General features: G+C 47.4%; 47 protein-coding genes, 3 tRNA genes and 2 rRNA genes (1 of these 52 only partly in view). 27 read left to right on the forward strand and 25 right to left on the reverse strand.

Annotation, left to right across the window (positions count from 1 at the left end):
* The first annotated feature begins 325 nt into the window (after window positions 1-325).
* Both DXZ20_RS17520 and DXZ20_RS17525 read left to right on the forward strand, forming a co-directional pair.
* Window positions 326-1,117 carry a calcium-binding protein gene (locus DXZ20_RS17520; protein ID WP_163659139.1) on the forward strand — a complete coding sequence of 264 codons (792 nt, stop codon included), beginning with the start codon at window positions 326-328 and terminating at the stop codon, window positions 1,115-1,117.
* A gap of 486 nt (window positions 1,118-1,603) precedes the next feature.
* Window positions 1,604-2,149: a hypothetical protein gene (locus tag DXZ20_RS17525; protein WP_163699550.1), complete on the forward strand. Its 546-nt coding sequence runs from the start codon at window positions 1,604-1,606 to the stop codon at window positions 2,147-2,149.
* A 203-nt stretch (window positions 2,150-2,352) separates the two neighbouring features.
* On the opposite strand, the gene ftsH2 is transcribed toward DXZ20_RS17525, so the two are convergent.
* Window positions 2,353-4,245: an ATP-dependent zinc metalloprotease FtsH2 gene (gene ftsH2, locus DXZ20_RS17530; protein ID WP_163699552.1), complete on the reverse strand. Its 1,893-nt coding sequence runs from the start codon at window positions 4,243-4,245 to the stop codon at window positions 2,353-2,355.
* 248 nt (window positions 4,246-4,493) lie between these two features.
* Window positions 4,494-5,945, reverse strand: a complete 1,452-nt coding sequence (gene gltX, locus DXZ20_RS17535; RefSeq protein WP_163699553.1) for a glutamate--tRNA ligase — start codon at window positions 5,943-5,945, stop codon at window positions 4,494-4,496.
* 45 nt (window positions 5,946-5,990) lie between these two features.
* On the opposite strand from gltX, the gene DXZ20_RS17540 reads away from it, so the two are divergent.
* On the forward strand, window positions 5,991-6,227 hold the full coding sequence (locus tag DXZ20_RS17540; RefSeq protein ID WP_163703523.1) for a DUF1614 domain-containing protein: 237 nt from the start codon (window positions 5,991-5,993) through the stop codon (window positions 6,225-6,227).
* Between the two features lie 116 nt (window positions 6,228-6,343).
* Entirely contained in the window at window positions 6,344-6,775 is a 432-nt protein-coding gene (locus DXZ20_RS17545; RefSeq protein WP_163659134.1) for a DUF6918 family protein, read from the forward strand.
* Window positions 6,776-6,866: 91 nt separating this feature from the next.
* On the opposite strand, the gene DXZ20_RS17550 is transcribed toward DXZ20_RS17545, so the two are convergent.
* Both DXZ20_RS17550 and DXZ20_RS17555 read right to left on the reverse strand, forming a co-directional pair.
* A complete protein-coding gene (locus DXZ20_RS17550; RefSeq protein WP_163699555.1) occupies window positions 6,867-8,894 on the reverse strand; it encodes an FAD-dependent oxidoreductase in 2,028 nt (675 codons plus the stop codon).
* 111 nt (window positions 8,895-9,005) lie between these two features.
* The gene (locus tag DXZ20_RS17555; RefSeq protein ID WP_163659132.1) at window positions 9,006-9,392 is read right to left on the reverse strand and encodes a RidA family protein; all 387 of its coding nucleotides are present in this window, start codon (window positions 9,390-9,392) and stop codon (window positions 9,006-9,008) included.
* A gap of 359 nt (window positions 9,393-9,751) precedes the next feature.
* On the opposite strand from DXZ20_RS17555, the gene DXZ20_RS17560 reads away from it, so the two are divergent.
* From DXZ20_RS17560 to DXZ20_RS17580, 5 genes are all read left to right on the forward strand, one after another.
* Entirely contained in the window at window positions 9,752-10,675 is a 924-nt protein-coding gene (locus DXZ20_RS17560) for a DUF2207 domain-containing protein (RefSeq protein WP_163699557.1), read from the forward strand.
* Between the two features lie 135 nt (window positions 10,676-10,810).
* Entirely contained in the window at window positions 10,811-11,233 is a 423-nt protein-coding gene (locus DXZ20_RS17565) for a hypothetical protein (RefSeq protein WP_163699559.1), read from the forward strand.
* Window positions 11,199-11,765 carry a hypothetical protein gene (locus DXZ20_RS17570; RefSeq protein WP_163699561.1) on the forward strand — a complete coding sequence of 189 codons (567 nt, stop codon included), beginning with the start codon at window positions 11,199-11,201 and terminating at the stop codon, window positions 11,763-11,765. The genes DXZ20_RS17565 and DXZ20_RS17570 overlap by 35 nt, the downstream gene beginning before the upstream one ends.
* 59 nt (window positions 11,766-11,824) lie before the next feature.
* Window positions 11,825-13,204 (forward strand): hypothetical protein, encoded by a 1,380-nt coding sequence (locus DXZ20_RS17575; RefSeq protein ID WP_163699562.1) that lies wholly within the window; start codon window positions 11,825-11,827, stop codon window positions 13,202-13,204.
* A gap of 97 nt (window positions 13,205-13,301) precedes the next feature.
* Entirely contained in the window at window positions 13,302-13,727 is a 426-nt protein-coding gene (locus tag DXZ20_RS17580) for a Fur family transcriptional regulator (protein WP_163659127.1), read from the forward strand.
* Window positions 13,728-14,229: 502 nt separating this feature from the next.
* On the opposite strand, the gene dnaN is transcribed toward DXZ20_RS17580, so the two are convergent.
* On the reverse strand, window positions 14,230-15,357 hold the full coding sequence (gene dnaN, locus DXZ20_RS17585) for a DNA polymerase III subunit beta (protein ID WP_163659126.1): 1,128 nt from the start codon (window positions 15,355-15,357) through the stop codon (window positions 14,230-14,232).
* A 153-nt stretch (window positions 15,358-15,510) separates the two neighbouring features.
* On the opposite strand from dnaN, the gene DXZ20_RS17590 reads away from it, so the two are divergent.
* Complete coding sequence (locus DXZ20_RS17590) at window positions 15,511-15,729, forward strand: hypothetical protein (RefSeq protein ID WP_163659125.1); 219 nt, start codon at window positions 15,511-15,513, stop codon at window positions 15,727-15,729.
* A gap of 241 nt (window positions 15,730-15,970) precedes the next feature.
* Here DXZ20_RS17590 and dnaA read toward each other — a convergent pair whose 3' ends face one another.
* On the reverse strand, window positions 15,971-17,332 hold the full coding sequence (gene dnaA, locus DXZ20_RS17595) for a chromosomal replication initiator protein DnaA (RefSeq protein ID WP_163659124.1): 1,362 nt from the start codon (window positions 17,330-17,332) through the stop codon (window positions 15,971-15,973).
* A 778-nt stretch (window positions 17,333-18,110) separates the two neighbouring features.
* Between dnaA and DXZ20_RS17600 the strand changes: the two genes are divergently transcribed.
* On the forward strand, window positions 18,111-19,295 hold the full coding sequence (locus DXZ20_RS17600) for an HhoA/HhoB/HtrA family serine endopeptidase (RefSeq protein WP_163699564.1): 1,185 nt from the start codon (window positions 18,111-18,113) through the stop codon (window positions 19,293-19,295).
* On the forward strand, window positions 19,296-19,823 hold the full coding sequence (gene def, locus DXZ20_RS17605; protein WP_163699566.1) for a peptide deformylase: 528 nt from the start codon (window positions 19,296-19,298) through the stop codon (window positions 19,821-19,823). It begins immediately after the preceding gene.
* Here def and DXZ20_RS17610 read toward each other — a convergent pair.
* Window positions 19,810-21,513 carry a DEAD/DEAH box helicase gene (locus DXZ20_RS17610; RefSeq protein WP_250565803.1) on the reverse strand — a complete coding sequence of 568 codons (1,704 nt, stop codon included), beginning with the start codon at window positions 21,511-21,513 and terminating at the stop codon, window positions 19,810-19,812. The genes def and DXZ20_RS17610 overlap by 14 nt on opposite strands.
* Window positions 21,514-22,092: 579 nt before the next feature.
* Here DXZ20_RS17610 and DXZ20_RS17615 point away from each other — a divergent pair.
* Window positions 22,093-22,530, forward strand: a complete 438-nt coding sequence (locus tag DXZ20_RS17615) for an ABA4-like family protein (RefSeq protein WP_163659121.1) — start codon at window positions 22,093-22,095, stop codon at window positions 22,528-22,530.
* Here the strand turns inward: DXZ20_RS17615 and DXZ20_RS17620 are convergent.
* The gene (locus tag DXZ20_RS17620; protein ID WP_163699570.1) at window positions 22,527-22,991 is read right to left on the reverse strand and encodes a GNAT family N-acetyltransferase; all 465 of its coding nucleotides are present in this window, start codon (window positions 22,989-22,991) and stop codon (window positions 22,527-22,529) included. The two genes, DXZ20_RS17615 and DXZ20_RS17620, sit on opposite strands and share 4 nt — an antisense overlap.
* A 46-nt stretch (window positions 22,992-23,037) precedes the next feature.
* Window positions 23,038-23,628, reverse strand: a complete 591-nt coding sequence (locus DXZ20_RS17625; RefSeq protein WP_163699572.1) for a DUF6940 family protein — start codon at window positions 23,626-23,628, stop codon at window positions 23,038-23,040.
* A gap of 254 nt (window positions 23,629-23,882) precedes the next feature.
* Between DXZ20_RS17625 and DXZ20_RS17630 the strand changes: the two genes are divergently transcribed.
* Window positions 23,883-24,083: a hypothetical protein gene (locus DXZ20_RS17630; RefSeq protein WP_163659118.1), complete on the forward strand. Its 201-nt coding sequence runs from the start codon at window positions 23,883-23,885 to the stop codon at window positions 24,081-24,083.
* Between the two features lie 92 nt (window positions 24,084-24,175).
* Here the strand turns inward: DXZ20_RS17630 and mutS are convergent, their stop codons facing one another.
* Window positions 24,176-26,875 carry a DNA mismatch repair protein MutS gene (gene mutS / locus DXZ20_RS17635; RefSeq protein WP_163699574.1) on the reverse strand — a complete coding sequence of 900 codons (2,700 nt, stop codon included), beginning with the start codon at window positions 26,873-26,875 and terminating at the stop codon, window positions 24,176-24,178.
* Between the two features lie 129 nt (window positions 26,876-27,004).
* On the opposite strand from mutS, the gene DXZ20_RS17640 reads away from it, so the two are divergent.
* The 3 genes from DXZ20_RS17640 to DXZ20_RS17650 all read left to right on the forward strand — a co-directional run bounded on the left by DXZ20_RS17640 (window position 27,005) and on the right by DXZ20_RS17650 (window position 30,795).
* The gene (locus DXZ20_RS17640) at window positions 27,005-27,550 is read left to right on the forward strand and encodes an EF-hand domain-containing protein (protein ID WP_163659116.1); all 546 of its coding nucleotides are present in this window, start codon (window positions 27,005-27,007) and stop codon (window positions 27,548-27,550) included.
* 88 nt (window positions 27,551-27,638) lie between these two features.
* Window positions 27,639-28,511 (forward strand): RMD1 family protein, encoded by an 873-nt coding sequence (locus DXZ20_RS17645; RefSeq protein ID WP_006517038.1) that lies wholly within the window; start codon window positions 27,639-27,641, stop codon window positions 28,509-28,511.
* 295 nt (window positions 28,512-28,806) lie between these two features.
* Window positions 28,807-30,795 (forward strand): alpha/beta hydrolase, encoded by a 1,989-nt coding sequence (locus tag DXZ20_RS17650; RefSeq protein ID WP_163699576.1) that lies wholly within the window; start codon window positions 28,807-28,809, stop codon window positions 30,793-30,795.
* A gap of 247 nt (window positions 30,796-31,042) precedes the next feature.
* Here the strand turns inward: DXZ20_RS17650 and DXZ20_RS17655 are convergent, their stop codons facing one another.
* Window positions 31,043-31,597, reverse strand: coding sequence for an FKBP-type peptidyl-prolyl cis-trans isomerase (locus DXZ20_RS17655; protein WP_006517033.1), 555 nt, complete (start codon window positions 31,595-31,597; stop codon window positions 31,043-31,045).
* A gap of 140 nt (window positions 31,598-31,737) precedes the next feature.
* Complete coding sequence (locus DXZ20_RS17660; protein WP_163659113.1) at window positions 31,738-32,061, reverse strand: phasin family protein; 324 nt, start codon at window positions 32,059-32,061, stop codon at window positions 31,738-31,740.
* Window positions 32,062-32,229: 168 nt separating this feature from the next.
* On the opposite strand from DXZ20_RS17660, the gene DXZ20_RS17665 reads away from it, so the two are divergent.
* Window positions 32,230-32,640 carry a TIGR03792 family protein gene (locus DXZ20_RS17665; protein ID WP_348917857.1) on the forward strand — a complete coding sequence of 137 codons (411 nt, stop codon included), beginning with the start codon at window positions 32,230-32,232 and terminating at the stop codon, window positions 32,638-32,640.
* Window positions 32,641-32,656: 16 nt separating this feature from the next.
* Complete coding sequence (locus tag DXZ20_RS17670; RefSeq protein WP_163659112.1) at window positions 32,657-32,995, forward strand: zinc ribbon domain-containing protein; 339 nt, start codon at window positions 32,657-32,659, stop codon at window positions 32,993-32,995.
* Between the two features lie 52 nt (window positions 32,996-33,047).
* Here the strand turns inward: DXZ20_RS17670 and DXZ20_RS17675 are convergent.
* The 4 genes from DXZ20_RS17675 to DXZ20_RS17690 form a co-directional block, all read right to left on the reverse strand.
* Window positions 33,048-33,121: transfer RNA gene (locus DXZ20_RS17675), tRNA-Asp, on the reverse strand.
* Window positions 33,122-33,262: 141 nt separating this feature from the next.
* The gene (locus DXZ20_RS17680; protein WP_163699578.1) at window positions 33,263-34,837 is read right to left on the reverse strand and encodes a TM0106 family RecB-like putative nuclease; all 1,575 of its coding nucleotides are present in this window, start codon (window positions 34,835-34,837) and stop codon (window positions 33,263-33,265) included.
* A gap of 353 nt (window positions 34,838-35,190) precedes the next feature.
* Window positions 35,191-36,324 carry a geranylgeranyl reductase family protein gene (locus DXZ20_RS17685; RefSeq protein ID WP_163699580.1) on the reverse strand — a complete coding sequence of 378 codons (1,134 nt, stop codon included), beginning with the start codon at window positions 36,322-36,324 and terminating at the stop codon, window positions 35,191-35,193.
* Window positions 36,325-36,395: 71 nt separating this feature from the next.
* Window positions 36,396-37,571: a TetR/AcrR family transcriptional regulator gene (locus DXZ20_RS17690; RefSeq protein WP_163699582.1), complete on the reverse strand. Its 1,176-nt coding sequence runs from the start codon at window positions 37,569-37,571 to the stop codon at window positions 36,396-36,398.
* Window positions 37,572-37,719: 148 nt separating this feature from the next.
* Between DXZ20_RS17690 and DXZ20_RS17695 the strand changes: the two genes are divergently transcribed.
* Complete coding sequence (locus DXZ20_RS17695; protein ID WP_163699583.1) at window positions 37,720-38,577, forward strand: acyl-CoA desaturase; 858 nt, start codon at window positions 37,720-37,722, stop codon at window positions 38,575-38,577.
* Between the two features lie 252 nt (window positions 38,578-38,829).
* Window positions 38,830-40,122: a RuBisCO small subunit-like domain-containing protein gene (locus tag DXZ20_RS17700; RefSeq protein WP_163659107.1), complete on the forward strand. Its 1,293-nt coding sequence runs from the start codon at window positions 38,830-38,832 to the stop codon at window positions 40,120-40,122.
* A gap of 317 nt (window positions 40,123-40,439) precedes the next feature.
* Here the strand turns inward: DXZ20_RS17700 and DXZ20_RS17705 are convergent, their stop codons facing one another.
* The 3 genes from DXZ20_RS17705 to DXZ20_RS17715 form a co-directional block, all read right to left on the reverse strand.
* Window positions 40,440-40,742, reverse strand: a complete 303-nt coding sequence (locus DXZ20_RS17705) for a hypothetical protein (protein ID WP_006517023.1) — start codon at window positions 40,740-40,742, stop codon at window positions 40,440-40,442.
* Window positions 40,743-40,920: 178 nt separating this feature from the next.
* A complete protein-coding gene (gene xth, locus DXZ20_RS17710) occupies window positions 40,921-41,709 on the reverse strand; it encodes an exodeoxyribonuclease III (protein WP_163659106.1) in 789 nt (262 codons plus the stop codon).
* Window positions 41,684-42,739 carry a cation diffusion facilitator family transporter gene (locus DXZ20_RS17715; RefSeq protein WP_163659105.1) on the reverse strand — a complete coding sequence of 352 codons (1,056 nt, stop codon included), beginning with the start codon at window positions 42,737-42,739 and terminating at the stop codon, window positions 41,684-41,686. The genes xth and DXZ20_RS17715 overlap by 26 nt, the downstream gene beginning before the upstream one ends.
* A gap of 155 nt (window positions 42,740-42,894) precedes the next feature.
* On the opposite strand from DXZ20_RS17715, the gene DXZ20_RS17720 reads away from it, so the two are divergent.
* A complete protein-coding gene (locus DXZ20_RS17720; protein WP_163699584.1) occupies window positions 42,895-43,167 on the forward strand; it encodes a Precorrin-3B methylase in 273 nt (90 codons plus the stop codon).
* Between the two features lies 1 nt (window position 43,168).
* On the opposite strand, the gene DXZ20_RS38520 is transcribed toward DXZ20_RS17720, so the two are convergent.
* From DXZ20_RS38520 to DXZ20_RS17735, 3 genes are all read right to left on the reverse strand, one after another.
* The gene (locus DXZ20_RS38520; RefSeq protein ID WP_163699585.1) at window positions 43,169-43,849 is read right to left on the reverse strand and encodes an ABC transporter permease subunit; all 681 of its coding nucleotides are present in this window, start codon (window positions 43,847-43,849) and stop codon (window positions 43,169-43,171) included.
* A 123-nt stretch (window positions 43,850-43,972) separates the two neighbouring features.
* Window positions 43,973-44,794, reverse strand: coding sequence for a transporter substrate-binding domain-containing protein (locus tag DXZ20_RS38525; protein WP_163699586.1), 822 nt, complete (start codon window positions 44,792-44,794; stop codon window positions 43,973-43,975).
* 140 nt (window positions 44,795-44,934) lie between these two features.
* A complete protein-coding gene (locus DXZ20_RS17735) occupies window positions 44,935-45,303 on the reverse strand; it encodes a TfoX/Sxy family protein (protein ID WP_163659103.1) in 369 nt (122 codons plus the stop codon).
* A gap of 168 nt (window positions 45,304-45,471) precedes the next feature.
* Here DXZ20_RS17735 and DXZ20_RS17740 point away from each other — a divergent pair, with 168 nt between their 5' ends.
* Complete coding sequence (locus DXZ20_RS17740) at window positions 45,472-46,227, forward strand: amino acid ABC transporter ATP-binding protein (RefSeq protein WP_348917855.1); 756 nt, start codon at window positions 45,472-45,474, stop codon at window positions 46,225-46,227.
* A gap of 22 nt (window positions 46,228-46,249) precedes the next feature.
* Here DXZ20_RS17740 and DXZ20_RS17745 read toward each other — a convergent pair whose 3' ends face one another.
* The 3 genes from DXZ20_RS17745 to nadC all read right to left on the reverse strand — a co-directional run bounded on the left by DXZ20_RS17745 (window position 46,250) and on the right by nadC (window position 49,232).
* On the reverse strand, window positions 46,250-47,719 hold the full coding sequence (locus tag DXZ20_RS17745) for a glycosyl hydrolase family 57 (protein ID WP_163699587.1): 1,470 nt from the start codon (window positions 47,717-47,719) through the stop codon (window positions 46,250-46,252).
* 127 nt (window positions 47,720-47,846) lie between these two features.
* On the reverse strand, window positions 47,847-48,227 hold the full coding sequence (locus DXZ20_RS17750; RefSeq protein WP_348917854.1) for a hypothetical protein: 381 nt from the start codon (window positions 48,225-48,227) through the stop codon (window positions 47,847-47,849).
* Between the two features lie 129 nt (window positions 48,228-48,356).
* Entirely contained in the window at window positions 48,357-49,232 is an 876-nt protein-coding gene (gene nadC / locus DXZ20_RS17755; protein ID WP_348917853.1) for a carboxylating nicotinate-nucleotide diphosphorylase, read from the reverse strand.
* Window positions 49,233-49,778: 546 nt separating this feature from the next.
* Here nadC and DXZ20_RS17760 point away from each other — a divergent pair.
* The 4 genes from DXZ20_RS17760 to DXZ20_RS17775 form a co-directional block, all read left to right on the forward strand.
* Window positions 49,779-51,267, forward strand: a 16S ribosomal RNA gene (locus tag DXZ20_RS17760).
* A gap of 115 nt (window positions 51,268-51,382) precedes the next feature.
* A tRNA-Ile gene (locus DXZ20_RS17765) sits at window positions 51,383-51,456 on the forward strand.
* Window positions 51,457-51,461: 5 nt separating this feature from the next.
* Window positions 51,462-51,537: transfer RNA gene (locus DXZ20_RS17770), tRNA-Ala, on the forward strand.
* 173 nt (window positions 51,538-51,710) lie between these two features.
* Window positions 51,711-52,500 (forward strand): 23S ribosomal RNA (locus DXZ20_RS17775); it runs 2,027 nt beyond the window's last position.
* The 16S and 23S rRNA genes sit together here with 2 tRNA genes alongside, the layout of an rRNA operon.

Raw genomic sequence — 52,500 nt, forward strand, 5'->3', positions numbered from 1 at the left:
CACCACATATTATCTTCGTAAGTTTAAAAGACCGCCATCATCATTTTAGGCTAACTCAAGCTTGTAACTAGGGTGACCTATCCTCCTTACCCTGCAAGAATTACAGAAAGAGCATTGTGACAATTGTTTAACCCCTAGAGAACAACTCATAAAAACCTCTAAAACCTTTAAGTATTAGTGAAATGTATGGATTGCCATCTCCTTAACGTTAGAAATCAATCAAGATAATTATCATCGGGGACAAAATTTAGTAACAACAGTAGAGACAAATCTGTTGACTGCTGATCGCATTCACTGTCCATCAAACCGTAATATTTAGAATCTCATGAGCAGCGCTTTTGTTGAATTGGGTAACTTGTTTGAACTTAATGAGTTTTTTGAATTTGATGAATTTGAATTGATTATAGGAACACCAGCCAGTGAACAGCTCAATGGTACTGAAAATAACGAAGTGATTATCGGCCTTCGTGGCGCTGATACAATTAACAGCAACGGTGGTTTTGACCTACTGTTTGGCAATCGCGGCAACGACACCATTGCAGGTGGATCTGAAAGCAATTTTATCTTTGGCGGTCCTGGTAGAGACACTATTTATGCCAACGGTGGTTGGAATATCCTCATCGGTGGTCCTGGTGCTGATCGCATACATGGCAGTAACCAATCAGACTTCATCCTGGGTGGCAGCGGTAGAGATATCATTTATGCCAACGGCGGTGGAGACTTTATCGCGGCTGGTCGTGGTGCTGACAAAATTTACGGCAGCAATCAAGCTGACATCATCCTGGGTGGCAGCGGCAAAGATACGATTTACGCCAACGGTGGTGACGATCTGATTGACGGTGGTGATGGTATTGATACAATCTGGCTCAGTGGTGACGAGACTGTTGTTCTCGATGCAAACAATAGTAAGTACGACATCATCAAGAACTTTCAACTAGGTCGGACTACTTTTGTTGTTAATGACCTTGAGAACTTAAACGTTCAAGGGAGCAGTGACGGCGCTAAAATCTATCAAGGCAATAACCTACTAGCGACCGTTAGCTGGCAATCTGCCAGTGTCTTTGAAAACAACATTAACGACATCTTTGTTACTGAAATCGACGAAGTGGTTGTGTAACACAGGCATTTGGGAAGTTGCAAACAAATAAATAAAGGCTCCAGTATTGCGTTAGTGAGGTTTTGGATGCTGACATCTGATACTTTACCTAGCCAGGATCTCCTGGCTTAAGTTGACACTTCTCATACTACAAATTAGTGCTAATCATCGTCATCGAGAATCATCTTCTTGGAAGAGTCTGATTCTCGATGATAATTTCTCTTGGAATGTTGTCAAACCATATGCGCTGACAGGAGATCTCTTAATGATAAGCATAGGCTTTATACACACATGGCTCAGCGCTCCTCAACATTGCAGCATCCATCACACCTGGATTGGGATTGCTACTTAAGGCTATAAATTCCTGACTGGTGTATGTATTTCGGATTGTACCAATTATACACTGACCAAGTTCCTCAAACTTCTGATCTGAGAATATGCCCAACTGGGTGATGCGAGCTGTTATTTCAAAAGCCATGCTAGAGGTGTCTTCTCAAGAAAGCGCGAATGATGTCTTTAAAGAAAATAGATGGCAAGCAACTCTTTAAGCTTGGATTACTAGGCCTAGGGGTAGGCATATGTAATATTGTCGCGGTGATGCCTGCTTTAGCATCTCCTGCACCTATATTTGAGCCGGTTCTTGATGAACTTACCACTTCAAACTTTGCTGTACGCCTTCCCACGTCTGTACCCACCGACGTGGAACTACATCCCTTTACTCGAAACAAACATCCTGGGTTCCATATCCTCACTGTTGGTACCTCACCTGAATGTTCAGGTGAGCGTTGTCTGGCCTTTAACATTGTGACCATCCCAGAGCCCAACACCTGGCCAACTCCAGAGGAAAATCGTTTAACGCCTCTGACACCCATTGTCTTAGGCAACGGTATTCAAGGCTATACCGCTGAGGCCATGGGCTTTGCATCTGTGGAATGGATGCAGGATGGCACGCTCTATATATTGAACTACAGTACAGATATACTGTCGTTTGAGGATGCGATCGCAATGGCCACGTCTATGGCAACTGAACCACCGGTCTCAGGAGCACAATAACCAACACTTGAGTAATACCAACTTCGAGTTCATTAAACCTGAACCAAGTTCTTCCAGAACCAAACCGCTTTTCTGTTCTAGGCCAATGGACAATCCATAAAAACAGAAATGGTGAGGTCGTTAAACGACCTCACCACTCACAGATTTATGTAACGAGAGCCTCTATGGCCAGTTCTTACAATGAATTGGCCAGCAGTAGCTTATTACAAAACAGGTACAAACTGCTCTTTCTCAGGGACTGTAGTATACTCAGCCACAATCTGACGGAACTCATCTCCGTCAAGAGTCTCTTTCTCAATGAGCATATCGACCACGCGGTCCACAGCTGCACGATTATCTTGAACCATGCGCTTAGCATCGTCGTAGCACTGCTCAACAATGGTGCGAACTTGTTCATCGATGCGCTGAGAGACGGTTTCAGAATATTCAGAACGATTACCCCAGCTGCCGCCAAGGAAAACCTCACCCTGAGGATTCTCTAGAGCCAACGCCCCCAACTCAGCAGACATACCAAAGCGGGTAACCATTTGACGGGCCATGGACGTCACCTGTTGCAAGTCGTTCCCCGCTCCCGTGGTAACCTCAGCCTCACCAAAGATGATGTCCTCAGCGGCACGCCCCCCTAGGGCACCGGTAATCCGAGCCAAAAGCTGGGCACGGGAAATCAACATCTGGTCTTCGCTGGGGGTAAACCAAGTTAAACCTTGAGCCTGGCCCCGGGGAATCAAAGTCACCTTCTGCACAGGATCATGGGCCTTAACCAGGGTACCAATCAGTGCGTGGCCAACTTCGTGGTATGCAATCAAACGCTTGCTCTTACCGTCGACTAAAGGTGTGCCTTCCATACCGGCGATGACGCGATCAACGGCATCATCAATTTCCAGCATCGTAATGGCTTCTTTACGACGACGAGCAGTCAGAATAGCCGCCTCGTTCAGCAAGTTGGCTAAGTCAGCACCTGTGAAACCAGGTGTGCGACGTGCGATCGCATCCAAGGAAATCTCATCCGCCAGCTTCTTATTGCGGGCATGGACTTCCAGAACCGCAATACGCCCCTTAACATCAGGTGGATCAACCGATACCTGACGGTCAAAGCGACCGGGACGTAACAGCGCCGAGTCAAGTACATCAACACGGTTAGTCGCTGCAATCACGATAATGCCGCTGTTGCCCTCAAAACCGTCCATCTCGGTCAGCATTTGGTTGAGGGTTTGCTCGCGCTCATCGTTCCCCCCCCCGATACCAGAACCACGGGAGCGACCAACGGCGTCAATCTCATCAATAAAGATGATGCAAGGAGCATTTTCCTTCGCTTTCTTAAACAGGTCGCGAACACGAGACGCACCAACACCCACAAACATCTCTACAAATTCAGAACCAGAGATGCTGAAGAACGGCACACCCGCTTCACCAGCGATTGCTTTGGCTAGCAGAGTTTTACCAGTTCCTGGAGGGCCAACAAGCAAAACACCTTTGGGGATGCGAGCACCCACAGCCGTAAAGCGCTCAGGTTTCTTCAAGAAAGTCACCACCTCTTGCAGCTCTTCCTTGGCTTCATCAATACCTGCCACATCATCGAACATGATGCCGGTCTTGGCTTCCATCATGAAACGAGCCTTTGATTTACCAAAGTTCATGGCCTGACCGGGACCACCGCCAACGCCACCGTTGGAGCGACGGAATAGGAAAAATAAACCTGCAATTAGCAAGAACGGGAATAGCAGATTGCCCAGAATACCAACCAAAGCACCGTCGTTACGAGGTGGGTGGGAATCCAAACTGATGTCAGAGTCGCGGAGACGCTCAACGAGCTCAGGCGCACTACCGGGTAGGTCCACACGCCAGCGCATAACGCGGTTATCTAGTTGTGGATCAACCGCTTCAATAATGGCTGTTCGGCCACCATCATAGAGGTCAACCGCTGTCACTCGACCAGCATCTATATAGTCTAAAAACCGGCCGTAGGTCATACGGGTACTTGCCGTATTACGACTCATGTTTGCGGGGTCTCCGCCCATGGAACCTTGCCAGAAGAAAAACCCAATTAACAGGGCTGGCAATGTCCAGAGCAAAATGACTCTCCAAGAAAGCTTCATATCTCGGTGGCCTCGTTTTGATTAACAGTCCTAACTGCCTAAGCAGATTGAAAAGCAAGTTCTAAAGCAAGCTATAAAAACCTGTGAGTTGACTAAAAGCCTGCCAATGGCATTTTTTAAGTCGATTAGGTTTAATTAACTACATTGTTTACTAAATGTAACGTAATTTCTCAGATACGGGCAATCCGTTACGTAGTCACTATGTTACCGGGTGATCACAAGCTAGCTGTTTAGTCGGTCTAAAACCATTAACTAGTAGCTATTGCGATCGCACGTTCCAGACGCCCCTGATCAAAACCACGCTGGTGCAAAATCACCCAGGACTCCACTAGGTCTGGTCCTTGCATATCCCCCATTAGGGCTGCTCTCAGGGATCTCATAATCAGACCTTTTTTCACCCCCAATGCCTTAGTCACCTGATTAATCAGACCTTTGGCATCACCCACCTCATTTAGGCCTGCATGGGCTTTAAGGGTATCTAAAACAGCCTGCATTGCATCCGCCACACCATCTTTTTTAAGCTGCGCTACCGCTGCCTCAGAGAACTCCATGGTCGGCGTAAAGAAAAAGCGGCTCAGGTCAACACAATCTTTTAAGCGAGTCAGACTCGGCCCTGCTAAGGCAGCTAACTTGAGCAACCAGTCTTGATCAGCCTCTGTATCAAATTCATACCCCGCATCTTTTAGATAAGGAGTCATCAGTGCTAACAAACTCTCTGGGGATTTCTGATGCAGGTACTGGCTATTGATCCAGTCCAGCTTATCCCAGTCAAATTTAGCGCCAGCCTTATTGACCCGGTCAAAGCTAAACAGCTTTGCAGCCTCATCTAAGGTGAATAGCTCTTGGGCATCAGGGGCAGACCAACCCAGCAACGTCATATAGTTGGCCAGCGCTGCAGCAGTAAAGCCCATCGTCTGAAAGTCAGAAATAGAGGTGACTCCATCACGCTTGGAAAGCTTGGCACCCTTTTCATTCAAAATCAGCGGTGTGTGGGCAAACTGGGGCACAGGCATCCCCATGGCCTCGTATAGCAAGATTTGCTTCGGAGTATTACCCACATGATCTTCACCACGAATGACGTGGGTAATACCCATATCGGCATCATCGACCACCACTACAAAGTTATAAAGGGGCTGACCAATTTCTGTACTTGAGGAGGCGCGAGCAATCACCATGTCGCCACCCAAATCACGACCTTTCCAATTGACGGGACCACGCACCATGTCGTTCCAGGTAATGTCGCGGTCGTCATCAATTTTGAAACGAATCACCGCCTGACGTCCCTCTGCTTCAAAAGCAGCAATTTGCTCAGGGGTGAGATCGCGATGCTGATTGTTATAACGAGGTGCTTCACTACGGGCTTTTTGCCGCTCGCGCATCTCATTCAGTTCTTCGGGAGTTTCGTAGGCACGATAGGCCAGTCCTTGATCTAGCAACTCCTGAATTTTTGGCTGATAGAGACCCATGCGCTGGGTTTGATACACGGGCTCCTCATCCCAGGTCAGACCTAGCCATTGCAAGCCATCCATAATGTTCTGGGTGTACTCAGGCTTAGAACGCTCTAGATCGGTGTCTTCTACTCGCAGAATAAACGTACCGCCCTGGGCACGAGCAAAGAGCCAGTTAAAAACTGCGGTTCTGGCTGTCCCAATGTGGAGATTGCCAGTGGGACTCGGAGCAATCCGAACGCGAACAGACATGGTTGATAGTGCCAAAAACGAAACAGCTAGGTCTATCAGCGTACTATATGGCAGCCTGTAGAGGTTGCACCGTTTACAGCAGTGATCTGTGCCTGGTTATTGGGTGCTGTAGCTCCTCCTAGCATTACTTTTAGAGGTGGTATTTTGGGCACACTGGTGAGCGCAGATCTACTACACCTAAGGGATATGGAACGACTGTCCCTTGGTGATCTCAGCATTGGCGGAGCAGGGGTCTTTGATGCCATTGCACTATGGGGTTTATTTGCACTACTACTCACTTAGACTGCTTAAAGATCCCGCAAAGTTGTCTGAGAAAGAACACCAAGTTGGAACAATGATAGTGTCAATAATTCTCTAAGAATTAGACCGATTTATATTGATATTTAGGGCCAAGCTTTATGCTGAGTGAAAAGATTCAAGATGCAGCTATACGAGCAAGCATCGCCGATGACTGCGCTAAATTAATTGATAAGCAAGTAGCTGCTAAAGGTGGCCTCACTGGCATGGCCATGAAAACTGCCTACGGTGTGATCAAAGGAGTTGGCGCAGGTTACATCCCTGGTGCCATTAATCGACTACTCCCCGATGCGTGCAAAGCCCTTGAACCTATTTGGCAAGAAGGTGCAGCAGCGGGTGACCCAGTCAAATACCTCAGTGAAAATAGCGATCGCACCGCTGACAGCATCTTAAGTGTGACCGATGCCCGTATTCAAAACACCAGCAATGGCGTCGTTAGCGGAACGTATAAAAAACTACGTAAATCCGTTAAGAATGACGTAGAAGCTGCCGTTCCTGACCTGGCGCAAATCATCTACAGCCACGCCGCTTAACACGGACTCAAAATCCCATCCCTGCGTAGGGGCAGCCCCTTATGCCTGCCCCTTTGTCACAGGAATACAAAATCCTCTAGACAGTGGATTCCTACCAAACTCGCCAGTCTTCCCAATCAAGGTTGAAGATAGACGTATCAGGAAAAGCGATAGGATTGCCACGTTCTTGCAACCGTTGCTGTAGCTCCAAAAGCTCAGGCTCAAATCGAGGTAAATCATCCACTAGGCTATGGGGCAACAGTTGATTCTCCAGCGCATAGTCAATGGTTGCACCAGCAGCGATGCCCGCCGACCACTCGAACGAATGAACACGATAGGCGGCAGCAGCAATCGTACTGGTGGCAATACTCTTACCCGCAACCAGCATGTTGTCAATCTCCTGGGGAATCAGCGCCCGCAGAGGAATCTGACCAGGATAACTCTGCCCATGGGCTCGCCGTACACCAGCCCGTTCAGTATTGCCTGGCAGCTCAGGCGGTGCTAACTCCATACAAGGATGAAAGTCGATGGCATACTGAGCAATGCCCAATGAATCTGGAAAGATGGTGGACCGAGTGCGGCGAGGGATATCTGTCGCGGCCTTATTCTCTCCGATAGCTGCAGCGGTTTCTAAACCAGCCAATGCCCGGCGCAATTGTAGATACATACCATCGGGTAACTGAGTCTGGTAATACTCATCGCTATAGTCCACACGGGAAATGTCAATCTCATTGATCATGAATCCCTCCGGATGACCATAAGCAGGTCGTCCTATAATTCGACGACCCTCGCGGATATAGGGATGCTTGGATAAGCCGTGGGCTGTATTCATAGGGGCATCAAAACCGGTGAGAAATCGATGACGAAGATCCACACTTTTAATGCCATAGCCCAGCTGAGAATCTGACAATCCACCAATCAACCAGTGGTAATAGCTGAAGGCATTTTCTTCACCCCGGCGCAGAGTATCTACACGCAACCCACCTAGCCAACCGCCAGGTTCTAGCTGGCCTGTAGCTTCCAGTTGCTCATGGGAATAGATCAGGTTGTCTACGAATGTACCTGGTCGGTAGTCATTGCCCCAGGTCCAATTTTGCATGGAGATATCGCCGGGCTTAATATCACTAACTCCAAAAATACGGCGCTCGGGTCGGTTGCCCGGTGCCCATAGCCGCCGATAAGTAAAGACAAAATCGATGTAGTTGGTGTTGTCGCGCTCGCGTTCAAAGCTGAAATATGGAGCGTAAATGTCGTAATACTCTGGTCGTTCCTGCACTTGGGCCTCTTCAGTCCGCTCCATTGCGAACGTATAGGTAAACCCCTGGGTGCAGTAGGCATCGCCCGTCAAGGTGGGCGAAGACGGGTTGAGATAGGACTTTGGATCTAGGCCTAAACGATAGGGCACCCCCGACAGTGCAATCAATTCGCCCGTTTCGGTGGCCTCAACCACGTACCAATCAGCAGGTCCTTCATTGCCAGTAGGCTGAAAGCGAATAATATTTTTGCTTAAACGCTCTGAATCTTCGTAGCGATAGACATCTTCGTAGAAGGCAGATAACGGCTCGGTATTGAGGGGAGGTGTACCCGGTGCTGGGCTGTGTTGGATTGCGATCGCACTTTCAATCATGGAGCCATCAATATCCAACTCCTTCACCACTGTTGAAGGAAACCACTTCAGGGTTCCATCCCCCTCACGGGCTGCCTCATTCAGCATATCCACCAAAATATCGTGGGCATCAGCAGGCAAAAAACAAACTGCACTAACCCAGCAGTCCCCTGGATTCTGGCGACCATAGAGATCCAGTACCCGTTGCCGCAGGTCTTTATAACCTGACGCATAAAACAAAAGTTGGCGCTGCATTCTAGCTTCATCTAAGGCCGTTGTCCCCTGAGACGTCAGCTGCCCCCCTAACCAGTCAGTCATCTCTGTCAGGCAAACTGTTCGTCCAGCGTGCAAACTCTCGTAGGCGGTAGACACCCCCGCAAGGCCACCACCAACCACCAAGACATCACAGCTTTCAGTTTGCTCAATACGATTGGGCTGGGCTGCCAACGGGCTAGCCAGGAGGAGTAAGAGACCAATGGCCGAGAAGAGGCGCTGACCAAAAGAGCTTAAAAGCAAGCTAGCAGAAATTCGCATATAGGTCCTTCCTTAGTCACTGACATTACTGCGCCCAACACTATATCCGAGCACTAAACCCAATAAATTGAGAATTCATGGCCGATACAGACAGAAGCAGTAGGATACACATCAGCTACCACAGTAAACAATTAAATCAATTTCAACATCGCCATACCCGGCCAGAGCGGTTATTCCCACAGTGGTTCGACTGGGTAACCGCGCCTGGTCAAAGTAAGACGCATAGACTTGATTAACAATCTCGTAGTAGCGAAAGTCCGTGACAAAAATTCGAACCATCACAACATTTTGAAAGCTTGTACCCGCATGGGTTAACACCCGTTTCAGGTTTTCCATCACCTGCCGCGTTTGCGCTTCAACATCCAGCTTTAAGACTTCACCAGACTCAGGATCTTCAGATAACTGCCCTGTCACAAAGAGAAAATCTCCAGCCTTTACAGCATGGGAGTAAGGAGCAACTGGAGGTAGTGCATCAGGCAAGGTAATAAATTCAAGCATGGTAGATCAGCCACGGTAGTTGGTGCTGATCTATTTGCTCATTGAAAGAGAATTGGGCATTCAAACAACCTACTTCATTAAAGAATTGCGCTCACGCCGCCCCTGCTGTGATTAAAAGCAACCACAGGTCAGCAGACTTGAGGCACCGAATTCCCCATACAGGTCACCACAATCGTCCCTAAACCCCAGAAATATAGAACATTGGATCAAGCAGCCGTTAGCCAGCTCAATCGCAGACATAGCCAGGAAATTCACACCTAAAATCAACCTGAAATATGATCATTTAAACGAGATTTATGATACATTTGTATTAGTTGATGAGGCATCTGTTCTATTAGTTCCTCGTCCTCTTCTGCAATATGAACGATTTAGATATGGAACTTCAGACGATTCGGCAGAAGCTACAAACCCTGAAAGCCTCTCCTCCCGAAACAATGGCAGCTCCTTGGAGCCCGTCACGATTGACTGCGCCTTCCCCTAATTTAGCCCAGGTGACCACGGCAATTGAGACCCTACGGCAACGCTCAGGTCAAACACTGTCATCGTCTCCAGTTCCTGGTTCTAGTTTGCAGCAGTTTGATGCTGCGCTTGGTGCCGTTGAGCAGCTGGCACAGCAGCAACGACAAGCCTTGCGACGATTACAGTCCGTAGGTGATAGCCTGATTCAACACATCCAACCGGGTACATCGCCAGATATTGATGACATCACTCGCTTTTTAGCAGAATGCCAGGCCATTCAGATCCCCACTGTTCAACGTGATGCCGATGGATATTTAGAATTAATCTATCATACGGTCGATTTTCACCAGGCTGAGCACGACGCTACGTCAAATGCACAAACCTTAAGGTTGCGATCGCAGTCACTATTCAAACACCCGCTCCATCAAGAACAAGGGCGTTCTAATGATTTTGACGATCAGTATGATCGCAAAACCAATGGCACAGGCTTTGTGAGCGACCTCAGGCGTGTTTATCAGCAACTGTCTGGATCTATCCAACGATGGACACGCCGCTATCTACACTCTAGACGACAAACACGGGTTTCACAATTTACCCTCCTAGACAGTGCAATTTGGTGCATTGGTGCAGCCATTTTCCGGCTGATTCTAAATCAACTGTTTCAAATTAACCCAGCACTATGGCCGCCAGTAGCATTTATTCTCATTGCTGGCATTATCCTCAGTCTTTACAGAGCTATTCTTAGCCCCCGCCCCGATCCAGTATTAGGGTATCGCACACTTATGATCATCCTCGGTTTGCTGGTCGGCGGTCGTTTTGCCTAACCTCAACAACCACAATCACTACAACAGATATCAGAAGATATCAGAGCTTTTATACATTTTCACTAAAAGCAGTGCAGTTAGTTTTGTCATGCAGTTTCTTTCCTACTCATTTCATTCTTTCCCAAGAGGTCTCCCATGGTTTACCCCAACAATGTTCCCCATCGCCCTCGGTCACAAAGTCTAGGTCCCAAACCTCTAGTGGCAGCTAGTCTAGCCATGATTCTTACAGCTTTACTGATCGATTTTAATGGCATCAAAAACTTTTTTACATCCGCTAGTACAGCTAGCCAACAAGCCCATTGTAATGATGTAGTAAGTGATGACGCCAAACTATCTCGAGAACAGTTAGCCCAACTCCTCACCATCCCAGAACGAGATGCCAAAGAGAGAGTTCGACAAGTCGTCAGCGAACCCTATTGTGCATTACCCACACTCAAAGTCCGATCTGGGGTGGATGCGGAACGAGAAGCCTATCCCCTTGCATTTGATCCTGGTACAACCCTTGTGATTCTCTACGAAAATAATGAGTATGCAGGTTATCGTTTCAGCTTTGAGTAGGTCTCAGCACAGGCTTTGGATTGTATTCTTTGGCTTATTGCTAAGTAGTTGTCAATCCCAAGCAATACCCCCCAAACGAGTCATTAATATCCAACAACAATGGGAGCTGGAACCCGGCGATAAAATTGCAGACCATCTTGTCGTTGGCAGTTTAGGCGATATTTCCATTCAGCTTAAGCATCAACCCTTAAGAGCACCGTTTCCAGGCAAAGTAGAACCCAGCACATTCGAACAGTGCGTAATTTATTCCACCCCTGAAGTTCCAGCTTACCTGTTTCGATTTTGTGGTTTGCAAAGACCCAGACTTGGCAACATTAAAGCCGGGCAAACCATGGGTGGAGGACGTCACATACAATTTGCCACATTACGCCGTCAGCCCGATGGCACTTGGATTATTGTTGAACCCTCGACCGGAGTTTTAGAACGAGCCATTTCTCAACATAATCCTGGCAGATCTCCCACTAAAGATGAGACAAATCAGGATCAAGCCCAATCACCTCAGACACAAAAAGGAAAAAAATCTGTTAACTAACAAATGTTTCCTGGCAACCTCTCTCACCTTGTGTTTCCGCCTTCGGAGTCCTGACCACTATGCTGCGCTTCAAGCTTCATCACCTTTTTGCCCTTTCTCTTTTGGTGACTGCCATAGGTCATCGTCCTGCCCAAGCCATGGGTGTGAACTTTGACCTAGAGACACAACCCAAAAGATCTCAGACTTCCTCCAGTTCTGAACTTATCGATAGCCAACCCGGTTTACCTGAGACAGACTCTCCAAGTGCAGTAAAAGTTTTTAAGCCACTGCCTATACCGCCTACAGCGAGTCAGCCTCCGCTTCGAATTACAAGTTCTAAGTCTGCGCTACCGAGCCATGTGATCGCATCTGCACGGGTATTAACCCCACCACCGCCAAGCGCTTTGCCAACCTCACGGGTACTCTCACCCAACCCTATTCCATCTACACCTATACCCCATGATTCATCAGAGAAGGAGGCCATTGCCTTAAACTTTACTCCGGACGCATCTATCTTCGAGCCATCAGAGCCATCACCACCTCAGCCCTTAACAAAAGCTCAGGAGCAGCCTGCTTTACCCAATTGGATGTATGAAGGTGGTTCCAACTCATTAGTCGCTCGGGTTATTGGCAGCGCCGAAGGAACACGCACTGCCAACGGAAATCCCACTCAAGCTTATTACGGCCACACCGACCCAGGTAACGGTGTGTGGAACATGGGAACGTTTTCCTATCAGCACGGCGCAAGTTCTCCTCAAGAAGCTGATAAGAAGCAACTCAAAAGACTCAAAAGACAGGGGAAAACCATTGCAAACCAGGCTGATCAAGCAGAATTATCCATGACCCTGGGGGAAGTTCTTAATGGTTTAGACTTAGCAAATCAATCGCCTAGAGCGGCCTTAGAGCGTGGTGGTTATGTCGATCGTCTTGTCCAAGCTAGACATAAAGGAATGAAAAACAACGATGCCATTGTCTGGGCAAGAACATACTCTTACTTAGACCCAGATACACAGCGGTGGAATGCTCCTGGACTAGGCAACACCTTAACCAGCATTCGTAGAGATCAACGCCGTCGCCATGATGCTGTTGCCACAGCCTTCAACAGTTATCAAGCCCAGCGAGACGATCTAAATACCCCATCAGAAGAAACCTTGAAGACCCCCATATTGGCATTAGCTCCAGAACCTTCAACTAACCTCTTTTCTACAGATAAGACCTCGCAAGAAAAGAAATTATTGGTGACTCAACCCACAGATTCAACATCATTAGCATTCAGCATTCATGATGATTGGGAGTCTTCGAGTCGAGAAATTCAGAGCAGAGATGTGCCCATAGCTAAGACATATGAGGCTGAGACTGACGCCATTCAGGCAAAAGACACCTTAAAACGTGGAGATGACTCTCAAGATAAAAGGTTGTCCATAGCTCCAACATCAGATCCAGAGGAAATTGCTGGCTAATCGCTCTACATACAAACGTTAGTTTGAATCAGTAAATAGACAACATTAAAAAAAGCAAGCTAGAGTGAGACTGGTGTCGGCTGACCGCGTCAAGATCATGCAACCCTCATCCTATCCAATTTCATCGCTCTCAGACGCCATTGAAAGGTGTCAAGCATTAGGTATGCGCCTCAGTCGTCAGCGTCGCTATATTTTGGAGTTGCTTTGGGATGTGCAGGAGCATCTATCTGCACGGGAAATTTATGACGAACTTAACCGTCGAGGCAAAAAAATTGGCCACACATCGGTCTACCAGAATTTAGAAGCCCTCTTTGATCAAGGCATAATTGAATGTGTTGAACGCTCAGATGGCAGACTATATGGCCATCTCAATAGTTCTCATAGCCATGTCAATTGTCTAGACACTCAGAAAATAATTGATATTGATATTGAACTACCGCGTGCCGTTATTCAAGAAGTTGAGCAACGTACCGGTCTGAAGATTACCGATTATCGTATTGATTTTTTTGGAACTACAAACTGATGCCCTTCAAGGCAGTCTCCCCTGTAAGAGCATCCATTGCACCAAAGTATAGAGACTGGTTTGGCAATGATAAAACCTCTGTTCTAGCTAGAACAGCAACTTCCAGGACAGAGTACTAAATCTCTACTTAAACTAGGCTTTAAGCTTGATGGACTATGTGTTGCTATCACATCAGCCAAGCAACACAAGCATTCACTGTAGGATTTAAATAATTTCTACCTCTGGCTAGTATACCCAATGGCAAAAATTTGGCGGAAATTTCATGCACCCATGCACCCATCGACTCATCCACATTGGATAGTTAGCAAACTTACGCCCCAGGGTACTAGTCACCCAGGACTTCACGGCTAAATAGGACAAATACTGTTCCAAAAACAAGAGCAGCTAATGTGATATCCATATCTAAATCCTCGCTTAATTTTTTAGGCCATTACCAGATTGCCCTTTCTTGAAGCCTAATGCGAGGATTTAGATAAATTTTCCTTGAACTTTATTGACGTGCTTAACTACGAATTTGCACAGGCATCACAAGGTATGTCATTTGTAAACCACTAACGGGAGTCAGAATTGCTGGACTAGTGGCTGAATTGCACTGCAATTGCACTTCAGGACTCGGTAGAGCACGAAGGCCTTCTAGTAAGTACCTCACGTTAAAGGCAATATCGAGATCCTCTCCTGTCACCTGGGCAGACATTTCTTCTCGGCCACTACCCACCTCCTGGGCCTCAACTGACAAAGCCAAGGTTTGGGCTGAGCCAGCAATGGAAAGTTTGACAATATTATTGCGTTGGTCGGCTAGTACACCGATGCGCTCTAAAGCAGACATCAGCTGCTTACGATCTATTGTCAACTGCCGCTCGAACTGCTTAGGAATTAGTTGGCGGTAATTGGGATATTGCCCTTCTAAAAGACGAGTCGTAATGCGCTGATGCCCTAACTCAAAAACGACTTGAGTCGGATCAAATCTTAGGGAAATTGGCTCTGTTCCCTGATAAGACTGTAGTAACCGTTCTAACTCACGTAGGGCTTTGCCCGGAACTGTCACATCAATGGCCAAGTTCATGCCCGAATCATCCACACTCTGAACTACAGCTAAGCGATGGCCATCTGTAGCAGCAAATTCTAAATTTTCGGGTTCTGCCACGACATGAACACCTGTGAGCACTTGTTTGGTTTCATCAGAACTGGTAGCAAATAGAGCTCCCCGTAGACCTTCCAAAATGGATTCTGCCGAAACACTCGCTACCTGTCCATCTTCCACTAAGGGAAGGTTTGGATAGTCAGTGGCTTCCATGCCACGTACTTGATATTCACCAGCTGAGCAAGTCAGGGTAATCACTGGTTCGGTATTTGATTGGCTAAAATCCAAATCTTCAGGAGGCAGTTTAGCCACAATATCTCCCAATAGTTTGGCAGGAACTGTCAGCATCCCCCCCTCTTCAACATGGGCAGAAAAGCTGGTTTGGATCCCTAGTGTTTCATCAAAACTCGTTAGGGTAATGCGTTGTGCATCTTCATCTACCTTGACCAAAATATTTGCCAATACGGGCTTATTGGGCCTGGAAGGAACTGCCCGGCTGACAATTGAGAGATGTGTGTTGAGATCCCCCTGGGAGCACACGAACTTCATGGCTGACATATGTCTATCAAGAATGCTGGCCAATCGTAACACCCCAACAGAACGATGGAAAGCGTTTATTTTAAGCAAATTTTCTTGCTCTGTTCTATAGATAAGTTCTTTCTTTAAATTTAAACAATAGTAGTAGTAGGGCCTGTGGAAACTGTGGAAAACATCTTTACACCCCTTCTCTATCAGGCTATTGAATCTTTTTTGGCCTGTGGAAAAAATGTGGATATTCAGAGCCGTTTTCCACAAGATCTGAGTAGGCTAAATCTTTTTCCCCATCGCCTGTCCTATTATCCCCAGTTAATCCCCACCTTTTCCACAGCTAAAGTAGAGTTTTCCACAAGCGATATTTCTGGATTTTGGTATCAAACTTAATATTCTCAAAGCCTTCGGACGTAATGGTTTGATTGTTAAGTAGATCGTCAGTACTGTTTTCCACAGCCAAAAGTTTTCAATGTACTAGTCAACAGAAACCGCACCAGGGTCATATCCCTGGTGCGGTTTCTGTACTATTATTGCCTGATCCTTTTACGCAGGATGCCTGGGGCAGAGCACGTATGTCCTCTTTTTTGTCTGAGCCCTAGATTGACGACTTTGTATGATTTGTTTGATCTAGCTATGCTCGATTGCTTAAGCTGATGCGATCGCTAAGCTCACGTACCGTTTGAGCCATGTTCAAGTCTTTTTTAATGAGTTGAGCGATTTTATCGCAGCTGTAAAGAACTGTAGTGTGGTCTTTTCCACCAAAAACTTCGCCGATCTTGGGCAAACTAAGATCCGTATGTCGTCGCATTAAGTACATGGCGATCTGTCGAGCTTGGCTGATTTCACGGCGGCGAGAATTGCCTTTGAGGTCTTCTACGGAAACGCTGAAGACTTCGGAAATAATATCTATCACCGATGTGGGAGACGCATCGATTTTGCCTGTGGGGGCATCAAGAACCGGCTTCAGATTCTCGATGGTCATGGGCAGTCCTGAGATAGAGGTATAGGCAATAGCTCTAATGAGAGCACCTTCTAGCTCACGAATATTGGATGTGTAGCTAGAAGCAATATACTCAGTTACCTCACGGCTTAAATTCACGCTCTCGTATTCAGCCTTTTTCTGTAGAATGGCCATCCTGGTTTCAAAATCAGGCGGTTGAATGTCAGCAATCAATCCCATGGAAAATCTGGAGCATAGCCGTTCCTGGAGCCTGGGGATTTTATTGGGCGGACGATCGGATGCTAGGACAATCTGCTTGCCTGCTTCATGAAGCGTGTTGAAGGTATGGAAGAATTCTTCCTGGGTATATTCTTTGCCTTCAATAAACTGAATATCATCAACCATGATGATGTCGACTTCTCGATACTGTTCACGGAAGCGTTGCATGCTGTCCCGCCGAATAGCTGTGATGAGGTCATTCGTAAACTGCTCGGTGGATACATAGGCAATGCGAGCAGCGGTATCGATATCTAGACGGTAATGACCAATAGATTGCATTAAATGGGTTTTGCCAAGACCAACCCCGCCACAAAGAAATAGGGGATTAAACTCACGGCCAGGCGATTCGGCGACGGCCAGGGCGGCAGCATGGGCCATGCGGTTATTGGACCCGACAACGAATCGGGAAAAAACAGCTTTTGGGTTGAGGTCAGGTGGACTTGATTTACTGGTAGTGATGCGTTCTGTGGTTTGAGGTGAAGGCCAGGCGGCAGCATTATCCGTCCGATTCGTATCACCATCAACTGGTTCACTCACTGTGACGACCACGTTAATGTCTTGGCCCAACAGTTCTTGCGCTACGTCAGAAATGACTTGAATGTAGTGCTTTTGCACCCAATTACGGGCAAAAGGATTCGGTGTGGAAATAGTTAGAGTACTATCCGCTAGGGTTTGAAGTCGTGTGGGTTTGATCCACGTTTCAAACGTGGGACCACTGAGTTGGTCCTGAAGTTTATTGAGAACTTCATTCCAGAGACCATCCACTTTGTTCACAACTAACCCTCCAAACGGTGAGTAACTCTGCAATCTCAAGCTCAGTATTTTCTCTGAATGCTCCGTAATGGAACATTACAAGAATAAGGACCTCAAAATTAAACACCCCCAAACAATTGGACAGTGCTGAACTTGGAACACTATTTAATAAGGTCCTAAAAACCATAGTTGATTGAATAATCAACTATGGTTTTCAACAGGTTCTGTATTAAGAACCGTTTTATCAGTAATCACGCAAAATTAGACATTAATCGATTCCCCATGGCTAAGGCTGAAAAACTGAAGCTGATGACGGCACAGTGCTCTAACATCTCTTAATCGACGATCTCAGCAGGATGTCAACCTACTCTTAGGCGAGCTCTTGGTTGAACGACCCTGGATTAGGGATACACACCTGAATTGAATGGATAGTGTATGGCTTTTATCGACGTTTTCCCTTACAAGCACCCATTAACGAGGGCTATTCCCCATAAAGGACTAGGAATATTTAAATGCGTAGGTATAACTTTTAGTACATTGAAAACTAATGAGCTCTAATACACTAACCTGTTGTTGTTCACATATCCAGCAAGCACACCAGAGTAATCTGCACCATAGATATAACCTTCTTTAAAGGATGCAATGATCTAACTTGATGGAGACGAGGGTGAACTGGCACAGGTTACATGGTTGAATTTAGCTGTAGACGCTATACAGATAAGGGTTAGTCAATAGGACGCTGGCAATGTGTAGATGCTTGTGAGGCGTTCTGTCCAACCAGAGTCATTGCAAAGTTCCCATGCCTGATGCCATGTCTAAACTACGCTCCTCAACCGTTCGTTTTGCCAGGTCGTTAGCTCTTTACGGGTTTATTGCGGCCTGTAGTGCAACGGCAGCTGTGTTCACGACAGCACAACTTGTTCCAACAACGGCCCAATCGCCTACCTCTGGGTCTGGGCGTTTGCTGACGGACAGTAGCTTTATTGCATCCGTGGCTGATGATGTGGGACCTGCTGTGGTTCGGATTGATTCCTCGCGAACTGTGACTCGTCGGTCTGGACCGTTTGATGATCCGTTCTTTCGAGAGTTTTTTGGCGATATGTGGGAGGAGCCATCGTCTCGGGTTGAGCGTGGCCAGGGTTCTGGCTTTGTCGTCGAGTCAGATGGTGTGATTTGGACCAATGCCCATGTGGTTGAAGGGGCCGATGCGGTGACGGTCACGCTTAGGGATGGCCGTGAATTTAGTGGTGAGGTGGTGGGTGAAGATCCGCTAACGGATGTGGCGGTTATTAAAGTTCAGGCTCAGGATTTACCTACCGTGACCCTTGGCAATTCAGAGCAGCTGCGCCCAGGGGAGTGGGCTATTGCCATTGGCAATCCACTGGGGTTAGACAATACTGTTACGGCTGGAATTGTCAGTGCAACGGGACGCACAAGTGCTCAGATTCGAGTGCCAGATAAACGGGTGCAGTTTATTCAGACTGATGCGGCCATTAATCCTGGAAATTCTGGTGGGCCGTTACTAAATGAGCGCGGTGAAGTAATTGGTATTAATACGGCCATCATCGGAGGTGCCCAAGGATTAGGGTTTGCGATCCCTATCAATTCAGCTCAGCGTTTAGCTCAAGAACTGATCGAGAAAGGTCGGGTGGAGCATGCCTATTTGGGTATTCAAATGCGTACACTGACAAATGAGCTACGCCAACAAATCAATCGCGATCCTCGTAATGATCTGAGGTTATCTGCTGACGAAGGTGTAATTATTTTGGGCCTGATGCGTAATTCGCCAGCCTTAGAAGCAGGTTTGGAAGTGGGTGATGTGATTGTGGCCATGAATGGTAAATCGATCACAGCGGCTGAGCAAGTACAGCAAATTGTTCAAGATTTAGGCGTAGGCGAGTCGATTGGGATAGAGGTTGACCGGAGTGGTCGTCAGATAGCTCTGGATGTAATGACAAAGGCGTTACCGCAGCAGCGACGATAGATGGGCATACGGTCGGTTATTCAATTGGGTGATGTGAGATTGCGATCGCAAGCCCAACCCATTCAGCATTTAGATGATCCCCAGCTGCAACAGCTAATTGATGATCTGTTAGCTACCGCAGCGGCCAAAAATGGTGTGGGTATTGCCGCACCCCAGGTTGCTGAAGGCCTACAGCTGTTTATTGTGGCTTCACGCCCGAACCCACGCTACCCCGAGGCCCCGACTATGGAGCCTGTCGCCATGATTAATCCGCATATCCTTAACCACAGTGACGATCAAGTCAAAGGCTGGGAAGGGTGCCTCAGCGTGCCAGGGAAGCGGGGATTTGTTCCTCGGTACCGCGAGATCGAAGTAACTTACCTGGATCGCGATGGCCATGACCATCGTCAGCATCTGCAAGACTTTGTGGCGCGAATTTTTCAACACGAATACGACCATCTACAGGGCAAGGTTTTTCTTGACCGGGTAGAGCATCCCGATGACATTTTGACTGAGGCCGAATACCAAAATCGATTTAATTGTCCTTAGATTTGGTTTTGGGGCGTCGTCGTTTGCCACCGCCTTTGCCCGTCATTTCCCCTTCTACTCGGCTAATGCGCAAAGGGTGGCCCGCAACGGATACCTTTTTAAGGTGTCGCATCATTTCTTTGGGTATCCCCTCTGGCAAATCTACGGTGCTGTGGCTGTCGTAGATATTAATGCGACCAATGTAGCGACTTTCGAGACCGCTTTCATTTGCGATCGCGCCCACAATATGGCCAGGTTTCACCCGATGCCGATGACCGACCTCAATGCGATAGCGTCCCATGCCTTGCTCGGGTGGGGATGCCCTGCGTTCACGTCGCTGGGGTCGCTCGCGTCGGTCGCCGCGCTCTGGGCGACTGCGCTTGCGTTCTTCCAACAATAAGGGCTCATTGCCTTGTACCAACTTGGCTAAGGCCGCTGCAATCTCAATAGCAGGCACATTATGCTCCTGTTCATATTGCTCCATGAGATTGTTGAAGAACTCTAGATTCTCCTCAGCAATGGTGTCAGTAATTTGCTGTTTAAACCGAGCAATGCGCTTGTTATTGACCATCTCGGTCGTTGGCATCTCCATTTTGGAGATTTTTTGTTTGGTTGCCCGCTCGATGGCATACAGCAATCGTCGCTCACGAGGGGCTACAAATAAAATTGCTTCACCATTACGCCCGGCTCGCCCTGTACGGCCTACTCGATGGACATAGGTCTCGGTATCATAGGGCATGTCATAGTTAATGACATGGCTAATTCTATCCACGTCTAAGCCGCGGGCAGCTACATCGGTGGCGACGACGATATCCAGCTTGCCTGATTTAAGCTGTTCGACGGTACGCTCCCGCTGCATTTGTGAAACATCTCCACTAAGCGGGGCAGTTTCATAGCCTCGGGCTTCCAGCTTCTCCGCCAGCTCCACGGTGGCCAGACGGGTTCTAACAAAGACGATCATGCCGTCAAATGTCTCTGTTTCTAAAATGCGGGTCAGGGCATCTAACTTGTGGTACCCACTAACCATCCAATAGCGCTGTCGGATAGTGTCAGCGGTGGATGTTTTGGATTTAATCAGGACCTCGGTGGGATTATTGAGATGTCGCTGGGCAATATGGCGAATTTCTTTGGGTAAGGTGGCAGAAAAGAGAGCGACCTGTCGAGACGCTGGGGTTTTCTCCAATACCCATTCCACATCGTCGATAAAGCCCATGCGCAGCATTTCATCGGCTTCGTCCAATACGAGACACTGCAATGCGCTCAGGTCCAAGGTGCCGCGTTTCATGTGGTCCATGACCCTGCCAGGGGTGCCCACGACAATATGTACCGAACGTTCTAGTTTACGAAGTTGAATACTATAGCTTTGCCCCCCATATAGGGGCAGCACATGAAAGCCTTTCATATGAGATGCATAGCTTTGAAAGGCTTCTGCCACCTGAATTGCTAATTCTCTGGTGGGAGTCAATACTAGGGTATGGGGCAAACGCTGCTCAATATTGACGCGGGATAACAATGGCAGCGCAAAAGCCGCTGTTTTGCCAGTACCTGTTTGGGCTTGCCCAATCAGGTCCACACCAGCCAATACATGGGGAATAGTCTGGGCTTGAATGGGTGTTGGACTTTCATAGCCCAAACCTTCCAAAGCCTTTAGTACCGGCTCACTTAAAGACAACTCACTAAAGCTTGGAGCCGATTCCACATCCATTGGCATTTATCTAAATCTTAATATAGGCGCTGTTACAGCCTGACAGATGTTGAGTCAAAAACAAACTCTGACAGCAAAATAAGTGCTGAATAATCACTATTATGAGGGTTGCTAATTGAGGTCAGCCCCTAAGACGTTCCTCCCGAGCAATGGTTGGATAATTTCTACATTTTTTACAGACTATAAATAATTTCGTTTTTGAACGTCTCTACAATTCTACTTTATCTGCTCTATACTTGGAACAAGACACATAATTGGGTGCATCGTCTGAAACCATCTTGAGATATATAGAGCTTTTGGGATGGAGAAATCCTTGAACGTGATGGCAATCTTTACACGCTTAGGGCGCAAGGTTAGAACTCTCATTTAGAGTCTGGTGAAAGCACTAGCTTCGGATTTGTTGGATGTAGCTTAGATGCTTTGGCCTTGCTGATTCAGAGGAGAGTAAATCTGAAAAATGTCGATGTAGGGCAATTTTGCCGGTTCGAATCTTTCCCTTAATCAGCAAGCACCTCGATCCTCCTTTTCAAATATCATCGTTTTACAATGGCTCCAGTATCTTTTAATTGGTGAGCAGGTTAGGCGATGGTATTTGAATATATTTTTAACTTCGGTAATTTGTTTGTGCTCCCATTTTGGGCCTTGATGGTGTTATTGCCCAATTGGGACGTCACCCGCAAAATCATGGCATCCTACATTCCATTTGTGGTGTTGGCGGCGCTTTATGTCTATTGTTTTGTTGCCAGCCTTGATCCTGACAAACTCGAGGAGTTTGCTAACCCTACCCTGGCGGTGTTGGCCAACTTATTTTCAGATGAAAAGGTGATGACGACGGGATGGGTGCACTTCTTAGTGATGGATCTCTTTGTGGGCCGCTGGATTTACTTGCACGGACAAGAGAAACAATTATTTACTCGTCATTCCCTGGCGCTATGTTTGTTTGCTGGACCTATGGGACTTTTATCCCATGTAGTGACTGTGTGGATTACACCATTGTTTAAGTCTTCCGCTGAAGTGGCTTAAACGCTAGTCTCTGTTAAATAGGCAGACATCAGCATGTATTTGCTGCGGGCTTGGAAATGAGTCTGGGCGTAGAGGTGCTGTGCCCTAGTATTGGATGCCGCCACCTCTAAGTGCAGCGCATGAATATCCAGGGCTTTTGCTTCTTGCTGAATCTGCCTCAGGGTTTGTTTTCCCAAACCTTTGCCACGAAACTCGGGCCGGATATAAAACTCATCGATAAAGGCATCTTTGCCGCCAAATTCGATACTGTAGCCGAAGGTGAGGGCAATGTACCCTGCGATCGCAATATCTACAATAATTAACCAAATTCCCCCGAGTGAAGAGTCGGATAGCAGGCCATGAATAGCCTGTTTTCGGTTCTTGCCCGTCATATGGATGCGTTCAAACTCATGGTAGGCCTCCACCAGCGGCAATAGCTGTTGCAGGTTGTCCGTAGATGCGAGTTGGAGTCTGTAATGCATGATGTACCTCTATGGGCAACGGATATAAGCCCTAGGATGAGTAAAATTACAGGCTTTCAGGAATCTGACGATACGGATGATGGTGATAGTACTTAGGATAGTTATCAAGGCGCACATGTAGCCAGGCGACTCCACCACCTGCTGTACTAAGCCATACTGGCTGATCGCTAATGCGTTGGGCCATAGTATCACCGACTAAAGTCCATAGGGTATGTTGCTGAGGCCTCGGCGCATTTTGTACAAACGCCCCGAGATGACTGTAATCGCCATCAGCATCTGTAGGGCAGGGGACAATTAGCACAGCATCTTTGCCCAGATTCAAAAAATTAACAACCGGTTGATCAGGTGGGAAATAGGGTGAAAACGTCTGCCGATCAGGGGGGCGTGACAGGCTCGGGCTGTCTATTAACACACACTCAAAAGGAGTATTAACCGTTTTTGTCGTTATTGGTGGTGTTTCCCAACGAAAGCTGGCAAAAGGAGATTTTGCCAATAGGTCAATGAAAAAGTTACGAAAACCACTATCTTTTTGCCAGGCATCTATAACTGTTGCATAGGAAACAGGAGATGAATTTTTTGTGATGACAACCCGAAGGCTGTGAAGATTATGTGATTTTTCGCACTGTGCATTCCACATGACCGACTGCTCCCCTACCTTTGTCAAACTTTTGTCTAATTTTGCTCCAATGTCGGGAACTTTTCCTGGGATAACTAGATAACAGTGTAGAGGTCAGTGTGGCTAGTGTCAGTGATTATACGTTGCCTACTCACGAACAATTCACGGTTTTGCTGAGTAATTTACGCGCATTTGCGCGACCAATATCACCACGGACTAGCCATCATGGCAGTACAGAAACGTTGTTCCCTAACAGTTAACGCGAGAGCAGTCCTATGGTTGCCGTTAGAAAGACAGAAAGAACACCCGAGATTATATTGCAGCAGGTTTGGAATACCCACAAACTTACTCGTAAAGATCATGTCAGATTGTCTTCCTTTTTACTGTCCATTGTGGATTTAACCCCTAAACAGCGTGAGCAGGTACATCATATTTTTGATGAGCTGAGTCTGGGTAAAATTCAACTGGTTGACTAATACTAGACGCTTGGTGGAGGCGTTCCATAAAATGTCTGTACATTGCATTTTAGTTGGGATGACGGTATATCAGGGCGCTACAGAAAAGACTGTTATCCAAAAATATTGAGTTGAGAATCAGGGCTGCTTTCTTGAACTTTTGATTTTTTAGACGATTTGGTTACACTCCCTTTGCGGAGGCCTACGGCGATTTTACTGTGTTTTTCAATTTGACCCATGACCTGTTGGGCTCGTTTGATGACGCTGGGGGGCAATCCCGCTAGGCGACCGGCTTCTATTCCATAAGAGCGATCGGCTCCGCCAGGTTGTACCTGGTGTAGAAAGATAATCTGGTCTGGCATTTCTTTCACCGTTACCTGGAAGTTGGCCACATTTTCTAATAGTGAAGCGAGCTCATTGAGCTCGTGGTAGTGGGTGGCAAAAATAGTGCGGGCTTGAATATCACTAGCCAGGTGTTCTGCCACCGCCCAAGCAATGGAGAGTCCGTCAAATGTGGCTGTGCCTCGACCAATTTCGTCGAGTAAGACGAGGGAGTGAGGGGTGGCATGGTTAAGAATATTGGCGGTTTCATTCATTTCCACCATAAATGTGGATTGCCCGGTGGCTAAGTCGTCTACGGCACCAACGCGGGTGAAGATGCGATCGCACACTCCCAGCACTGCACTCTTCGCTGGTACAAAGCTTCCTACCTGGGCCATCAGCTGAATGAGCCCCACCTGTCGCAGATAGCAGCTTTTCCCGCTGGCATTTGGCCCCGTCAAAATGATCAAGTCCGGAGGATGGGCCTTGCCCCCCCTCCCATCGGGTGTTTCCCCATAACCAAGACCCGTCGAATTCGGCACAAAAAAGCCCGCAGGCAGCGATTGTTCTACCACCGGATGGCGTCCAGCTTCAATCGCTAGAGTCCGATCTTGCACAATATCAGGGCGACAATATCCCTGGTAGATAGCCAGCTCCGCCAGGCCACAAAGCACGTCTGCTGCCGCTACATTTACGGCCACCTTGCGGATGAGTTCAGCATGTTGGCCAACGTCTTCCCGTAGCTCTAGAAAAATCTCGTATTCAATTTGATTAATCTCATCCTTTGCGTTAAGGATGCGAGCTTCTCTCTCCTTTAGTTCTGGTGTAATGTAGCGTTCTTCGTTAGTCAGCGTTTGTTTACGAATGTAGTTGTCAGGAGCCTGTTTGCTCTTGGCCCGAGAGATACTGATGTAATATCCAAAGGCTTTATTGAAACCGACTTTTAAGTTAGAAATACCGGTACGTTCCCGTTCGGTAACTTCCAGATTGGCAATCCAGCGCTGGTCGCTACTGACTTGATCTCGTAGGCCATCAAGGTGAGCATTAACGCCTTCGCGGATCAGGCCACCATCTGTGAGGTAGAGCGGTGGGCTCTCCACTAAATGAGCTCTGAGCTTGCGTCCCATCTGCTCCAGTTCTGACGGTACAATCTGTAGTTTCACTAAATGCGGTGACTGGGCGTGGGCCATCAGTGCCGCCAGATCTGGTAACTTTTCAAATGACTCAGCCATGGCTACTAAATCACGACCGTTGGCAGTACCAGAGCCAGCGCGCCCGGCCAGTCTCTCTAAATCATAAATTTGCTTGAGGATCAGCTGTAGCTGCTGACGTAGCGTGCCGTTGTCTACCAGTTCACTGATCGTTTCTTGGCGCTCCTGAATGTTCTCGATGCTTAAAAGCGGTTGCAATAACCAGCGTCGCAGCGCTCGACTGCCCATGGCGGTCGTGGTTTTGTCTAAAGCCCACAGCAATGAGCCGTGAAAGATACCATCCCGTACAGTTTGAGTCATCTCTAAATTACGTCGAGTCTGATGATCAATCACCAGAAATTCTGTGGTGGTGTAGGTCGACAGAGGCTGTAGTGGTGCCAAACTCTCTTTTTGAGTATCTTCGACATAATGCAATAAACCGCCAGCTGCTCTCGCTGCGAGCGGTAAATGTTCGCAACCAAAACCTTCTAAAGAGCGTACGCGGTAGCTTTGTAGTAGACGCTGTTTTGCTTCAGCATGGGTAAACGGTGTTTGGGAACGAAAGGTATAGCAAAATTGTGCTGGTAAGCCTTCGGGTAAGTTGTCCGAGGTTTCTCCTGGCCGCAATAGTGCACCTAAATCAGGGGCGTTGGTGGGCACAAGTACCTCTGCGGGCTGCAGTCGCATCAATTCCTGAGATAATTGATCAATGGCTGTACCCTGGGTGGTAAAAAACTCTCCTGTTGAGACATCGGCATGGGCTAGTCCCCAATGTTTGTCGGCAATGACTAGGGCGGCTAAAAAGTTGTTGCGTTTAGCGGTGAGCATACCCTCTTCAAGAATGGTACCAGGCGTAATAACGCGGGTGACCTCTCGTTTGACCAGTCCCTGGGCCTGGGCCGGATCTTCTACCTGGTCGCAAATTGCGATCGCAAATCCTTTTTCCACTAATAGTGCGCAATAGCGATCTAGCGCATGATGAGGAATGCCTGCTAAAGGGACTTTACCGATAGCCTTGCCAGCATCTTTGCTGGTCAGGACGAGCTCTAGTTCACGGGCAATTGCGATCGCATCCTGAAAAAACGTCTCAAAAAAGTCCCCAACGCGATAGAGCAAAAGGGCATAAGGATAGGCATCCTTTACCTCAGCGTAGTGACGCATCATTGGCGTCAGGTCGTCGCGTTTGATCTCTTGATAGTCGGTGTACCGCACCGTATGTTTAAGCAACCGTTCTGGAATGCCAATGTCTTGGGGGGTATTACCAGAACGTTGGCTGTTGGTTTTAGATGCGGATGCGGTCATGGGGCCTTTGAACCGTTAGAACTCTGATTAATCTTATGATGCATGCTTAGATGCAATCTCTAAGATATCTAGGAAATCCACAAATCCATTGTTAGCGTTTAGAATCGTCTGACCAATGCTTACTAGCCCATGCTGACCGATATTCAGACGCGTAAGTTAACTAAGCTCTTTCATCTGTACGATGCCAATGACGATGGCGTACTGGTGCAGCAGGATTTTATTGCCTTGGCTCAGCGCCTGGCAAACCTGCGCCAGGAGGTGCAAGCTGCATCCCATCAAGAGCAAATTTTGACCCATTTCCAGCAGGACTGGGCCTGCCTGTGCGCAGCAGCAGATCAAAATTGTGATGCTCGGATTACCTTGAGGGAATGGTTAACCTATTACGAGCAGATTCTGAATGATATTAAGCAATATGCCAGTCGAGTGATTGCCCTAGTAACGTTGCTCTTTGCCGCTTTTGATCAGGATAACGATGGTCAGATTAGCGAACAGGAATGGATCAGTCTGCTGTCAGTGTTCAATGTGCTGCCAATCTATGCATCGTCCATATTTCTTAATCTAGATGTGAATCAGGATGGAGTTCTCAATCAGGATGAAGTGCTGACGTTGATTCATGATTTTTTCTATATAAATGAGCCCTCTGCTCCGGCCAACTTTATATTTGGTCCCTATTGAATCATCTGAAAAAGCAGGCACGAGTCTACTGAAACAGGTGGCCAGGCATATTATATAGCTGTGTATTTCTTAAACGCTCAGCCTTTGTATGGTTTCTCTAAGCACACCACCTGCTGATTTCAATACTCCACAATCATCGAATGCATCACTACCTCAGCTATCACCCGTCCCTTTAGGGTGGTCAACAGAAGATCGCATCGTGGCCCGTGCCCACTTAGTCGGTGAGCGCCTGATTGTGAAAACATTGGAAACCAAGGATGCGTTGTCTACCAACCCGTTGATTGTTAGGGCTGGGAAGTCCGGCTGTGCCGTACTGCTACGTTACGGTGTGGTTGTCGTATTTAATCTGAATGCTATCGAAGAAGCTGCATATTTAGAGTCGCTCAAGCCGTTAATCAAAGAACCATCGTCGGAAGATGTATTTGAGGATCTGCTGTTAGCATTTCATCCCACAGCGAAAGAACGGTTAGAGCAAGATACATTATGGCTGCGGGACTCTAGTGCAGAGCGTTTGCAAATTGTGGCAGAGGCCCTCGCAAAAAGCGTTGTCCTGGACTACTACGAGCAAAGGGTTTTTGATCTGTTTAATCAAATTAAGCCGTTTACAACAGCGATTCAAAACCCTAAAGAACGGGCACCAAAAGAGAAAGAGTTGCTACGCTACATCGGTGGAACGTTACTAATTCAGCAAAAAATGTTGGGCATTGTGGAGGTGGGTGATAAACCGGATCCGATTTGGGATTTCCCGGATTTAAACCGGCTCTATCTGCGTCTAGAGGACGAATATGAACTGCGGGAGCGACTTTTGATTCTGGAGCAAAAGCTCGCTTTGATTTCCCGTAGTGTAGAAACTGCGTTGAGCATATTGCAGCAGGGCAGCAGTCATCGGGTGGAATGGTACATTGTTATCCTGATTTTGGTGGAGATTCTGCTGTCGGTGTACGAAATTTGGCTGCAATAATCGGAGGTTTCTGATCATTGGAATGATTTAATCTAAACAACGTGGCCTTTGATGTACGTTTTTTAGAGCAGTTTATACTCTGTAAGTTAACCGCTCGTTGAGTGCAATTTTGAGAGTGCACATTATTCCAGCCCATCGCACTACGGAAAATATCAAATGGAACTTGTAGATTCAAGTAATTGCCTGAGTGTTGAAGGACGTACGGCTCTACCCATCACCATGACCTTGCGGCAGACAACTGTGCATTAGAGCTGAAAATTATCTAGATATCTAGACTCCTGTCAGGGGGAACACCATGGAATCTAAACCGTTGCCAGTGATCTTACGAAAGTTTGTCTTTCGAGACGAGCTATCACAAGACCATGAATCCCATGTGGATCAAGATATTGACGCAGGTCAAGATGCTTCCCAGGTCAGGCTTGTGCACATTGGGACCCCTGAACGTAAGCGGGCTTCCATTCCTGGCTATTTTGTGATGAGTAGCGCACCACCAAATATTGAAAATGCCAAAGCCATGCAAGAGTCAGAGATGCAGGCAGCGGCACGGGGTGTGAAGGAAATTGCCCGGCATCTCTACGATATCTGTTCTAAACAGGAGGGACCTGACCCTGAACTCATGATTACTGTTCACGGATATAACAGTGGTCGCAGCTCTGTTCGAGATTGGTATAAGAATATTTTTCAATATATTAACCGATACGACACAGTGATTCCAGGGCAAGGCAACCAGGTCTTCATCGGCTATCGCTGGCCGTCAGAGAATATTGAGTTTCGGCGTTTAGGGGAAGCTTGCAAAGCGCTGCCTCCTTTACCGCGAGCCTTGATGTTTCTAGGGTTTGGTGGGGCGCTAATTCTGCTAATTGTAGAACTTATGGCCTGGGATAAAACGCTGGCGGGTCTAATAGTAGTACCTCTATTGCTTTTGTTCTTAGGCCTATCCACCATAATTATTACACTGGTTATTTTGCGCATGGTGGTTTATTTTCGCGATCGCTACCGAGCTCACAACTTTGGAGTTCTGGATCTCGTTGAATTGCTGCGCCAAATTGACCGGGAATTAGTGAACTTAAAAGCTGCTGATATCAAGCGACAAAATCCCAACGAGCAATATCCTTGTGACAAAGCAGCCCAATTCTGGAAACAAACCCATCGTAAAATAAAACTCTCGTTTTTAGGACACAGCATGGGTGGTTTTGTGGTTACCAATGTGGTACGGATTTTATCCGATGTGTTTGATACGCGCTCCATTAGTAACAAACCTCCAGCCGATATTGGATCTGTTTTCCGGTTAGAGCGGCTGATTTTAACGTCTCCGGATATTCCGATTTTGACTATTGTGTCGAGCCGAGTAAATTTTCTCTCATCTTCTTTAAGACGATTTTCAGAGTCCTATTTATTCAGTAGTGAAGGCGATTTGGCGTTGCGGATTGCTTCGGCGACAGCTAATTACTTTACGTTTCCTAGTACGACAGAAGCAATGGGTTATCGTTTAGGGAATGTTTCGTTGAAAGCTGATCATAACAACTCTAAGGATTACGGCATTGTTAACTTGTCAGCTTTAGATGAATGTTTTTTCCCAGGTTCGTCTTTAGCGGATTCTATTGCTCGTAATCCTTACAAGATTATGGAGCATTTATTCCTTACCTATAACTGGTGTAAAAAAGATGGCTACAATACGTTAGCTAAAATATCGCAGGATTGTATCAAAGCTAGTCAATCTGAGACGATAAATAATTCTCCATCTCAAACGACTGCTCAAATTACGATTGCTGATTTCTTTACTTACTTTGACTGCACTGATTATAAAGACTTTACCTTCTCAGTAAAAGAAGATGCCACTAGTGAAGAGACAAAGGGGCTTCTGACCCGTGCTAACCGTAGAAAAGCTCTGAATTGGTGGGATTATCTAATGTTGATGGTGGATGGAGTGTTCGGAATACGAGATGTCCATGGAGGCTATTTCCAGGGACAGTTTACCCAATCAATGATCTATCGTATTGCATTCCTAGGCTTTCAAGGATATCTAAAAACATTGGATAACGATCCAAATATGGCCTTTGATCCTCATGTGGCGTTGAGTAAATTGCATTTGCAATGTCGTGCCTTGGGAATTCAGAGTTTTCTCTCTCCTATGCGCTACCGTGTGAATATTCAAGGAGCAAGTATTGCAGACAATAAGCAAGAACTGATCGCAGCCATTGATCAAGAGTCCACTGAAGTCTTGCAGTCGGATAATATGTTGGAATCTCTTCAAAATCAGGGTTTTGAAGTCATCGTGAAATAATTCAATCACTGCTCAGGTGAAGCATACAGGTCTTGTACGGTAAAGTAGTCGTCGAACTTTACAGTCTCGTAGTTTTAGGAGAGACGTTAACAACTATTTTGCAGAACCCATGGTTGATGCTTCCTCATGGGTGATTGCTGACCATTGGTTGGGCAAGGGGGCAAATATTTTTTAGATACGGTGTCTGCAAAAAGGGCTGCTCATATGAGCAGCCCTTTTTGCCGTTCACTTGATTTTTGCTAATTTCTTAGCCACCAACGCGAATCAGTTCTACATCAAAGATGAGTGTGGCATTGGGGGGAATAACACCACCTGCGCCACGGGCACCGTAACCTAGTTCGGGGGGAATGACTAGCTTGCGACGACCGCCCACACGCATAGTAGCAACACCTTCATCCCAACCTTTGATTACCTGGCCAACACCGATGGTAAAGGAAAAAGGCCGGTTGCGATCGCGACTACTGTCAAATTTTTCACCGTTTTCTAAAGTGCCAGTGTAATGCACTGTCACGGCTTGACCTTGTGTAGGTAGAGCTCCAGTACCGACCTCAAGGTCTTCGTACATTAGGCCGGAGTCCGTAGTTGTAATATTTTCGGCCATATCGGTCGTAGGTTCCTCGGTTGTTTCTTCGGTTGGTGGGTCAGGTTCTGCTTGAGCGACCAGCGTAGACGTGACAGAATCGGTCGTGCCTATGTCTACGGTCAAGTTACCGGCAACAGCTTCACTTCCTCGTAGCTGAGTAGCTAGTGCAACTACACAGCAAATGGTGAAAACCCCCAGGCTAATAAAAACTTCTTTCACAGTTTGTTCTCCCAGTGCGATAGCGCAAGAGCTGATGCATCAGCTCGTAACCTGCATCCAAATTGTACGTTACGATTCCTAAAAATTAGGTAGGACTCATGTCACATTTAGTGCTGGTACAGGTAATAGATTACTAGCCTCTAACGCCATTGTTTATTTTCTAAATCTCTAAGTTGGCGCTCCAGGCGATCTAAGCGGCCCCGCAGTTCATCCATTTCCGTCTGGCGTGGCACACCCAAGTCTTGCATGATATTACGAATCTGACGCTGGAGTTGTTCATCGATAGCGGCCTGGTCGATGTTGAATTGAGACATGAAGTCATCGACGAATCCGCGGGCTTGTTCTGGATTAAGCTTCCCATCTTTGACCCAATCTTCAGTCACCTGCCGTAGCTGTTCAGCAACGAGTGATGTAGTGCCAATGCCCAACATTAGAAGTTGCCGAAATAGATTGGATGAGTCCATAGCTTAACTCTAGGTGATGGATGATGAGACTTATCGAACCGGCAGTCGTAGGAAACTTGTAGGAAACCCCGAAATGTAACCCACACCTTCTACAGTTTTGGATGCGCTGTCGGCTTAGATAAACTTATTCTGGCAAACTATTGACGTATTCGACGGGCGGTTAACCGTATGGTTCAGAGAGTTCTATGGTGTTTAATGGCTGTCTGGACGGTGATTGTCTGGGCCAGTACTCCCGTCCATGCTGAAGCGACCCTTAATCCTCAGCCGTCTATGGTGATTGAATGGCTAAAATTCAGAGTAGAGCCTGCTCAGCGTGGTCGTTATCTAGAAATTGACGAGGAAATTTGGACCACAGCTCTCGAGTCCTATCCCGGTTTTTTAGATAAGACCACTTGGCTAGACCCGAACCACGATGATGAAGTAATTTTTGTCATTGCTTGGGCTACTCGTGAGCAATGGAAATCAATTCCTGAAGAGGAGCTAGAACAAATCAATCAGCGCTTTGATGCGGCCCTGGGCATTGACTATGATCTAATGGAATCTAAAGAATTTATCGTTCCAGGTCCAAAGGCTCCGTAGTTTAGAGCAAACGCATATGCCCAGCTGTCCTCGATGTCATCAGTCCGTATTCATTAATGCAGTCACTTGCTCTAACTGTGGGTTAGAGCTGAAAGCCCATGGACATCCTGGCATTGACCTGCATCGTTCTGAGGGTGGCACTTATCTGTGTGATACCTGTGTGTATCATCAAGATGATAGCTGCACGTTTCCACAGCGGCCTCAAGCCACTACATGCACCCTGTATGTAGACACTGCTCAAAAGCCAGTGCCCGAAGCTTCGAAGATCTATACAATTCCGTGGTGGCGTAAATATTCCGGGTGGCTAATGCTGGCAGCGCTGATTCTAATCAGTGTTGTGTTGGTAGTTATTTAAAAAATTAGAGACGTTCTATGGAGCGTCTCTACAAAATTAAACTTAATTTTAACGGGCCTGACGGGATTCGAACCCGCAACTTCCGCCGTGACAGGGCGGTGCTCTAACCAATTGAACTACAGGCCCTTACGAGCGATCTCTATTTTGCTTAGTTATGGGTACTTTGTCAAACAGTTAGTGCAACTTTTTTAGGCAGTGGGGATTATCCGGCTTCTGCGTTGTCTTTCCAAATAGGGACCCTATAGCTAAATAGGGACCCTACAGAGATTATCCGGCTTCTGCGTTGTCTTTCCAAATAGGGGCTGCAAAGTTAGCGAGCCACTGTTTGACCCAAAATGTGGCCCGGCAGTCGTCTTCGTTATACTTCAAAATATCATTGAGATATTGTTCATTCTGGCTCGATAGCCAATTGTCATACCAGCAGATAGACTGGGCTCCATTTGCACTGCTGTCTCGCCATTCAAAGCCAATCCAGCGGGCAATGTGCTTAAGGGCATAGCTTTCGATCGGTAAGGTGACGGAATCGACGATGCGTTTATGGATATCGACAAATCGGCTAAGCAGTTCATCGATATCGATAATGCTGCCATATCGTTCGGCTAGGCGTCTTACGGTCTGGGCTTCATAGGGACAAAAATGGTAGATCGGCGAGTCTGGATAGTGGGCAATCACATGTTGAAATTGATGCCAGGCACTAGCTTCGCCCTCAGGCTCTCGGGCTACGAGTGGGATAAAGGTTTCGTTATGGGTTTGGGTGTCGACAACCAAAATCCCGTGGAGATAAACCAGGTCTTTGTCGGGGGCGGCTTCAATGTCGAAATATAGTTCGATGGGGGCACTGGGCAATTCCTGGGGAGACAGAGTGAAGTTATTGTTGGCGTCGGTACGTGCGATCGCAACTCCCGAAAGTTTTGCCTGGGCCTGATGCACTAGTTTTTCTGCCACTTTCAACTCAAAACCTGAGGCCTGAGCCAACGTGGCGGGCTGGTTTCGTGCCAGGGTTTCAACCGTTGTGAGTCCAAGCTTTTCTAAATGGCGATAGCGGTTGAGGGTGACCCCAGGCAGGAGAGACAAATGATTTTGTTGCTGGGCGACTTCATAACAATGATTGAGCCACACGCACATGTCACATCGACTCCGGCTGATAAAAACATCCGGTGTCTCCCCTGATGTCAATACAGTTTCACAGGTGTCTAGAAGCTCCAGAAGCGTTGGCCATTGTTTCTCAAGATCGATAACGTAATGACGTTCTTTAAGGCGTAGATGGGCCTCTGCTGGAACGACTCCTTGCCAGGCTGCCAATACATAGGCATGGAAGGCGGCTGTCAGCTGATATTCTTGCTTAGGCTTTTTACCTAACTTGATGTCTAAGGGAACGTAGTACCAATTGCCCAGCCATGAAACACCTGGTTGTTTAATCCAAAGATCTGGCTGGCTAACATAGCCAATGGAGCCATCTGCATTGATGGCGGCTACAGTTCCTCGAAAAATATGTTCCACCCCTTGCTGCATTAGGGTAAATGTTTCCTGGGCTGTAGCAGCAACATTACCTGCATGGCGAGGGGGGCGATTAACGGGGTGAAAGTCTGCTAAGACAGTTTGTCGATGGACGGCACTATCGCTTTTCAGCTTGACTAGATAATCGCTGGGCTCTGATTGTAGGTCTGCATCGCCATAGGCATCCAAATATGCCCGCCGTTGACAGCGCAGAAAGGTAAAAAGTGTACTGTCCTGAATAATTTGATCTGGTTTCGTTTGCTCAAGTGACCAGGAGGATGCAGTTGATGTCCACTGAAGAGTAGATGCTGGTGTAGCGGAACCAGCATCCTGACTTGGCGGCATAGGTAACCTAGCAACCAAAATCCTCCCAAGCCTGTCGGCAAGACGCAACCAAAAGTATTGAAATCATCAAAGCAATAGAGCGTACTCTTTGGCAGAGGCAGAGCGTTTGCGACTAATGTAACGCAGCATTTGCTTATTGTAGTAACACGCTGGAGCGGAAATCGCAATAATGATACGGGGAAAGAATTTTGTAGGCAGTGACGAGTTCTTAGTTATAAATTTTGAGTTTTGAATTCCGTGCTCGATATTGGCACCGGCATGAACTCAAAACTAAGAACTCCAAAGTGTAATTAGACTCCAACTTTTGGGTGTGCAGACGTTGCATGTAATGGCACTCCAGCAGTACTGTTGGCTTACGCTGAAAATAATCCTGTGCTAATGCGCTTTAATCCCCGTGTCACCACATCGGAATAGCGTAGTTTCCCTAGGAAGACATCGCCCATGATCTGCGTGCCTTTGGGTTGTTTGACGCCAACGCGATAGCCAACGTTAGGTGCTAAATAAAATGCCTTAGCCAGACGAGCGGCCCAGCGCATTTCATTGCCCCATTCATCAATCATGGTTTGGGTATAGTTAGCCAGAGCCTGTTCGTTGCCGCTGAGGGCGCTGTGAACTGCTTCAGAGGCCTTGAGGCCACTAAAGATAGAGGGCCGAATACCCTCGGCAGTAAATGGATCTACCACGCAAGCGGCTTCCCCAGCTAATACAGCTTGGGTGGTATGCAGTGTCTGATCACCATCCCAAAGAAAAATAGGATGTCCATGTTTGGTTTCCTGATCGATCTCCACTCCAAATTGTTTGGAGTAGTCGGCGAGAGGCTGCACTAGATCACGAGATTTGCGTTTAGCTGAGACAAATGCTCCACTACCTAAGGAATAGCCATCTGCCTTCGGAAAATTCCAGACATAGCCATTTTTGAGTAGGCCAAATTCAAAATGGACGATGTGGCCATCGTGAACTGGCAGTCGAGGCTCCGTTTCAATCGCCCCGGCCATAACCGTTTTGCGTTGCTTAAAGCCCAGCCATTTTGCCATTGGACCTTTAGCACCGTCTGCGGCGATGAGATATCGCCCTACCACTGGCTCAGCAGATGTACTGATATGCCAGCAACCATCCTTAAACTCGATGCCTGTGGCTTTGGTGGCTTCCTGTAGAACAGCTCCCTGCTTTTGGGCCTGCTGCACCATGTAATGGTCAAATTCGTCGCGGCGCACCATCCAAATGGGTTCCGATAGTTCAGAAATGACTTCATCTTCCATGTTGTAGGTGTAGCGAACCTGGGTGACTTTTTGCGAAATCACTGGTTCAAAGTCATAATCAAACCATTCAGCTACCTTGGGGCAAACGCCACCACCGCAGGGTTTGTAACGAGGCAGTTTGTTTTTTTCTAATATCAGTACAGAATGGCCATTTTTTGCTAGATGGTAGGCTGCTGTGGCACCAGCTGGGCCACCGCCTACAACGACGCAATCGTAGAAAGATGCCATAAATTCAATTAAATTTGATGGGTTAGTATGTGGTGTAGTTTACCCAGACTAGAGCGTTGCGCAATGGTTGATTACGATGGCGGTGCTTTTCGATCGAGTTGGGCGGCGGCAGCGATCGCACCCTTTTCCTTAGCCCGCTGAGCATAGGGTTGTAGTGTAGCGGCCTCACATCCCGTCAAAATGCTGAGATTTTCAAGGCTAATACCCCGCATAAGCATTTCCACACACCAAGTTTGTCGCGCTTGAATCAGTTTAGGCATTTCCACAACCATATTCAGGCCTTGCCACCAAAATTCCCAGCGTTCTTGCAGCTCTGTCACGGTCATAGGGTTGCCCGCTTCATCAATAAACATGGCGCTGGCATCGTCTTTGCGGTTTTTGAGCCATTTGGTCAGGGGATTGTTGGTGTAAGAACCGTAGCGTTTACTTAAAATCCATTGGTTAACCGTGACCTGGCGAGGGCCGTTGGTCCCCGTCACCTGCAAAATGTGTTGGGATTTATCGCAAATTTGGTGCGAGCGCTGCAATCGAGTAATTTCTATCGGTAGGAGCCCGGCACCGAAGAGAAGAAGTGCGATCGCATGATCCTGGAACCCAATACTTCGAGTCTGCTTCATCAACTGATGTACCCAGCTGGTGGGCAAATCAACCACTAGGGCTGGTGCTGACTCAGAGACAGTTGCCATTGACTCGTTGTGTGGAGTGCTAATTAATTTAGTCAAACACTCCAAAAAATGACTTCGATCCTCCCAGAGAGAATCTCCGCTAGTGGTTTCAATCACCGTGTAGCCCACTAAAGCAGCACCGATCAACCGGGTGAGTTCTGCTGCTGGGAGAGATGATGTATCCAACATTTGCCCTAGATGGTTAGCAATGGCTTGTTGAATTTCCCCCAGCCTTAGCTGTAAAGCGGCGCGATGTTCAGGTGGATACTGGTCAGACTCACCAATAAGAGAGCGTACAAAGTTGGGATATCGCTCCAGTAGCTGTAGGTGTTCATCCAAATAAAGCTGCAGGACATCCGGTGAATATTCGCCGTGGAGCGGGGGCTGGGCATTTAATGCAGGTGACTCTTGCAAGATGGCCAGGAGCAGACCGTACTTATTGCCAAAATTGCGAAATAAGGTAGCCTCATTCACCTCAGCCATATTGGCTATCTGTCGAGTTGTCGTGTGGCTAATGCCTTGAGACAAGAAAAGTTCAAACGCTGCCTGAGTGAGTCGATGGCGAGTTGAAGTCGGAGACATGGACGACTTGCAAGTGCTACTTGCAACTTAAAGGAATCATTGCTACTCTAAGTTTAATGCAAGCAATACTTGCAAAGTGTTCAGAGAGTAGCGGCTGTCAGCTGAAACCCTCTAAGAATTTGCCAATATCAACGACAGTGAGGACTGTATGACTGCACACTTAACCCAACCGCGGCTGGATCCTCAACCTGAGGTTAAACGCCCACCTATGGATTGGGTCACGTTTGGTTTCTTTGCCGTATTTCACGGTGTTGCCCTGCTGGCACCCTGGTTTTTCTCCTGGTCTGCACTGGGTGTCGCCATTTTATTGCACTGGTTATGTGGCGGTGTAGGCATTTGCCTGGGTTTCCATCGATTGCTGAGCCATCGTAGCTTTCAGGTGCCTCGCTGGTTGGAATACCCCATCGCTGTGCTAGGAACACTGGCAATGGAAGGGGGCCCTATCTTTTGGGTCAGCGGTCACCGTAAACACCATGCGTTTACAGAAGATGTGCATAAAGACCCTTATTCAGCCAAGCGCGGCTTTTGGTGGAGTCATATGCTTTGGATTCTGTATCCCCACCGTGAAAACTTTGATAAAAATTACTACGGTAAGTATGCGCCTGACCTCATGCGTCAGCCATTCTACCGCTTTTTGAATAACTATTTTCTATTATTTCAAGTGCTGCTTGCACTATTGCTCTACGCTATTGGCGGCTGGTCCTTTGTTATCTACGGTGTTTTTGTCCGAGCAGTCTGTTTGTGGCATGCAACTTGGCTAGTTAATTCTGCTACCCATACTTGGGGCTATCGTACATTTCATACAGATGATAATGCTCGTAATCTATGGTGGGTGTCTCTAGTCACCTACGGTGAAGGCTGGCACAATAATCACCACACCTATCCTCGTGCTGCTCAGACCGGCTGGAAATGGTGGGAGATCGATGTTACCTGGTACACCATTCTGCTGTTTGAGCGTCTGGGCTGGGCTAAGAAAGTGAAGCGTATTCCAGCGACACATCGTTAGGTAAGTTCAAAACTAGAGCATCAAATAGCAAAGAGGTATAGCTCCAGAGAAAACGAAGGGCTATACCTCTTTTAGCGTCTATCGTTTTAATGCCTTGATCCCTATACATGAATCCCCTACAGGCGAGATACTGGATTAGTTCTAAGTTTTGCGTGAGAGAGGCCTCGATTAAGTGCCAGGATTCAGAGCTGATTGTCAAGACCTCCAACCCACTCAAAACCTAGAACCAAGAACTAAGAACTCTCTATCCCCGTGGCTTACTACATCTCACCCCGTTTTCTTAACGCTTTGGCAGTTCACATTACTAAGAACTTTTTGGAGTTACCCCAGGTGAAGCTGCCGCTGATTTTCGGTATCCATGGCCGCAAAGGGGAGGGTAAAACCTTTCAGTGTGAGCTGGTGTACAAGCGTATGGGAGTGAATGTAGTTCATGTTTCTGGTGGCGAACTAGAGAGCCCAGATGCGGGAGACCCAGCTCGTTTAATTCGTTTGCGCTACCGCGAAGCCGCTGAGCTGGTCAAAATTCGCGGCGAAATGGCCGTGCTGATGATCAATGACCTGGATGCTGGAGCTGGTCGCTTTGATGGCATGACTCAGTACACCGTGAATACGCAACTGGTGAATAACACCCTGATGAATATTGCGGATAATCCGACCAATGTGCAGCTGCCGGGTAGCTATGACGAAACGCCGCTACCGCGTATTCCGATTGTGGTGACGGGTAATGACTTTGCCACGCTCTATGCTCCCTTAGTTCGCGATGGGCGCATGCAGAAATTTTACTGGGAGCCGAACCGAGACGATCGTTTGGGAATTGTGGGAGGAATCTTTGCACCCGATGGTCTAAGTCGTAATGATATTGAGACCCTGGTGGATACGTTTCCGAACCAGGCAATTGATTTCTATGGGGCACTGCGATCGCAAATCTACGATGAGCAAATCATTGATTTTATTCATCGTGTAGGGGTGGAAAATGTTTCTCGTAATGTGGTGAATACGAAAACTCCCCCCAGCTTCAAAAAGCCTGATTTCCGTATTGGCCATCTGATTGAAGTGGGTCAGCGTTTGGTCCGCGAACAGCGTCGCCTTCAGGAAATGGGATTAGTGCAGGAATATAACCAGGCTCTGAACAAGGTCGGGGAGAATCGCAGCAACGGCAACGGTAACTACTATCGTGCTTATCAGCCTGCGCCCTCGGTGCCGTTACAGCCGGTAGAAGAACCTAACGGTGCTTCACACAACACTCCTGCTACACCCCAGTCGCAGTCAGTGGTTGCTGCTAGTTCTCTGCCTGATGAGGTGCAGCAGAATGTGCGTAATCTAATGACTCAGGGCTATCAGGTCGGCATGGAATATGTGGATAAGCGTCGCTTTCGGACCAATGCTTGGCAGAGTTGCCCGGTGATTAATGGTGGTAGTGAAGGACAGGCACTTCAGGCAATTGCACAGTGCTTAGTTGATCATGGCCAGGATTATGTGCGTTTGATTGGTATTGATCCCAACAGTAAGCGACGAGTGTTAGAGCGAATTATTCATCGACCCTAAAGGGACTTAGGAGGGAATGCCAGCGCTAAGGGATATACATGAACATCAATACCCACTCGGACTTGGTATCACTAACAATAATCTCTGTTTTGTTTTCTGTTGTTGTTACATTTACTCAAGAGATTGTTGTATTTTAGATAAAGCTCCTAGCCTCAACACGTGTAGCAGCCGTTGCATTGCTTCAAACAACTGGTGTAGGCCGTAAAGGAAAGATATTTTAAAAAATCTCATTGCTCGCTAAAGACGGCATCTGTGAGATTTAGAGAGAGAAGCACTATTTATGGATAAACTAAAGCTTACTACCTTGACTAAGATGTCTAACTGGTAAGAACTTCTGTTCCTGTAAGCTCTTCACTATCAAGATTATAATGATTGTCCTCAACCCAACGGAGAACGTTTTTGGCAAGTCGGCTTTTGCTTTTAATTGCTCTGATAGCACCAGTCAGGTCCAGTTGTTGCGCAGTTTCCGGATGCTCTAAATCAAATAAACCAGTATTGACCAGATCTATCCGATTAAATTCGTCTTCTAGATTTGTAAAAATTTCTAAGAAGTGTAGGGCAGTCTCTAACTCGGGTGGATCGAGAATTGGGCAATCTGGGCCAGCTAAAAAAGTATTCACAAGGTACCTGAAAACTGCATAGACGATTTGGGCCTTTCTGCTAAGGGGCTACGCAGATTGTTTTTAAAACAAGATACCCAGGATGAGGGAGAAGCTTTACCCTCATTTAAAGCCTAGCACCTATTGTATTACTTGGCTTCCGGGTAGGTCGTTATATCAAGTACCCGTGTTTGATCGGTTAATACTCAACAATTACAGGGGTATGATCGCTAGGTTTTTCCAGCTTGCGTGGTTCGACATCAATCCAGCAGCGTTTGGCTTGCTTATACAGTTCAGGCGATAAGTAATGGTGGTCAATGCGCCATCCCAGATTGCGCCTGAACGAAGCAGCTCGATAATCCCACCAGCTGAAGTGACCACCTTCATCGGTAAATTTACGAAAAGCGTCCGCTAATCCTACGGTGAGCAGGTCTTGTAGAGTTTTACGCTCTAATGGAGAAGACATGATGTGCTTATCCCGCTTCTCATCGGTATAAATATCCTTGTTTTCTAGGGCGATATTGAAGTCACCACAGACATTGAGCTTGGCAGTTTCCTCAAGAGTTTTGGTCAGATACAGTTTGAGTAAAGCGAGCCAACGCATCTTATAGTCATACTTTTCACTACCGATGGAAGATCCATTGGGCACATATAAGTTAAGAATGCGCACGCCATCTAACACAGCACTAATAACTCGTTTTTGATCGTCCAGATGGCCAACGGTATCCTCATCAAGGATTGCTCCAAATCCCATGCGCACATCGTCTAAGGGCGTTTTACTGATGAGGGCTACACCGTTATAGGCTTTTTGTCCGTATATGTAAGTGTGATAGTTAAGTTCCTCAAAGGGGGTTTTGGGAAAGTCAGCATCAACGACTTTTGTCTCTTGGAGACACAGCACATCTACGTCTGAATTTGCCTTGAGCCAATCAGTGACATGGCCAAGACGAGTGCGAACAGAGTTAACGTTCCAAGAAGCGACTTGCATTCGATTCGGTTTCAGCAGAGACAACGCTATCCAGCTCCGTCATTGGGTAGGGGCTCCCCTTGGGGGTGGCCGATACATCAGATGTCGTCTGAATTAGCTCTCGTATTTTAGTATTGGGCAGCGTTGATAGAGCAACCGATGCTGTAGACGTCATTTGTAGCGTTGCTTCAGTAATCTCAAAGTCCTTGAACAGTGAAGTTTGGAGGCGATTCAACAAGACATCGCGTCGACCAGCACTAGCCGTATTTACAGTGAGGTTTGCCGTCAAATGAATTTGACCCGGTGCGATGGTCCAAACCTTAAGCTGCTCTACTTTGGTGATGTCTTTAAAGATAAGCAAATTTTGCTCAATCTCTTGCAGACTAATGTTGTTGGGTGTTTGCTCTAGCAAAATGCTGAGGCTCTGGCGGATCAGTGGGATCGCTCCGGCAAAGATGAGCAGCGCGATCGCAATGCTTACCAACCCATCTGTCCATTGCCACCCAAACCACTGCACAACTGCCGCTACACATAAAACCCCCAAACAGCTGAGTGCATCGGCCAGGGTATGTAGAAATGCCCCCCGCAAATTCAAATCATCATCAGTGTGGCGATGGAGTAAAACGGCGTTGATGCCATGAACACCTAAACCTCCTAACGCCGTCAGCGCCATGGGTTTTGTTAAAATCTCACTGGGCGGTGTCTGTAGTTGCGCAATGGATTCTTGGCCAATCCAACCTGCAATTAATAAAAGACCAATGCCATTCACCAGGGCGGCTAAGATTTCCACGCGACGGTAACCAAAAGGCGCATGGGATGACGTGGGCCAGCGGGCGATCCAGGCAGCGAGTAGGGTCATTGCGATCGCAAACACGTCAGCAATCATATGGCCTGCATCTGCCACCAGCGATAAACTGTGGCTGTGGTGACTCACCCGCAGTTCCACCGCTGAAAAAATTGCCACCATCACGAGGGCAATGGCCAATACTCTAAGTTTCTCTGGCGACGTCTCTGCGGGGCAGTCGCAAGCCCCAAAACCATGATTATGCATACTTGATATTGGTCACATTGCTTATGCCAAAGCGTGTCTGATGAAAGCGTTTTGTTGTCCCGCCAATGTGACACGCAAACACCCTGATGCATCAGGGTGTTTACTATATGAGGGTGCCACACCTAACCAAAACCAACAATTAACCTTGTGACAATATGCCCGACCAACCCCTCCAAGGCGATGCTCTGATCAAGGAAACTAATCGCCGCATTCGTCTTGCTAAAAAACTTTGGGATGCTCACAATAATGCCGCCTGCCGTCGTGAGCGGGAGCGCGCCTTAAAGTTGTATAACCAACTTACTAAGGTGCAGAAGGAAAAAGTTCCACAGCAACTACGAGTCTGGTTGCGATATCGCAGCGAAAAATATTTTGGTGCTCATCGCACATCGCCGGGCAATAAGCATCGATCATCGCGATGGCGGAAATAATTTAGGCCAATCTTTTGGCCTTCTCAGCAGGATCTGTCCAACGCTCTAACCAGGCGAACCCTTGTGAAAAGGTAAGATTCATCAACAAGTAGATGAGTCCAATCGCCGTATAAATTTCGAAGGCTCTAAAGTTAGTAGCCACGATCAGTTCTCCTCGACGTAGAAGTTCTTCAAGGCTAATGACTGAGACCAGACTAGTATCCTTTAAGAGAGTAATAAACTCATTGCCCAAAGGTGGAATCATTCGCCGAAGTGCTTGGGGTAAGACAATGTATCGTAGTGTTTGTATTGAATCTAGGCCCATCGAGGATGACGCTTCCCACTGTCCTCGATCAATAGATTGAATACCACCGCGAACGATTTCTGCAATATAAGCCGCTGCGTTCAGGCTTAAGGCTAGGACACCTGCAAATTCACGGTCGAAGGTGAAATCTAGTCCGACAGCTTTAAATAAAGCGGGAAATCCAAAATAAATCCAGTATATTTGAACTAAAAGAGGCGTGCCCCGAAAAAACTCAATATAAGCTCGTGTAAGTAGACGAACAATTTTGAATTTTGATAAACGTGCTGTACCAAGTAATGTGCCGCCAATAAATCCGAATATAATCGCTCGAATTGTTAGCCAGAGAGTTGCCCTTGCTCCAAGTAGTAGAGCTGGTAATGCGTCAATAATATATTCCACGTTAGTAGGTCCTCCCTGAGAGGCCCTTAGAATGGCTCGTTTCTAAAACGTCTGTAAAAGATTTTGGTTTAAGTTTCCATGGGAGACTCCAAGCCTTTCATGGAAACTTAAGTATCAAACTATTTAAAATCCCTTTTCAGGTAGTGTCCCTACGGGGGAGGTGCCAAACCATTTCTCATAAATGGTGTCGTAGGTACCGTTGGCGAGCAGTTCTTCTAGGGCTGCATTTAAGGCTTCTAGATTGGGTGAATCCTGAGGCATGGCAATGCCGTAAAACTCTTCAGTGAGCAGTTCACCCACGACTTTGACGCCGCCGATGTTACCGGTTGAGATCGCCTCCAACGTTGCCGGCGCATCGTTAATCACAGCATCAGCATTGCCATTCGAGAGTTCTTGTAGTGCTAATGGCGCTGAATCAAAGGTGCTGATTTTAGCATCCTTAATTGTACCGGCCATCTCTGCACCTGTAGTACCCAGCTGCACAGCGATGGTTTTTCCTTCTAGACTCTCGAACGATGTGGTTTCAGTATCATCTTCAGCTACTGCGATCGCTAGACCAGCTCGGAAGTAGGGGCGAGAGAAGTCCACTGTCTGAGCCCGTTCTTCAGTAATGGTCATGCCGCTAATGGCTGCTTCGATGGTGCCAGCCTGTAGAGCGGGAATTAGACCATCAAAGGGTAAGCTTTCAAACTGAACTTCGACACCAGCCTGCTCACCAATGGCCTTCATCAAGTCAATATCAAACCCTACAAGTTCACCGCTGTCATCCTGAGACTCAAACGGAGGGAAGGCGGGCTCAGTACCCACTAGCCATAGACCAGCAGCAGCATCGCCACCATCAGCGCTGGGGGTTGTGGAGACATCACCACCACCGCCGCAGGCCGCCAGTACGACAGCTGCTCCCAGACTTAAACACGCGTTTCTTATGAATTGAGACCGTTTCATAATGCTTAATCGGCTCCTTATTGTTATGACGTCACTGATCTACCGCAGAAGATAAGACGCTAGGGCTGAATCACCCTGATATCTGACTCGAACGTGTAGTTTAAACTACCAGGAATTAAAAAACGGTGTTGTTTGTAGCGTCATGGTTGCTTACGTTTCTTTACCTTCTTCGGTTTTTTGCTGCGCCGAGCTGCTGCCTGAGCTTTCTCTATCCAGTTCAAAAGTTCTACTGGTTCTTCTAAGACTGTTTTGGGTAGCTGATAGTAAGACATTTGAATGGTTTTACCGTGGCGTTCATAGTGAAACGGCCCCATGTCGGCTTCTAGATAGTCGACTAAATTGTCATCATCAACTTTGAAATAGAGCGTTTCATAAGCAATCAGAGCAAACATGATCCCGTCTGCGTAGAGACCATAGCCACCAAACATAGAGCGGGCAGTAACAGGTGCCACCTGATTCAATTGGTGAACGATTCTATCTTTGAAAGCCATGGTTTCTGGAGATGGCATGGAGTATTCCCGAGCAATAAAACCTCTTACCTGTCCGACGATGATACGTAATTTCTGCGGGTAAGTGATTACTGTTAAACATTCATGACTTAAAAAACATTGTGATTCGTAGCGTCAGCACAATGTCAGCGGTATGATGCCTTTCAAGATGTTACTGATAGGTGTGTTGTGACAGAAGCCGCAATTTATTTTGCAAACCTGCAGAAGAGCTATGGCGACCTATCGGTGCTGCGAGGCATTAATGGCCAAATTGAACGTGGTGAAGTTGTTGCCATCATTGGTTCTTCGGGATGTGGTAAAAGCACGCTACTACGCTGTTTTAATCGCTTAGAAACCATCAGTGGTGGTCAGTTGGTTGTAGATAATATTAATTTATCAGCCCCTAATCTGAGTGCTAAGGCGTTACAGCAGTTGCGAGCAAAAGTAGGGATGGTTTTTCAGCAGTTCAACCTTTATCCTCACATGAGTGTTTTGGACAATCTGACGCTGTCCCCCCGTAAGGTGCTTCGGCTTTCTACTAAGGAAGCGGAAGAGCGAGCACACGTCTATTTAAATAAAGTTGGTTTAGCTGAAAAGGCCTCAGCTTATCCTGATCAGCTTTCAGGTGGACAAAAACAACGCGTTGCGATCGCGCGTTCCCTCTGTATGCAACCTGACATTTTGCTATTTGATGAACCCACAAGCGCTCTAGATCCTGAACTGGTGGGCGAAGTGCTTCAGGTGATGCGCACCCTGGCTGAAGATGGTATGACCATGGCCGTAGTGACCCATGAAATGCAGTTCGCTCGGGAAGTCGCGAGTCGTGTCCTATTTCTCAATCAAGGTGTAGTCGAAGAAACTGGTGCTCCTCGAGACGTGTTGCAGAACCCTCAGAGTGAGCGTTTACAGACATTTCTCAGTCGTATGAATGGGATAACAGTTTAGGTCAAAACTAGGTCAAAGCCTTTTAGACAAAACCTCGATCAACAAATTCATAGCCCCGCTGATAAATTGTCTGGGCATAATCTGTCCACTGCCCTTGACCCCAGTACCGGAAGCAGCTGGTTTGTAGAATTAGGTTGTGCAGGAGTGCCTGGCGATAGTTGGCATTTAATGCTAAGTAGGCTTGCTTGCTTGCTGGCACTGCAGCAATGGCCTGGTGAAAGCTAGCACTTAGGCGTTCTATGGGGTCAATGACATTGGCATATCCATCGACCCAACTGCGGTCGTTAGTCCATGAGCCTCCTGTAAATCTAGTGTTTTGCTCCGCTAGATTTGAGATCGCATCACCCACCTGTTCTGGTGTAATGTTGCCATCCAGAGCCTGCCACAGTTTATGTTGATCTTTCGCCTGACAGTTAGGAAAATCACTTTCTGTGATTCCGGCTGCCGCTAACAGTTCCAGATACTCGGTACCGTTAATTCCGGTAACTGTATGCTCATGGCGAGATTCATGCCAGGCTCGTTTAAAAGCTCCTGGAAATTCATTCATCATGACGCCACCATTTTCACCGTCAGAGATTTGGCTCACTAGAGGCGGGATTGACTTATTTCCAAGGGGCATCTTACCTAAAGTCTTGGCTTCGTAGTACGGCTGCATTTGACCAATCAACTTAGTATCAGAACCTTGGGTTTTGATTAAGGCTGTGATCGACACTGTGTCGCCATGACTATTGCGAGCCACCAAACGATGAGGCAGATGTGGTTGCTGAATTCCCTCACCTGTCAGTATTTCCACGGTATGCTCTTGGACCATGACCCAGCGATAACCTGTCTCTTTGAGAGTTTTAACCAACGTGTACAGAGCATCGGGATGATTCGGCAGTTGCATTTCAGGTAATGAGAATCCTCGAACTCGCTTGAGTGCTTCTAATCCAAAAATGCTGGCAAACTGGTGCTGCCAAGCTCGAATATGTAACTTGATATCGGGTAGTGGCGTGGCAGCGGCAACGGCATGTCCCCAAAATGTACCTAACCATTCCACATGGGTTTGGTACCGAGGATCGCAGGTGATCCCTCTGAGCTTATCGAGAATGTCGTCACGCCCCATTTGCTGGAGGCCCCACAGCAAATTCCCTGAATAGTCCAGCATGACCCGTGGGTTGCAACCCTGACTCACAAGCTCAGGGATAAAATCACCCATGCGGGCATAGCAATAGGCAAATGGTCCAGCATTATGATTGTCACCTTCATAGTGGTGTTCAAACATATATTGCAAATGGCCGATAAGCTTGCCCTCTGGCCCCGCTGGGATCGTCGGCTGGTGCATGTGAAGTGCGATCGCAAACCCTGCCGACAGGCTGTTGAGATCGAGATTACTGCGTTCCAGAAAAACTGGCTCGTCGAAACTACTCAACTCCTCAATAGATGACTCCCAGCCACAAAGCATAGGGAGTGTTTGATCATAGGTAGCTGGGGGAGATACAGCAGCAGACATATACTTGGAGAGTATTAAAAGGTGGATTATTTTCTATCCCTAGTGTCCCAGGTACGGGCTTTAAAATAAACCACCCTTATAGAAAAGATAACCCTAGATTAACTCTCCCACTAAACTCTTTGGTTACCTATTCATGAACTCCACGTTCGAATGAAACCGCCAACTCATCTTCTAACCAATTTAGGATTTGCAATCGTTCTCCCTGAGTGAGATACAGATGGCCCGTATGACGTAGGCGATCGTTGACGTCTTCTATATCTGAAGGTGTCATCAACCCAACTATGGCTCCTATATTATAAAGAGCATCATCTCGTTCCTCTTGAGTGTGACAACCGTAGCGATATCTTGAGATTTGCCGACTAATATATTTGAATGCCTGGGGGTCGGTAGATTCTAACCGCTGCTTGCGTTCATCAGCAATTGGTTCACCAGCAACCATGGCAGCATAGTCGGTGTCTAATATATCCAACTTGACGATTTTGACTTCTTGGCTGGATCTATGGCTCACGGTGGTCAACACCCCACATACTCTTTGAGTCTTTTCAATTGTGCCTTCCTCAAATAGAAAATGCTTGAAGCTTTGTTATTTTGCAATTGTCCGTTTGCAAACGTTTGCAAACGGACAATTCGCTAAATTTCACTCGCATTTTAAGCGCATGCTCAAATCCAGCCAGGATGAGCGAGTTATTGGCGCGCTACTTGATATATAGTCAACACCCGTTAATGCAATCTCACGAATGGTTTCGAGAGTAACGTTGCCGGATCCCTCAATCTTGATCCGAGAACTATGCTGTCGAATTAAGTAGACTGCTTGCTCCATCACACTTGGAGTCATGTTGTCCAACATAATAATGTCGGCACCATGGTTCAATGCCTCCTCAACCTGTTCTAAATTCTCTGTCTCTACCTCTATATTGAGCGGATAAGGCATAGCTAACCTTACAGCTTTAATTGCCTGCGCAATTCCACCCGCAGCAGCAATATGGTTGTCTTTAACCATCAAGGCGTCATCAAGGCCCATACGGTGGTTTTTCGCACCGCCCATGCGAGTTGCATACTTTTCTAAGGCTCGAAGCCCTGGGGTCGTTTTGCGAGTATCCACGAGCTGAGCTGGCAGATCTGCAATTGCATCGACATATTGCCGGGTAGCAGTCGCAATACCACTAAGATGCATTGCTAAATTCAGGGCGACTCGTTCACCCGTGAGCAAATGAGCGAAGGAACCGCTCATTTGAGCAATGGTCGTGCCTGCTTCTACCCATGTGCCCTCAACAACACAGGGCTCAAACTCTATTTGATTAACCGATGTGCCGTCTAAATCAGACAGGATTGCAAACACTCTACGAGCGATCAGAAGTCCACAGATGACGCCCGATGCTTTTGCTATCCAATACCCACTTCCCTGTCTTACACCTGTGGTGTCTAAACCTAAAGTGGTCTGATCTCCACGACCAATATCTTCTTGCAGCCATTGCTTTAGCTGATCATCTAAGCCGATCCAGTTGATATTCACAGTATTTTTTCTGCTCAAGCTCACCCTATTTAAATAGAGACAAACGATTGCACTGTCTACTAGCTAGCTTCAAGTCAACAACACAACTCACGCTAGTAATAGTTGCCATCGATTGGTAAGTAAGCCAGCTTCAGCAATAAAGCTGTGACCAAAACACCTAAAAGCTTCATCTAAATTCTAAAGAAAGTTGTGTCATAGTCACGATGGGCATGGCCAAAACTCGCTTCGACGCCTTGTTCTAAGGCGTTTTGCGGCTTTCCGAAAAAACTTCAAGAAAGGAGTTGACCAGTGACGAATAGCTCGCTATATTAGTAAAGCGCTTGAGACGGGAGCGGCGAACACCGTAACCGAATCGAGTTAGAACCTAGACAAATCAATAGTTTGAGATTCTAACAAAATCCTGTTTAATTTCTTTAGTTTGAAATTGGTTAGACCTTATCACGAGGTTGAGGCCGATGTCAAACGACCGGATACTTAGATAACACTGAGTGTCAGGTCAACACTTGATGAATGAGTCTTGTTGCTTCTTTAGAGAGCAATGAGATTACCATGGAGAGTTTGATCCTGGCTCAGGATGAACGCTGGCGGCGTGCTTAACACATGCAAGTCGAACGAACCTTTCGGGGTGAGTGGCGGACGGGTGAGTAACGCGTGAGGATCTGCCCTTAGGCGGGGGACAACTTTTGGAAACGGAAGCTAATACCCCATATGGCGAGAGCTGAAAGCTTAATGTGCCTGAGGATGAACTCGCGTCTGATTAGCTAGTTGGTGGGGTAAGAGCTTACCAAGGCGACGATCAGTAGCTGTTCTGAGAGGAAGATCAGCCACACTGGGACTGAGACACGGCCCAGACTCCTACGGGAGGCAGCAGTGGGGAATTTTCCGCAATGGGCGCAAGCCTGACGGAGCAACGCCGCGTGAGGGAGGAATGTCTGTGGATTGTAAACCTCTTTTCTCTGGGAAGAAGATCTGACGGTACCAGAGGAATCAGCATCGGCTAACTCCGTGCCAGCAGCCGCGGTAAGACGGAGGATGCAAGCGTTATCCGGAATTATTGGGCGTAAAGCGTCCGTAGGCGGTCAATTAAGTCAGTTGTTAAAGACTGCAGCTCAACTGTGGGAGAGCAACTGAAACTGATTAACTAGAGTATGGTAGGGGTAGAGGGAATTCCTAGTGTAGCGGTGAAATGCGTAGATATTAGGAAGAACACCAGTGGCGAAGGCGCTCTACTGGGCCAAGACTGACGCTGATGGACGAAAGCTAGGGGAGCGAAAGGGATTAGATACCCCTGTAGTCCTAGCTGTAAACGATGGATACTAGGTGTTGTGCGTATCGACCCGTGCAGTACCGAAGCAAACGCGTTAAGTATCCCGCCTGGGGAGTACGCACGCAAGTGTGAAACTCAAAGGAATTGACGGGGGCCCGCACAAGCGGTGGAGTATGTGGTTTAATTCGATGCAACGCGAAGAACCTTACCAGGACTTGACATCCCTCGAATACCTAAGAAATTGGGTAGTGCCTTCGGGAGCGAGGAGACAGGTGGTGCATGGCTGTCGTCAGCTCGTGTCGTGAGATGTTGGGTTAAGTCCCGCAACGAGCGCAACCCACGTCTTTAGTTGCCATCATTCAGTTGGGCACTCTGGAGAGACTGCCGGGGACAACTCGGAGGAAGGTGTGGACGACGTCAAGTCATCATGCCCCTTACGTTCTGGGCTACACACGTACTACAATGCAACGGACAAAGGGCAGCCAACTAGCGATAGTGAGCTAATCCCATAAACCGTTGCTCAGTTCAGATTGCAGGCTGCAACTCGCCTGCATGAAGGAGGAATCGCTAGTAATCGCAGGTCAGCATACTGCGGTGAATACGTTCCCGGGCCTTGTACACACCGCCCGTCACACCATGGAAGTTGGCCATGCCCGAAGTCGTTACCCTAACCGTTTTCGGAGGGGGGCGCCGAAGGCAGGGCTGATGACTGGGGTGAAGTCGTAACAAGGTAGCCGTACCGGAAGGTGTGGCTGGATCACCTCCTTTAAGGGAGACCTACCGAATCGACTCCGAACGAATTTTTATTAGGAGCGATATTGGTCACTCTAGGTCGTGACAGGATTGAGGGAATTTCAAACTATTGTTTAGGTTGTATAGGCTGGGGCTATTAGCTCAGGTGGTTAGAGCGCACCCCTGATAAGGGTGAGGTCCCTGGTTCGAGTCCAGGATGGCCCACTGATGGGGGTATAGCTCAGTTGGTAGAGCGCCTGCTTTGCAAGCAGGATGTCAGCGGTTCGAGTCCGCTTACCTCCACCAAATATTGCCAGATTGGCAGAGATAGGAATAACTTCAGCACCCTGTTTAGGTCTGTTAAGAGATGGGCTAGGGGAATAGGCTGCTGGATTTAGGTCTAGCGAGAACCTTGACAACTGCATAGATTAGTCGAATAGGTAGTTCGACACAGAGAACCTTTAGTAAAGAGACTGAGAGGTCAAGCTACAAAGGGCTCATGGTGGATACCTAGGCACACAGAGGCGAAGAAGGACGCGGTTACCGGCGATATGCCACGGGGAGCAGGAAGCATGCATTGATCCGTGGGTTTCCGAATGGGGCAACCCTACGTACGGCCCACTGAATCTATAGGTGGGTACGAGCGAACGCAGCGAATTGAAACATCTTAGTAGCTGTAGGAAGAGAAAGAAAACTCGATTCCCTTAGTAGCGGCGAGCGAAGCGGGAAGAGCCTAAACCAATTCTTATCAGAGTTGGGGTCGTGGGACAGCGATATGGAATCTGGAGGATAGACGAATCACTTGAGAGGTGAACCAAAGAAGGTGAGAGTCCTGTAGTCGAAATTTGAAGGATACTAGCTGAATCCCGAGTAGGTTGGGGCACGTGGAATCCCGATTGAATCAGCGAGGACCACCTCGTAAGGCTAAATACTCCTGTGTGACCGATAGCGAATAGTACCGCGAGGGAACGGTGAAAAGAACCCCGGGAGGGGAGTGAAATAGAACATGAAACCATGAGCTTACAAGCAGTTAGAGCACGATTAAACGTGTGATAGCGTGCCTGTTGAAGAATGAGCCGGCGACTTATAAGCACTGGCAGGTTAAGTCGAGAATGACGGAGCCAAAGGGAAACCGAGTCTGATAAGGGCGATAGTCAGTGTTTATAGACCCGAACCCGGGTGATCTAACCATGTCCAGGTTGAAGCTTAGGTAACACTAAGTGGAGGACCGAACCGACTTCTGTTGAAAAAGGAGCGGATGAGGTGTGG

The sequence above is a fragment of the Adonisia turfae CCMR0081 genome (assembly GCF_011009555.1).
GTDB lineage: Bacteria > Cyanobacteriota > Cyanobacteriia > Phormidesmidales > Phormidesmidaceae > Leptothoe > Leptothoe turfae.

Bases quoted from the DNA above. Each gene is read 5' to 3' on its own strand.
- DXZ20_RS17610 (WP_250565803.1), bottom strand. From the start codon at position 21,513: ATGCCAATGGATGTGGAATCGGCTCCAAGCTTTAGTGAGTTGTCTTTA.
- DXZ20_RS17690 (WP_163699582.1), bottom strand. From the start codon at position 37,571: ATGTCTCCGACTTCAACTCGCCATCGACTCACTCAGGCAGCGTTTGAA.
- DXZ20_RS17660 (WP_163659113.1), bottom strand. From the start codon at position 32,061: ATGGACTCATCCAATCTATTTCGGCAACTTCTAATGTTGGGCATTGGC.
- DXZ20_RS17680 (WP_163699578.1), bottom strand. From the start codon at position 34,837: ATGCCGCCAAGTCAGGATGCTGGTTCCGCTACACCAGCATCTACTCTT.
- DXZ20_RS17600 (WP_163699564.1), top strand. From the start codon at position 18,111: ATGCCTGATGCCATGTCTAAACTACGCTCCTCAACCGTTCGTTTTGCC.
- DXZ20_RS17615 (WP_163659121.1), top strand. From the start codon at position 22,093: ATGGTATTTGAATATATTTTTAACTTCGGTAATTTGTTTGTGCTCCCA.
- DXZ20_RS17640 (WP_163659116.1), top strand. From the start codon at position 27,005: ATGCTGACCGATATTCAGACGCGTAAGTTAACTAAGCTCTTTCATCTG.
- DXZ20_RS17565 (WP_163699559.1), top strand. From the start codon at position 10,811: ATGGTTTACCCCAACAATGTTCCCCATCGCCCTCGGTCACAAAGTCTA.
- DXZ20_RS17550 (WP_163699555.1), bottom strand. From the start codon at position 8,894: ATGCGAATTTCTGCTAGCTTGCTTTTAAGCTCTTTTGGTCAGCGCCTC.
- DXZ20_RS17520 (WP_163659139.1), top strand. From the start codon at position 326: ATGAGCAGCGCTTTTGTTGAATTGGGTAACTTGTTTGAACTTAATGAG.
- gltX (WP_163699553.1), bottom strand. From the start codon at position 5,945: ATGTCTGTTCGCGTTCGGATTGCTCCGAGTCCCACTGGCAATCTCCAC.
- DXZ20_RS17735 (WP_163659103.1), bottom strand. From the start codon at position 45,303: ATGCCATCTCCAGAAACCATGGCTTTCAAAGATAGAATCGTTCACCAA.
- DXZ20_RS17665 (WP_348917857.1), top strand. From the start codon at position 32,230: ATGGTTCAGAGAGTTCTATGGTGTTTAATGGCTGTCTGGACGGTGATT.
- DXZ20_RS17720 (WP_163699584.1), top strand. From the start codon at position 42,895: ATGCCCGACCAACCCCTCCAAGGCGATGCTCTGATCAAGGAAACTAAT.
- dnaN (WP_163659126.1), bottom strand. From the start codon at position 15,357: ATGAAGTTCGTGTGCTCCCAGGGGGATCTCAACACACATCTCTCAATT.
- DXZ20_RS17650 (WP_163699576.1), top strand. From the start codon at position 28,807: ATGGAATCTAAACCGTTGCCAGTGATCTTACGAAAGTTTGTCTTTCGA.
- ftsH2 (WP_163699552.1), bottom strand. From the start codon at position 4,245: ATGAAGCTTTCTTGGAGAGTCATTTTGCTCTGGACATTGCCAGCCCTG.
- mutS (WP_163699574.1), bottom strand. From the start codon at position 26,875: ATGACCGCATCCGCATCTAAAACCAACAGCCAACGTTCTGGTAATACC.
- DXZ20_RS17525 (WP_163699550.1), top strand. From the start codon at position 1,604: ATGATGTCTTTAAAGAAAATAGATGGCAAGCAACTCTTTAAGCTTGGA.
- DXZ20_RS17630 (WP_163659118.1), top strand. From the start codon at position 23,883: ATGGTTGCCGTTAGAAAGACAGAAAGAACACCCGAGATTATATTGCAG.
- DXZ20_RS17685 (WP_163699580.1), bottom strand. From the start codon at position 36,324: ATGGCATCTTTCTACGATTGCGTCGTTGTAGGCGGTGGCCCAGCTGGT.
- DXZ20_RS17695 (WP_163699583.1), top strand. From the start codon at position 37,720: ATGACTGCACACTTAACCCAACCGCGGCTGGATCCTCAACCTGAGGTT.
- DXZ20_RS17560 (WP_163699557.1), top strand. From the start codon at position 9,752: ATGAACGATTTAGATATGGAACTTCAGACGATTCGGCAGAAGCTACAA.
- DXZ20_RS17625 (WP_163699572.1), bottom strand. From the start codon at position 23,628: ATGTGGAATGCACAGTGCGAAAAATCACATAATCTTCACAGCCTTCGG.
- DXZ20_RS17580 (WP_163659127.1), top strand. From the start codon at position 13,302: ATGCAACCCTCATCCTATCCAATTTCATCGCTCTCAGACGCCATTGAA.
- def (WP_163699566.1), top strand. From the start codon at position 19,296: ATGGGCATACGGTCGGTTATTCAATTGGGTGATGTGAGATTGCGATCG.
- DXZ20_RS17555 (WP_163659132.1), bottom strand. From the start codon at position 9,392: ATGCTTGAATTTATTACCTTGCCTGATGCACTACCTCCAGTTGCTCCT.
- DXZ20_RS17745 (WP_163699587.1), bottom strand. From the start codon at position 47,719: ATGTCTGCTGCTGTATCTCCCCCAGCTACCTATGATCAAACACTCCCT.
- DXZ20_RS17570 (WP_163699561.1), top strand. From the start codon at position 11,199: ATGAGTATGCAGGTTATCGTTTCAGCTTTGAGTAGGTCTCAGCACAGG.
- xth (WP_163659106.1), bottom strand. From the start codon at position 41,709: ATGCAAGTCGCTTCTTGGAACGTTAACTCTGTTCGCACTCGTCTTGGC.
- DXZ20_RS17575 (WP_163699562.1), top strand. From the start codon at position 11,825: ATGCTGCGCTTCAAGCTTCATCACCTTTTTGCCCTTTCTCTTTTGGTG.
- DXZ20_RS17545 (WP_163659134.1), top strand. From the start codon at position 6,344: ATGCTGAGTGAAAAGATTCAAGATGCAGCTATACGAGCAAGCATCGCC.
- DXZ20_RS17670 (WP_163659112.1), top strand. From the start codon at position 32,657: ATGCCCAGCTGTCCTCGATGTCATCAGTCCGTATTCATTAATGCAGTC.
- DXZ20_RS38525 (WP_163699586.1), bottom strand. From the start codon at position 44,794: ATGAAACGGTCTCAATTCATAAGAAACGCGTGTTTAAGTCTGGGAGCA.
- DXZ20_RS17645 (WP_006517038.1), top strand. From the start codon at position 27,639: ATGGTTTCTCTAAGCACACCACCTGCTGATTTCAATACTCCACAATCA.
- DXZ20_RS17620 (WP_163699570.1), bottom strand. From the start codon at position 22,991: ATGCATTACAGACTCCAACTCGCATCTACGGACAACCTGCAACAGCTA.
- DXZ20_RS17715 (WP_163659105.1), bottom strand. From the start codon at position 42,739: ATGCATAATCATGGTTTTGGGGCTTGCGACTGCCCCGCAGAGACGTCG.